Origin of the sequence: Geodermatophilus chilensis, assembly GCF_002802985.1 — a bacterium.
GTDB lineage: Bacteria > Actinomycetota > Actinomycetes > Mycobacteriales > Geodermatophilaceae > Geodermatophilus > Geodermatophilus chilensis.
The window spans coordinates 1-57,671 of sequence record NZ_NVPT01000005.1; the positions used below are offsets into that span (position 1 = coordinate 1).

Annotated in this window: 45 protein-coding genes, 1 tRNA gene and 6 pseudogenes (1 of these 52 running past the window's edge); 21 read left to right on the top strand and 31 right to left on the bottom strand. The window is 73.6% G+C overall.

Translation table 11 applies throughout. The annotated features are described in order from the left end of the window. Positions 1–229: 229 nt before the first annotated feature. A complete protein-coding gene (locus CNO22_RS28725; protein WP_332870054.1) occupies positions 230–637 on the bottom strand; it encodes a transposase in 408 nt (135 codons plus the stop codon). Between the two features lie 50 nt (positions 638–687). Next, a pseudogene (locus tag CNO22_RS28730) lies at positions 688–1,524 on the bottom strand (transposase); the annotation flags it as partial. A gap of 304 nt (positions 1,525–1,828) precedes the next feature. Here CNO22_RS28730 and CNO22_RS01455 point away from each other — a divergent pair. Continuing rightward, positions 1,829–2,022: pseudogene (locus CNO22_RS01455) on the top strand (ISL3 family transposase); the annotation flags it as partial. A 63-nt stretch (positions 2,023–2,085) separates the two neighbouring features. Here the strand turns inward: CNO22_RS01455 and CNO22_RS01460 are convergent. Further along, a complete protein-coding gene (locus tag CNO22_RS01460) occupies positions 2,086–3,111 on the bottom strand; it encodes an EcsC family protein (protein WP_157936738.1) in 1,026 nt (341 codons plus the stop codon). Positions 3,112–3,906: 795 nt separating this feature from the next. On the opposite strand from CNO22_RS01460, the gene CNO22_RS01465 reads away from it, so the two are divergent. Beyond that, complete coding sequence (locus tag CNO22_RS01465; protein WP_100497588.1) at positions 3,907–4,116, top strand: hypothetical protein; 210 nt, start codon at positions 3,907–3,909, stop codon at positions 4,114–4,116. A gap of 289 nt (positions 4,117–4,405) precedes the next feature. Here CNO22_RS01465 and CNO22_RS30025 read toward each other — a convergent pair. Further along, a pseudogene (locus CNO22_RS30025) lies at positions 4,406–4,672 on the bottom strand (alpha/beta fold hydrolase); the annotation flags it as partial. A 303-nt stretch (positions 4,673–4,975) separates the two neighbouring features. Between CNO22_RS30025 and CNO22_RS01470 the strand changes: the two are divergent. Further along, positions 4,976–5,107 (top strand): annotated as a pseudogene (locus CNO22_RS01470) (IS481 family transposase); the annotation flags it as partial. Between the two features lie 55 nt (positions 5,108–5,162). Here CNO22_RS01470 and CNO22_RS01475 read toward each other — a convergent pair. After that, entirely contained in the window at positions 5,163–6,395 is a 1,233-nt protein-coding gene (locus CNO22_RS01475; RefSeq protein ID WP_100497629.1) for an IS256 family transposase, read from the bottom strand. An 83-nt stretch (positions 6,396–6,478) separates the two neighbouring features. Here CNO22_RS01475 and CNO22_RS01480 point away from each other — a divergent pair. After that, positions 6,479–7,147 (top strand): annotated as a pseudogene (locus CNO22_RS01480) (DDE-type integrase/transposase/recombinase); the annotation flags it as partial. 185 nt (positions 7,148–7,332) lie between these two features. Here CNO22_RS01480 and CNO22_RS01485 read toward each other — a convergent pair. Together CNO22_RS01485 and CNO22_RS01490 are read right to left on the bottom strand one after the other, a co-directional pair. Next, positions 7,333–7,884, bottom strand: coding sequence for a response regulator (locus CNO22_RS01485; RefSeq protein WP_100497591.1), 552 nt, complete (start codon positions 7,882–7,884; stop codon positions 7,333–7,335). Then, on the bottom strand, positions 7,881–12,290 hold the full coding sequence (locus CNO22_RS01490) for a HAMP domain-containing protein (protein WP_232806714.1): 4,410 nt from the start codon (positions 12,288–12,290) through the stop codon (positions 7,881–7,883). Before CNO22_RS01490 ends, CNO22_RS01485 begins: the two co-directional genes overlap by 4 nt. A gap of 143 nt (positions 12,291–12,433) precedes the next feature. On the opposite strand from CNO22_RS01490, the gene CNO22_RS01495 reads away from it, so the two are divergent. Further along, positions 12,434–14,503, top strand: a complete 2,070-nt coding sequence (locus tag CNO22_RS01495) for a SpoIIE family protein phosphatase (RefSeq protein ID WP_157936739.1) — start codon at positions 12,434–12,436, stop codon at positions 14,501–14,503. Positions 14,504–15,032: 529 nt separating this feature from the next. Here CNO22_RS01495 and helR read toward each other — a convergent pair. From helR to CNO22_RS01510, 3 genes are all read right to left on the bottom strand, one after another. Further along, a complete protein-coding gene (gene helR, locus CNO22_RS01500; protein WP_100497593.1) occupies positions 15,033–17,195 on the bottom strand; it encodes an RNA polymerase recycling motor ATPase HelR in 2,163 nt (720 codons plus the stop codon). A gap of 323 nt (positions 17,196–17,518) precedes the next feature. Continuing rightward, the gene (locus CNO22_RS01505; RefSeq protein WP_100497594.1) at positions 17,519–17,788 is read right to left on the bottom strand and encodes a twin-arginine translocase TatA/TatE family subunit; all 270 of its coding nucleotides are present in this window, start codon (positions 17,786–17,788) and stop codon (positions 17,519–17,521) included. Between the two features lie 90 nt (positions 17,789–17,878). After that, a complete protein-coding gene (locus tag CNO22_RS01510) occupies positions 17,879–19,300 on the bottom strand; it encodes an alkaline phosphatase PhoX (protein WP_100497595.1) in 1,422 nt (473 codons plus the stop codon). 216 nt (positions 19,301–19,516) lie between these two features. Here CNO22_RS01510 and CNO22_RS01515 point away from each other — a divergent pair, with 216 nt between their 5' ends. Then, the gene (locus tag CNO22_RS01515; protein WP_100497596.1) at positions 19,517–20,176 is read left to right on the top strand and encodes a flavodoxin domain-containing protein; all 660 of its coding nucleotides are present in this window, start codon (positions 19,517–19,519) and stop codon (positions 20,174–20,176) included. A gap of 13 nt (positions 20,177–20,189) precedes the next feature. Here the strand turns inward: CNO22_RS01515 and CNO22_RS01520 are convergent, their stop codons facing one another. The 4 genes from CNO22_RS01520 to CNO22_RS01535 form a co-directional block, all read right to left on the bottom strand. After that, positions 20,190–21,335, bottom strand: coding sequence for a threonine synthase (locus CNO22_RS01520; RefSeq protein WP_100497597.1), 1,146 nt, complete (start codon positions 21,333–21,335; stop codon positions 20,190–20,192). Positions 21,336–21,469: 134 nt separating this feature from the next. Then, complete coding sequence (locus CNO22_RS01525) at positions 21,470–21,697, bottom strand: toxin-antitoxin system YwqK family antitoxin (RefSeq protein WP_198588037.1); 228 nt, start codon at positions 21,695–21,697, stop codon at positions 21,470–21,472. A gap of 17 nt (positions 21,698–21,714) precedes the next feature. Next, positions 21,715–22,692 carry a sigma-70 family RNA polymerase sigma factor gene (locus CNO22_RS01530; RefSeq protein WP_100497598.1) on the bottom strand — a complete coding sequence of 326 codons (978 nt, stop codon included), beginning with the start codon at positions 22,690–22,692 and terminating at the stop codon, positions 21,715–21,717. A 66-nt stretch (positions 22,693–22,758) separates the two neighbouring features. Next, positions 22,759–24,399 (bottom strand): hypothetical protein, encoded by a 1,641-nt coding sequence (locus tag CNO22_RS01535; RefSeq protein ID WP_100497599.1) that lies wholly within the window; start codon positions 24,397–24,399, stop codon positions 22,759–22,761. A 206-nt stretch (positions 24,400–24,605) separates the two neighbouring features. On the opposite strand from CNO22_RS01535, the gene CNO22_RS01540 reads away from it, so the two are divergent. Continuing rightward, a complete protein-coding gene (locus CNO22_RS01540) occupies positions 24,606–25,847 on the top strand; it encodes a GNAT family N-acetyltransferase (RefSeq protein ID WP_100497600.1) in 1,242 nt (413 codons plus the stop codon). Here CNO22_RS01540 and CNO22_RS01545 read toward each other — a convergent pair. Then, on the bottom strand, positions 25,844–26,335 hold the full coding sequence (locus CNO22_RS01545) for a ribose-5-phosphate isomerase (protein WP_100497601.1): 492 nt from the start codon (positions 26,333–26,335) through the stop codon (positions 25,844–25,846). The two genes, CNO22_RS01540 and CNO22_RS01545, sit on opposite strands and share 4 nt — an antisense overlap. A gap of 26 nt (positions 26,336–26,361) precedes the next feature. Between CNO22_RS01545 and CNO22_RS01550 the strand changes: the two genes are divergently transcribed. Then, positions 26,362–27,039 (top strand): DUF429 domain-containing protein, encoded by a 678-nt coding sequence (locus CNO22_RS01550; RefSeq protein ID WP_100497602.1) that lies wholly within the window; start codon positions 26,362–26,364, stop codon positions 27,037–27,039. 81 nt (positions 27,040–27,120) lie between these two features. Here the strand turns inward: CNO22_RS01550 and CNO22_RS01555 are convergent, their stop codons facing one another. After that, positions 27,121–27,783: a mycothiol-dependent nitroreductase Rv2466c family protein gene (locus CNO22_RS01555; protein ID WP_100497603.1), complete on the bottom strand. Its 663-nt coding sequence runs from the start codon at positions 27,781–27,783 to the stop codon at positions 27,121–27,123. 156 nt (positions 27,784–27,939) lie between these two features. On the opposite strand from CNO22_RS01555, the gene pepN reads away from it, so the two are divergent. Next, complete coding sequence (gene pepN / locus CNO22_RS01560; RefSeq protein ID WP_100497604.1) at positions 27,940–30,492, top strand: aminopeptidase N; 2,553 nt, start codon at positions 27,940–27,942, stop codon at positions 30,490–30,492. Positions 30,493–30,594: 102 nt separating this feature from the next. Here the strand turns inward: pepN and CNO22_RS01565 are convergent, their stop codons facing one another. Genes CNO22_RS01565 through CNO22_RS01575 form a run of 3 tightly spaced genes read right to left on the bottom strand, consistent with a single transcriptional unit; the run spans position 30,595 to position 32,988 of the window. Beyond that, complete coding sequence (locus CNO22_RS01565; RefSeq protein WP_100497605.1) at positions 30,595–31,059, bottom strand: DUF5130 family protein; 465 nt, start codon at positions 31,057–31,059, stop codon at positions 30,595–30,597. Between the two features lie 52 nt (positions 31,060–31,111). Next, entirely contained in the window at positions 31,112–31,525 is a 414-nt protein-coding gene (gene ctaJ / locus CNO22_RS01570) for an aa3-type cytochrome oxidase subunit CtaJ (protein ID WP_100497606.1), read from the bottom strand. A 38-nt stretch (positions 31,526–31,563) separates the two neighbouring features. After that, positions 31,564–32,988: an amidase gene (locus CNO22_RS01575; protein WP_100497607.1), complete on the bottom strand. Its 1,425-nt coding sequence runs from the start codon at positions 32,986–32,988 to the stop codon at positions 31,564–31,566. A gap of 38 nt (positions 32,989–33,026) precedes the next feature. On the opposite strand from CNO22_RS01575, the gene kynU reads away from it, so the two are divergent. Then, positions 33,027–34,283: a kynureninase gene (gene kynU, locus CNO22_RS01580; protein ID WP_100497608.1), complete on the top strand. Its 1,257-nt coding sequence runs from the start codon at positions 33,027–33,029 to the stop codon at positions 34,281–34,283. A gap of 40 nt (positions 34,284–34,323) precedes the next feature. Here kynU and CNO22_RS01585 read toward each other — a convergent pair whose 3' ends face one another. From CNO22_RS01585 to CNO22_RS01600, 4 genes are all read right to left on the bottom strand, one after another. Beyond that, positions 34,324–34,998 carry a class F sortase gene (locus CNO22_RS01585; RefSeq protein WP_100497609.1) on the bottom strand — a complete coding sequence of 225 codons (675 nt, stop codon included), beginning with the start codon at positions 34,996–34,998 and terminating at the stop codon, positions 34,324–34,326. Then, complete coding sequence (locus CNO22_RS01590; protein WP_100497610.1) at positions 34,989–36,140, bottom strand: hypothetical protein; 1,152 nt, start codon at positions 36,138–36,140, stop codon at positions 34,989–34,991. The genes CNO22_RS01585 and CNO22_RS01590 overlap by 10 nt, the downstream gene beginning before the upstream one ends. A 370-nt stretch (positions 36,141–36,510) precedes the next feature. Continuing rightward, positions 36,511–37,374: an SCO6745 family protein gene (locus CNO22_RS01595; RefSeq protein WP_100497611.1), complete on the bottom strand. Its 864-nt coding sequence runs from the start codon at positions 37,372–37,374 to the stop codon at positions 36,511–36,513. Positions 37,375–37,459: 85 nt separating this feature from the next. After that, a complete protein-coding gene (locus CNO22_RS01600; protein WP_100497612.1) occupies positions 37,460–37,996 on the bottom strand; it encodes an HNH endonuclease in 537 nt (178 codons plus the stop codon). A gap of 216 nt (positions 37,997–38,212) precedes the next feature. Between CNO22_RS01600 and CNO22_RS01605 the strand changes: the two genes are divergently transcribed. The 9 genes from CNO22_RS01605 to CNO22_RS01645 all read left to right on the top strand — a co-directional run bounded on the left by CNO22_RS01605 (position 38,213) and on the right by CNO22_RS01645 (position 47,469). Further along, positions 38,213–40,282: a prolyl oligopeptidase family serine peptidase gene (locus CNO22_RS01605; protein ID WP_100497632.1), complete on the top strand. Its 2,070-nt coding sequence runs from the start codon at positions 38,213–38,215 to the stop codon at positions 40,280–40,282. A gap of 80 nt (positions 40,283–40,362) precedes the next feature. After that, positions 40,363–41,373, top strand: coding sequence for a mechanosensitive ion channel family protein (locus CNO22_RS01610; RefSeq protein ID WP_100497633.1), 1,011 nt, complete (start codon positions 40,363–40,365; stop codon positions 41,371–41,373). A gap of 74 nt (positions 41,374–41,447) precedes the next feature. Continuing rightward, entirely contained in the window at positions 41,448–42,686 is a 1,239-nt protein-coding gene (locus CNO22_RS01615; protein WP_232806715.1) for an MFS transporter, read from the top strand. Continuing rightward, complete coding sequence (locus CNO22_RS01620; protein WP_100497613.1) at positions 42,683–43,072, top strand: globin; 390 nt, start codon at positions 42,683–42,685, stop codon at positions 43,070–43,072. Before CNO22_RS01615 ends, CNO22_RS01620 begins: the two co-directional genes overlap by 4 nt. A gap of 116 nt (positions 43,073–43,188) precedes the next feature. Continuing rightward, positions 43,189–44,775: a glycoside hydrolase family 13 protein gene (locus tag CNO22_RS01625; protein ID WP_232806716.1), complete on the top strand. Its 1,587-nt coding sequence runs from the start codon at positions 43,189–43,191 to the stop codon at positions 44,773–44,775. 225 nt (positions 44,776–45,000) lie between these two features. Continuing rightward, positions 45,001–45,564: a biotin transporter BioY gene (locus tag CNO22_RS01630; protein WP_100497614.1), complete on the top strand. Its 564-nt coding sequence runs from the start codon at positions 45,001–45,003 to the stop codon at positions 45,562–45,564. Next, positions 45,561–46,301: an energy-coupling factor ABC transporter ATP-binding protein gene (locus CNO22_RS01635; RefSeq protein WP_232806717.1), complete on the top strand. Its 741-nt coding sequence runs from the start codon at positions 45,561–45,563 to the stop codon at positions 46,299–46,301. Before CNO22_RS01630 ends, CNO22_RS01635 begins: the two co-directional genes overlap by 4 nt. Then, a complete protein-coding gene (locus CNO22_RS01640) occupies positions 46,298–46,939 on the top strand; it encodes an energy-coupling factor transporter transmembrane component T family protein (protein ID WP_100497615.1) in 642 nt (213 codons plus the stop codon). Before CNO22_RS01635 ends, CNO22_RS01640 begins: the two co-directional genes overlap by 4 nt. Continuing rightward, entirely contained in the window at positions 46,939–47,469 is a 531-nt protein-coding gene (locus tag CNO22_RS01645) for an MOSC domain-containing protein (RefSeq protein WP_100497616.1), read from the top strand. The genes CNO22_RS01640 and CNO22_RS01645 overlap by 1 nt, the downstream gene beginning before the upstream one ends. A gap of 9 nt (positions 47,470–47,478) precedes the next feature. Here CNO22_RS01645 and CNO22_RS01650 read toward each other — a convergent pair whose 3' ends face one another. The 6 genes and pseudogenes from CNO22_RS01650 to CNO22_RS01675 all read right to left on the bottom strand — a co-directional run bounded on the left by CNO22_RS01650 (position 47,479) and on the right by CNO22_RS01675 (position 52,628). After that, a complete protein-coding gene (locus CNO22_RS01650) occupies positions 47,479–48,633 on the bottom strand; it encodes a thiolase family protein (protein ID WP_100497617.1) in 1,155 nt (384 codons plus the stop codon). Continuing rightward, positions 48,630–49,127 (bottom strand): AMP-binding enzyme, encoded by a 498-nt coding sequence (locus CNO22_RS01655; RefSeq protein WP_157936740.1) that lies wholly within the window; start codon positions 49,125–49,127, stop codon positions 48,630–48,632. Before CNO22_RS01655 ends, CNO22_RS01650 begins: the two co-directional genes overlap by 4 nt. A gap of 34 nt (positions 49,128–49,161) precedes the next feature. Then, positions 49,162–49,704, bottom strand: a pseudogene (locus tag CNO22_RS30030) (AMP-binding protein); the annotation flags it as partial. 2 nt (positions 49,705–49,706) lie between these two features. Next, positions 49,707–50,120 carry an acyl-CoA thioesterase gene (locus CNO22_RS01665; protein WP_198588038.1) on the bottom strand — a complete coding sequence of 138 codons (414 nt, stop codon included), beginning with the start codon at positions 50,118–50,120 and terminating at the stop codon, positions 49,707–49,709. Between the two features lie 225 nt (positions 50,121–50,345). Then, a complete protein-coding gene (gene ettA / locus CNO22_RS01670) occupies positions 50,346–52,016 on the bottom strand; it encodes an energy-dependent translational throttle protein EttA (RefSeq protein WP_100497621.1) in 1,671 nt (556 codons plus the stop codon). 102 nt (positions 52,017–52,118) lie between these two features. Continuing rightward, positions 52,119–52,628: a single-stranded DNA-binding protein gene (locus CNO22_RS01675; protein WP_100497622.1), complete on the bottom strand. Its 510-nt coding sequence runs from the start codon at positions 52,626–52,628 to the stop codon at positions 52,119–52,121. Positions 52,629–52,869: 241 nt separating this feature from the next. Between CNO22_RS01675 and CNO22_RS01680 the strand changes: the two genes are divergently transcribed. Then, positions 52,870–52,942: transfer RNA gene (locus tag CNO22_RS01680), tRNA-Arg, on the top strand. 356 nt (positions 52,943–53,298) lie between these two features. Then, complete coding sequence (locus CNO22_RS01685) at positions 53,299–54,339, top strand: hypothetical protein (RefSeq protein WP_157936741.1); 1,041 nt, start codon at positions 53,299–53,301, stop codon at positions 54,337–54,339. 123 nt (positions 54,340–54,462) lie between these two features. Here the strand turns inward: CNO22_RS01685 and CNO22_RS01690 are convergent, their stop codons facing one another. Continuing rightward, the gene (locus CNO22_RS01690; RefSeq protein ID WP_100497624.1) at positions 54,463–55,500 is read right to left on the bottom strand and encodes an LLM class flavin-dependent oxidoreductase; all 1,038 of its coding nucleotides are present in this window, start codon (positions 55,498–55,500) and stop codon (positions 54,463–54,465) included. Between the two features lie 66 nt (positions 55,501–55,566). After that, a protein-coding gene (locus CNO22_RS01695; protein ID WP_100497625.1) for a S8 family serine peptidase crosses the window boundary here: on the bottom strand, positions 55,567–57,671 show its 3' portion. 205 nt of this gene lie beyond the right edge of the window; 2,105 of the gene's 2,310 nt are visible here — the last part of the coding sequence; the start codon falls outside the window, past its right edge; its stop codon occupies positions 55,567–55,569.

Consider the following 57,671-nt stretch of genomic DNA (forward strand, 5'->3'; position numbering starts at 1 on the left):
TCTGTCAACCGCGGCCAAGCACGGTCGCCGACCCTTCGACGTCCTGACCGAACTCACCAGCGGAAACGTCTGGATCCCAGCAACGACCTGAACAGTCACGAGGTACTTAGCCCGCTGTCAGAAGCGATACGGGCCAGTGCTTCGAAGCGGCCCAGGTGCATGAAGGCCGTTCTGCTCGGTCAAAGGGGCTCTTCGCGGCTTCTGGTGAACGGTCCAGCTGACTGGGTGTTCACGCTGCCGTCCGGGCGGCGCTGGCGAGCAGGATACGAGCGCGGTAGTTGGCGGGGTTGCGGTAGCCGCGGCCGGTGCGCTTAATCTGCTTGATGGAGGTGTTCGCGGCCTCGGTGCGGGCGTTGGTGACGCCGGTGACGACGAGGACCTCGATGGCGTCCCACCAGGCGGTGATGGTGGCCCAGAGCCGGTCGGTCTCGGGCATGTCCGCGGCCAGCACCGAGACGCCCAGCCGCGTCTTGTGCTCGTGCGCGTCGGCCAGGGAGCCACTGGTCAGCAGCGCGCGGAGCTGTTCCTTGATGCCCCAGGCGGCGCCGATCTCGTCGGTCGGGTCGTCGGCGCGCAGGGTGGCCTTGAGCCGGGCCAGCGCCCAGGGGCTGAGGGTGTTCCCGGCGCGCAGCAGCAGCCGCCGATTGACCCAGGCCGGATCCTCAGCCGTCCGCGGCGGCCCTTGGCCTCGCGGATCACCCGCTGACGGACGGCGGTGACCATGTCGTTGGCGAGCTTGACCAGGTGGAAGGCATCCACGCTCACCGCCGCGGCCGGAAGTTGTTCATGCAGCGCCTTGCGGAACGCCGCCGACGGGTCGATCGCCACCACCTCCACCGCATCCCGCCACGCCGGGGAGCGGGCGGCCAGCCAGCCGCCGACGCCGGCGGAGTCCCGGCCGTCGACCACCCCGAGGACCCGGCCGGTGTCGGTGTCGACCAGGGTGGTCATCCACGGCTCGTAGCGCCGCCAGGTGCCGTCTGTCTCGCGGAAGAACCGCACCGACCGGTAGCGGTGCTCATCGACCCCCAGCCGGCGCACCAGCACCCGGTCGGGGTCGCCGATCAGGTCGGCCGCAGCGGTGAGCATCGACTGCACCAGCCACCAGGACACCCGATGGGCTCCGGCGACCTCGCTGGCCGCCCGACCGGACACCACGACCGCGCTCACCAGCGCCTGACACAGCCGGGCGGTCGAGCGGGCGTAGGCCGGCACCTGGTCGGTGACCTCGCTGAACGTCCTCCGCAGACAGCGGGGCTGGTCGCAGAACCAGCGGCGCTTGACCCACACCAGCTCCACCGGCCCGGCCACCGGCAGATCCCGCAGCCGCTGCCGGCGGCGGGAGTGCACCCGCACCGCGAGCACGCCGCACACCGGGCAACCCGGCGGGTCGGTGGACTCGACCTCGACCCGGCGGAGGCCGTCGGCGCCCTCGAGGGCGTCGACGGCCTCGATGACCCGGTAGTCGGGCAGGTTGAAGATCGCGCTCGCAGCATCCCGCTGCGAGCCCGTAGGCTCGAACACGGCTCGTGGACCTCATCGGGCGTTGGTGTCTCAGCAACACCCATCCCAGCAGGACCACGGGCCCTCAACGTCTCCGGGTCACATCCACGGTCACCGGCGCACGTTCCCGCGATTCACCAGGAACCGTGAAGAGCCGTCAAAGGTGGCCTTCCAGCGTTCGCCGAAGGCGCTGTCTTGTTCACTTGTATGAGTGGACGGGGTCCCGGGGCCAGCGCATGCCCCGCGGCCGAACGCAGGCACGCCCGTGGGCGACCTCATCGTCGTTCGGCCCGTCGAAGTTTGTCCGAACCTCGAGGCTTCCCGGAAGGAGCGAGCCGCCGACGTGCTGGTCCACTTGGGCCGATCCGGCACGTGAAACGGACCGACCGAAGCCATGAACGGTCGCCTCGAAAGGTCCGCGGCTCCGCCCTCGTGTTCCGCAACCTCACCAACTACATCGCCCGCCGATCGCTGCTCCGGAGGGGCGGCTTTCGGCCCCTACTACGCCCTCGAGTGTGAGGCCCGAGACCGGCAGGGAGCCTCGGATGCTCGACTCGGACCTCGAACCCGCGGTGAGCCCGTTCAGGGTCTCCATCGGTCGTCGGGATCGCCGGTGGGCTCGTCACTGTCCAGGTCCTGACGAAGGTTCGGTGGCAACTGGAGACCATACTTTTCGGCCAGCAGCATGGTCGCCCCATAGTGGCGAGCCTGCTTTGCGATATCGCCAAGGACGTGGGCGTTGGTCCCCGCGCCCGCGAAGATGGCAACCACCGGCATGCCCATTCGTGCGTTCTTCACGGGCACCCGACTGCCATCACCAAGCTGCTTCATGAGCTTCTCTACTGCGGCCATGAGGCGGTGGTCTTCGCGGAGCTTCTGGCTCCAGTTGACGCGGCCCTTGGCGGCATTGAACGCCGCGCCTGCGCTTTTGACAGCCCCGGCTTTGGGCGCTTGGTTCCGATAGGCGCGTACGACCATGCGATCGATCATGTGCCGCATGGCTGGGTCGGCAGCGTCGAAGCCGTATGCATAACAGACACGAGTGGCGATGGCGCCGCTGAGCGCCTGCATGGCCACCATGTCGAGCGTGATCGCTGCCAAGCTGCCAACAACGGGCACAGGAACCATGGCAAGCGCGCCGAAACTCGCTCCCTGTCCCGCGCCAAGCGTTCGCCAACGAAGAACCATTCCGCGGGTGAACTCATCCAGAACTTCAAGGTCAAGAGCCTTCAGATCGTCCAAGGCGGAGACGTCGCGGCCCTTGCTCCGATGGTGCTTGATCACCGCCTCCTGGTCGGTCAGTTCGACCACCCAGTCATTGATGAGTTCGAGGATGTGAACAAGGCCCTGGACCGTGGGCACGAGCGCAGCGTCGACGGCGGAACCCGCGATGTCCTTCACCTTCTCTGGCGTTGCATCGACAATCGCGCGACTGGCCTTGGAAGCGGTGTCCTTGGTGGCCTGGGCAGTCGTCTCCAGGGCTGCTCTTACGCGCGGCGGTAGCAACTGCCTCGACTTGGCTTTCTTCTCCCAATGCGACTGCAGCTCATCCCACCGCGCTCGCTCATAGCGGGACATGGAGTTCGGGTCAGGCCGGGTACTGATCACCTGGGAAGGCTAGGCGAGCATCCCGACAGAAGCGCGCAAGTCCGAAGTTCCCATAGGCGGGTGGCCTCCAGCGTGCTCGCTATCCACGCGCCGCGCCCGGCCGACGCGGACGTCACACGTCGACTACACCCTCGGCTGCGACGACGTAGGACACCGGATGAGGTCGTCAATGGCCACGTGCACTGAGTGCCAGCCCAGACCGTGACCGCAGACCTCCTCGGAGCGCGTGGCGCAGCCCTCGCGACGTCCCATACGTCCACCGGTACGCCCTGCGCAACGACGTCCGGGTCGGTGGCGGTCACCACGCCCAGCTCGTGCAGCGGGAGACTCCGAAGCAGGTTCCAACGGATCACGAGCGCGAGCGACTGCGCCGCATCGACGTGCTCTACCGGGAGTCGGAGTCGCAACCGGGCAGACGTTGACGCGGTTCGCCGTCTGCAGGAAGCCACCGCCGGATGCCTAGACGGGGCACTTGGGTCCGGTCCGGCGGGGTAGGAACTGGCTTTGACTTCGAGGTCGGGCTTCCCTCCTGTCATTCGTCTCCCCCATGCAACACCGGTAGCAGGCGACGCAGCGTCGCGCGGCAGATCCCGGACACCTCGGCTTCCGTGGGGTTACCTCACACCTCCGTCCTGGAACCGCACACGCTCACGGGGAGATCCTTTGCTTTCGCGTACTCGCTTCGGCGCCTCGGCTCTTGCAGATCACAATCCCTCCGAGGGCTCGACAGCCGAACCGGACGTCCGAAAAGAGCCGGCAGGTGGTGCCGGTTCCCAGGCTGGCTCGCTGGGTGCGTTGGCAGGCACCGTCGGAGTCGTTGCTTTCGGCGTCGGCAAGTTCCTGTGGAGCGCCGGCCAGGCGACTGTCGACGTCGTCGGAACCGTCGCCGAAGTCGTCGGAACAGTCGCTGACGTGGCCGGGACCGTTGTCGAGGCCGCCGGGACCGTTGTCGAGGTCGCCGGCACCGTCGTCGAAGTGGTGGCTGACGTACTCGACGCAGCGTAGGAAGGCTAGGTGCCTCAGGCGAGGGAGTCATCGCCACCGAGCGACAGCGAGGAGCCGCTTTTCCGCCGATGAATGTGGCGCTGAGGCAAGCGGAAGGCACGGCATCCGCCTCACTTGGCGCTGACCAGGCAGGATGCCGCTTGCAGGCCCAAGCCTTCCAAGCTGACTGTGCGGGTTCGATTCCCGTCACCCGCTCCGCGAAGCGCAGTGACTGCTGAGGCCCGATGTCGGGCGTCGGCCACTCGGCGAGGCGCGGATCGGCGACGATGAGGGACACGGCCACATGCCCCCCGAAGGAGTGTCCGGCGACGAGGTCGAACCGCGCGTCGCCGATCGCAGCGGCGACCGCGGTGGCAGCAGCTGCGGATAGCAGCGGCTGGCCCAGGGGCGGGCTGGCTCCGTGGCCGGGAAGGTCCAGTGCGGTCACCGACCAGCCGAGCTCGGCCCGCGCCGGGCCGATGCGCCACCAGGTGGCCGGGTAGGACGTGGACCCGTGCAGCAGCAGCTCCCCCGGCCGCCGTCGCCCCACGTCCCTGCCCAGCGCCGCTGCGGTCACCGAGCAGGGATCGGGTCGGCGCCCGGGGACCCGGGCTTCAGGAGCGCGCGGGCGGCGCGACCCAGGGCGACGCTGTCCGGAGTGGGGATCCCGTCGAACAGGACCAGGGGGTCCTTCAATCCGATCCGGGTCGCCAGCCGCCAGGACCCTGCGCAGCGAAGCGCCGGCGAGGTGCTAGTTGTACTGACCAGAGACGTTGGTCGAGGGCGTGTGACGACACGAACTGACTGATCTTGTTCTGGGAGGACCTCCGGACGTGGAGTGGAGCTGCTGAAGGCACCCACACACGACCCGGAGGTCCTCGTGGCCCACGCTAACGCCGCCCTGACCCCACGCCACCGACTTCGGCTCGCCCGCGCGGTGGTCGAGGACGGCTGGACGGTCAGCTACGCCGCGGCGGTGTTCAACGTCTCCTGGCCCACAGCCAACAAGTGGGGGCCTGTCAAATCTTCTGTGTAAGCGGGCGTGACCTATCTGTAGTGGATGCTGGTCAGAGGGGTAGGCGGTCGGGGAACTGGAGGGCGAAGGCGTTGAGTGCGGTTTTCCAGCCGTGGGTGCCGGTGCCGGCTTCACCTCCTCGCTGGTCGCTGATGTTGCGGAGCGCGAGATAGAGCAGCTTCATCGCGGCCTCGTCGGTGGGGAACGAGCCGCGGGCCTTGGTCACCCTGCGGAGCTGGAAGTTGATCGACTCGATCAGGTTCGTGGTGTAGATGACCTTGCGGATCTCCGGGGCGAAGGCCAGGAACGGGGTGAACTCCTCCCAGGCCCGCTCCCAGGCCGCCACCGCTCCGGCCGCCCGGGTGCCCCACTCGTCCTTGAAGGCGGCCATGGCCAGCTCGGCGGCGGCCACGGTGGGGGCGGTGTAGATCGGCCGCAGGGCGGCGGTCATCGCCTTGCGGTCAGACCAGGACACGTAGCGGGCCGAGGCGCGGATCAGGTGCACCACGCAGGTCTGCACGACCGCGGCGGGCCACACGGCGTTGACCGCGGCGGGCAGTCCGGTCAGCCCGTCGCAGCAGACGAACAGCGCGTCGCGCAGGCCGCGGTTGCGCAGCTCGGTGAGCACCCCGGACCAGAACTTGGCGCCCTCGGTCTGCTGGATCCACACCCCCAGGACCTGCTTGCGGCCCTCCAGATCGACCCCGACGACCAGGTGTGCGGCCTTGTTGGCGACCACTCCGGCGTCGCGGACCTTGATCCGGATCGCGTCGATGTACAAGATCGGATAGACCGGGTCGACCGGCCGGTTCTGCCAGGCGGTGACCTCCTCGGCCACCACGTCGGTGACCCGGCTGATCGTCGCCGCGCTGACCTGGGCGCCGTAGACCTCGGCCAGGTGGGCGGTGATGTCCCGGGTGGACATGCCCCGCGCGTACAGGCTGATGATCATGTCCTCGACGTTGCCCAGCCGCCGGCGGCGCTTGGGCACGATCACCGGAGTGAACGAGCCGTTGCGGTCGCGGGGGACCTCCAGCTCCACCGGGCCGGCGGTGGTGTGCACCGTCTTGCGCCCGTGCCCGTTGCGGGAATTGCCCGACCCGTGCCCGGCCGGGTCACCGGCCTCGTAGCCCAGATGATCGGTGATCTCCACGTCCAGCGCGCGCTCGAGGACGGCCTTGGTCATCCGCGCCAGCAGCCCGTCGGGCCCGTCGATGGCGGTCCCGGAGGCCTCGGCGACGGCCAGCAGGCCGTCGATCGCCTGCGGGGACAACATCCCGGCCAGCCGCTCGGCCGGGCCGGGGGCGCCCGACACCGGATCCGGTGTCGAGGCGTTCGTCATGGTGGTCAAGGGTGCTCCTGTTCCAGCTGCCGGGTCAGCCCGGACAGCTATCTCAGGCCACGCCCCTTACACAGCTGATGAGACACGCCCACAAGTGGGCCGACCGCTACCGGACCGGCGGGCCGGCGGCCATGGCAGACCGCAGCTCACGCCCGCACTCCTGCCCGCGGCGCACGCCCCGGCCGGTGGTCCGCAAGATCGTGCATCTGCGCTGGAAGAAGCGCCTTGGCCCCGTCGCCATCGCCGGCCGGCTCGACCTGGCCGCCTCGACGGTGCACGCGGTCCTGGTCCGCTGCCGACTCAACCGGCTCTCCCACCTCGATCGAGCCACCGGCGAGCCGATCCGCCGCTACGAACACGACACCCCCGGCTCGCTGCTGCACGTCGACGTCAAGAAGCTAGGCAACATCCCCGACGGCGGCGGCTGGCGCTACGTCGGCCGCGCGCAAGGCAAACGCAACCGCGCCGACACCGCCGGCGTCGGCCGCAACGCCCACCGCAACCCCGTGCTGGGCACCGCGTTCGTACACACCGTCCTCGACTACCACAGCCGGGTGGCCTACGCCGAGATCCACGACGATGAGACCGCCGCCACCGCCACCGCCGTGCTGCGCCGAGCGGTGGCTTGGTTCGCCGCCCGCGGCGTCACCGTGCAACGGGTGCTGTCTGACAACGGCTCGGCCTACCGCTCCCACGCCGGTTCGCGCAAGTCCTATCAGTGCAGTTCAAGCGCGTAGTCGCACCGATTCTCTCGGGGCGTTGGCGCAGCGGGCGTGGCCCGACCTGCGCGCTGATTGCGCCGCGTAGTAGGTGCGGGAGCCTCGGCATCCCTAGGAAACAAGGCGAGGCAGGAGCGTCCCGGTCCTTCGAGAAGCAAGGGCTACCAGGGTTGGTCACGGCGCACCCCGCCGAGGACACCCCGCAGGCGGTCTACGAGCGTGGAGGTGGCGGCGTCGGCAGGCTCGGCGGCGTCAAGCAGCTCCAATGCCTCGTCCACGCTCTTGCGCAGCGCGTCCCGCTCGGCGGCGCGTTCGGTGACCGCGGTGTGCAGCAGGTAGAGGTCGACGAAGACGGTCACCTTCGACCGCAGCACCCAGGGGTCGAAGGGTTTGGTGATGTAGTCGACCGCGCCCGCCTGGTAGCCGCGGAAGGCCATGTGGGGGTCGTAGTCCGCCGCGGTGAGGAACAGGATCGGGATGTGCCGGGTCCGCTCCCGCTGCTTGACGTGCTTGGCGGTCTCGAACCCGTCCATCCCGGGCATGCGGGCATCGAGCAGGATCAGCGCGTAGTCCTTGACGAGCAGCTGCTTGAGGGCGTCCTCACCGTTGGTGACCGGCACGACCTCGATGGGCAGGCCCTCCAGGATCGCCTGCAGCGCGAGCAGGTTCTCCCGCCGGTCGTCGACCGCGAGGACCCGGACCGGCGCGGTCATGCCGGAGCGCCGTCGTCATGGGCCGTCGGCTTCCCGTTTCCGGTTATCCATGACGCCATGATGGCGAGCAGTTCGTCGAGGTCGACGGGCTTGGTGACGTAGTCGGTAGCGCCCGCGGCCAGGCTGGACTCCCGGTCCCCGGGCATCGCCTTCGCCGTCAGGAACACGATCGGTAGCTTCTGCCACTGCGGGAGGGCCCGGATCCGGCGGGTGGTCGCGTTGCCGTCGAGGTCGGGCATCATCGCGTCCATCAGCACGACCCGGACCTCCGGGTGCTCGGTGAGCAGGGCGATGCCGTCGAGGCCGTTGTCGGCGTAGAGGACCTCGAGGCCGTGCATCTCGAGCGCGCTGGTGAGGGCGAAGACGTTGCGCACGTCGTCGTCGACGATGAGCACCGTGGTCCCGGACAGGTCCGGCGCCGGATGCACCGTTGACGGCGCAGCGGCCCGCAGGATGGGCTCGCCTCGGTCTGCGCCGTCCGGCGGCGCTTCGGACGGGCGCCGGGCCGGGACGCCGGACGCCGCCGGGGTGGTGACCGGGCAGTCGTCGGGCAGGAACAGGGTGAACACCGACCCGGCGCCCGGCTCGGACGACACCTCGATCTTGCCGCCGAGCAGCCCGGCCAGCTCCTTGGAGATCGACAGGCCCAGCCCGGTGCCCCCGTACTTGCGGCTGGTGGTGCCATCGGCCTGCTGGAACGCCTCGAAGATCATCGCCAACTTCTCGCCCGGGATCCCGATCCCGGTGTCGCGCACCGCGAACGTGACGACTGAGCGGGCGCCGTCGAGCGAGGGCACCCCGTGGAGCGTGCGGGGTGGCGCCAAGCCGACCTCAAGCGTGACGCTGCCGGCGTCGGTGAACTTGACGGCGTTAGCCAGGAGGTTGCGCAGGATCTGGTGCAGCCGTTGGGCGTCGGTGGTGATCGACGCGGGCGCCTCCGCCGCCGTCTCGACGCGCAGTTCGAGGCCCTTGTCCTCGGCCTGGACGCCGAACGCCTGCTCCACCTCGGCGCACACGTCGGCGAGCTGCACCGGGGCGGGGTGGATGTCCACCCGGCCGGCCTCGATCTTGGACAGGTCGAGGATGTCTTCGATCAGGCGCAGCAGCTCCGTCGCGGATGCGTGGATCGTCCTGGCGAACTCAGTCTGCTTCGGGGTCAGGTTCGCGTCCCGGTTGTCCGCGAGCAGCCGCGAGAGCAACAGCAGCGAGTTTAGCGGGGTGCGCAGCTCGTGGCTCATGTTCGCCAGGAACTCCGACTTGTACTGGTTGGCCAGCGCGAGCTGCTGCGCCTTCTCCTCGACCCCGCGCCGTGCCGCGTCGATCTCCATGTTCTTGAGCTCGACGTTGCGGTTCTGCTCGGACAGCTGCAGCGCCTTCTCCTCCAGCTCGGCGTTGGTGCGCTGCAGCTCGGCGGACTGGTCCTGCAGCTCCGTGGTCAGCCGCTGGGACTGCGCGAGCAGCTGCTCGGTGCGTCGGCCGGCCTGGATGGTCGCGAGCGCGACGCCGATCGTGGTGACCAGCCGCTCCAGGAAAGTCAGATGCAGCGCCGAGAACGGCGTGGTCGCGCCGAGCTCGATCACCCCCAGCGACTCGCCCTCGAACAGGACGGGGAGCACGACGATCGCGCCGGCCGCGGCGGTACCGGTCCCGGAGCGCACATCCAGGTAGCCCAGGGGCAGGTCGGTGACGACGATGCTCTGCTTGCTCATCGCGGCCTGGCCGACCAGGCCCTCCCCGAAGCGGTACTCCTGCGGCGGATCCTGGAGCGGGACCGCGTACCCAGCGCACATCACCCAGCGGGCCGGGGCGCTCGCTTCCGCGAGGTCAGCGGGATCGGCGGCCAGGAAGAAGGTGCCGATCTGGGCCCCGACCAGTGGCGCGACCTCCTCCATGATCATCTGACCGACGTCGCCGAGGTCGCGCTGGCCCTGCAGCAGGCCCCCGATGCGAGCGAGGTTGGAGTCCAGCCAGCCCTGCCCGGCGTTCTCCGCGGTGGTCTCGCGCAGCGCCGCGATCATCTGGTTGATGTTGTCCTTGAGCTCGGCGACCTCGCCGAGCGCCGCGACCTGGATCTGCTGGGTGAGGTCGCCGCGCGCCACCGCGGTCGACACCGCCGAGATCGCGCGCAGCTGCGTCGTCAGCGTGCCGGCCAGCTGGTTGACGCTCTCGGTCAGGTCCCGCCAGGTTCCCGACACTCCGCGCACCTGCGCCTGCCCGCCCAGCTTGCCCTCGGTACCCACCTCGCGGGCCACCCGGGTCACCTCGGCGGCGAACGAGGAGAGCTGGTCGACCATCGTGTTGACCGTCGACTTCAGCTCCAGGATCTCTCCGCGGGCGTCCACGGTGATCTTCTGGCTCAGGTCGCCCCGGGCCACCGCCGTGGTCACCTGGGCGATGTTGCGCACCTGTCCGGTCAGGTTCGACGCGAGCTGGTTGACGCTCTCGGTCAGGTCCCGCCAGGTGCCGGCGACACCCTTGACCTGCGCCTGCCCGCCGAGCTTGCCGTCGGTGCCCACCTCGCGGGCCACCCGGGTCACCTCGTCGGCGAACGAGGAGAGCTGGTCGACCATGGTGTTCACCGTCGACTTCAGCTCCAGGATCTCCCCCCGCGCATCCACGGTGATCTTCTGGCTCAGGTCGCCGCGCGCCACCGCCGTGGTCACCTGGGCGATGTTGCGCACCTGTCCGGTCAGGTTCGACGCGAGCTGGTTGACGTTCTCTGTCAGGTCCCGCCAGGTGCCCGACACCCCACGCACCTGCGCCTGCCCGCCGAGCTTGCCGTCGGTGCCCACCTCGCGGGCCACCCGGGTCACCTCGTCGGCGAACGAGGAGAGCTGGTCGACCATCGTGTTGACGGTCGACTTCAGCTCCAGGATCTCGCCGCGGGCGTCCACGGTGATCTTCTGGCTCAGGTCGCCGCGGGCCACGGCGGTGGTCACCTGGGCGATGTTGCGCACCTGCCCGGTCAGGTTCGACGCCATGTAGTTGACGTTGTCGGTGAGATTGCGCCAGGTGCCCGAGACGTTCGGCACCTGCGCCTGCCCGCCGAGCTTGCCCTCGGTGCCCACCTCGCGGGCCACCCGGGTTACCTCGTCGGCGAACGAGGAGAGCTGGTCGACCATGGTGTTCACCGTCGACTTCAGCTCCAGGATCTCCCCCCGCGCATCCACCGTGATCTTCTGGCTCAGGTCGCCCCGGGCCACCGCCGTGGTCACCTGGGCGATGTTGCGCACCTGCCCGGTCAGGTTCGACGCGAGCTGGTTGACGTTCTCTGTCAGGTCCCGCCAGGTGCCCGAGACGTTGGGCACCTGCGCCTGCCCGCCCAGCTGGCCCTCGATACCCACCTCGCGGGCCACCCGGGTCACCTCGTCGGCGAACGAGGAGAGCTGGTCGACCATCGTGTTGACCGTCGACTTCAGCTCCAGGATCTCCCCCCGCGCATCCACGGTGATCTTCTGGCTCAGGTCGCCGCGCGCCACTGCGGTGGCCACCTGCGCGATGCCGCGCACCTGCCCGGTGAGGTTGGCCGCCATCAGGTTCACCGCGTCAGTGAGGTTCTTCCAGGTGCCGGCCACGTCCGGCACCACGGCCTGCCCGCCCAGCCGGCCCTCGGTGCCCACCTCACGGGCCACCCGCGTCACCTCGTCGGCGAACAGCCGCAGCGTGTCGGTCAGCGAGTTGATCGTCTCGGCCAGCTCGGCGACCTCGCCCCGCGCCGATACGGTGATCTTGCGCGACAGGTCGCCCTCCGCGATGGCGGTGGCCGCCGAGGAGATCGAGCGCACCTGGTTGGTGAGGTTGCTCGCCATCGTGTTGACGGAGTCGGTCAGCGCCCGCCAGGTGCCCGCGACGCCGCGCACGTCGGCCTGGCCGCCGAGCCGCCCCTCCGTGCCGACCTCCCGGGCCACCCGGGTCACCTCGTCGGCGAACGAGGACAGCTGATCGACCATCCTGTTCACCGTGCTGCCGATGCGGCGGAACTCGCCGCGGAGCCTGCGGCCCTCGATCTCCAAGGCCATGTGCTGGGACAGGTCGCCCTCCGCGACCGCGTCGAGCACCCGGGCGATCTCGGCGGTGGGCGCGGCCAGATCGTCGATGAGTGCGTTCACGGCCTGCACGCCCCCGGCCCACGCGCCGTCGTAGGACTCCTCGTCCAGCCGCTCGGACATTCGCCCCTCGCGCCCGACGACCCGGCTGATCCGCAGCAGGTCGCGGCTGTGCCGCTCCTGCAGCGCCACCAGTTCGTTGAACTGCTCGACCACCTCGCTCGCCGGCCCCTCGCGGCGAGCCAGGCGGACGTCGAAGCGGCCGCGACGCACCTGCGCCAGCCCATGGGCCAGCTCGGCCAGGAAAGCCCCGTCGTCGGCAGGAGCATCCTTGCCAGAAATGTCCACGGACACTGCCACGGGCCTCCCGGGGTCGGCGGAAACCTCCGGACGTGCGTGCCGTGTCGCCGTCATGACCGCCTCCACCTGCACTGTTATCGAGGCCGACGGCCTAAACGGCCGGCCTTGCTGGGCACCACCGGACCGCCTGCGAGACTGCAGGCGTGCCCGTTCGACTCGAGCGGCGGATGAGCTTTCCGCCCGACATCCGATCGATCGGACGTGTCCGGCGGATTATTCACGACCTCCTGGCCGAGGTGGCGGACGCCGGAGACGGCTTCGGCGTGCCGGAGTTCGTCGACGACGTCGTGCTGTTGACCAGCGAGCTGTGCGAGAACGCCGTGCTGCACGCCGGCACCGCGTTCGACCTCGCGGTGATGGCCGACGACGACGAGGTCACCGTGGCCGTCACCGACCGCGGCCCGGGCGCGCTGGAGCTGCACCTGGCCGAACCGCGCCAGCGCTACGGGCGGGCCGCCACCCACGGTCGCGGCCTGTCCCTGATCGCGCGGCTGGCCACGACTTGGGGCACCCGGCACGACGCCGGCGGCCGGCACACGGTGTGGTTCGCCCTCGCCCGGCGGCCAGGATCCGTCCCCGAGCCCGCGACCGACCCGGCGCCCGAACACGAGCGCACCTGGTCCGCGGCAGAGCAAGGCCGCTGGCTGCTGCACGTGCCAGCCTCCCTCGCTCGACGCCTCGCCCCCGTCGACCTGGTCCGGGAGCTTGCCGGCCGGCTGCGTGACATCGTCGACGCCGCGGCCGTCGTCGTCGAGGTCGACCGCGGCGACGGCTCCGGGGCCAGCGAGCTGGCGCGGGCCGGTGCTCCCCCGGCTGACGGCGCCCTCGCGCCCGGGAGCGCCCTCAGCGTGCCGCTGCCGACCACGACCGGCCTGCACGGCACCATCCGGCTCATCCTGCGCGAGGGGGCCGACGCGGCACGCGCCCGGGAGCTGACCGAGCTGATCGCCGGGCGGATCGCCATCACCGCCGAGTCGCAGTGGCTGCACGACGTGGATCAGCGCCGCCGGGCGTGGACCACCTATCTGGCCGAGGCCAGCGAGCTGCTCGGCCAGTCCCTCGACCTCGAGCTGACGGTCGCGCTCGTGCCGCAGCTAGTGGTGCCGCGGCTGGGGACGTGGTGCGCGGTGCTGCTGCCGGAGCCATCGCGACGGCTGCGCCTGGCCGCGATCGCGCATGCTGACGAGGACCGGCTGCCGGAGCTGCGCGCGGTGCTCGACCCCGACGCCGTGCCGGGTCCCCCGCCGCAGCTGCGCGCCCGGCTCGCGGCGGCTCACCGGGATGCCCCGCCGTCCTGGTTCTCCGACCCTGCGGATGGTGTCGCGATCGCGCTGCGGGCTGGCGGGGCCTCGACCGGGGTGCTGCTGGTAGGTCGCCCCGCAGGCCGCCCGCACACCCCCGAGGACCTGCTGTTGATCGACGACCTCGCCCGACGCGCCGCCCTGGCAATCCACAACGCCCAGACCGTCGGCGAGCACGTGCGGGTGTCCCAGACGCTGCAGGCAGCCCTGCTGCCCCGCGCCCTGCCGCAGGTACCGCAGATCGACTTCGCCGCGGAATACCTGCCCTCGAGCACCGGGGCGGACGTGGGCGGCGACTTCTACGACGTGGTCGAGGTCGACCCGGAGCGATGGCTCGTCACCATCGGCGACGTGTGCGGCAAGGGCGCCCGGGCCGCGGCCCGCACCGGTCTGGTCCGCGATGTGCTCAGAGCGCTCGTGCGGGAGGGCCGCCCGCTGGTGGGGGCCATCGAGATGCTCAACGACGTCATGGTGGAGGCTGCCGACCCGCAGCAGTTCTGCACACTCGCGGCGGTGATGCTGAGCCGGGAAAGGCACGAGGGGCGGTCCGCGGTCGCGGTGGAGCTCGTGCTGGCCGGGCACGCCCAACCGGTCGTGGTCCGCGCCGACGGCTCTGCCGAGCTGATCGGCCGGTTCGGCACCGCGCTGGGCCTGTTCGAGACCGTGGACCTGCACTGCACCCGGCACTTGCTGGCCACCGGCGAGACGCTGCTGCTCTACACCGACGGCGTCACCGAGTGCCGGCGTGGCCCGGAGCAGTTCGATGAGAACCGGCTGCTCGAGGCGGCTGCCGCCGCGTCCGGCACGAGCGCTGCGCGGCTCGTGGCGACCGTGCGCGAGGCCGTCCAGCGCTTCGCCTCCGACCTCTGCAGCGACGACATGGCCCTGCTCGCCGTCCGTGCCGAGCCCTAGCCAAGCCAAACGGCCCTCGCCACCACGATCGACCGCGCATGAGAGGGCCGGCGACGTCATCGGCGGCTTCGCCACCTGGTCCGCCGCCGGCCTGCCTACAACAGTCGGCAGCGCCGCCCCATGAGCCGCTGCCGGACGGCGCTCGACGGAGCGATCGACAGCCGTCCGGGGGCATGGCGGACCAGGGTCTCTCCACCGAACCGGCATGCGGCTCGTTGGCACCGCCAATGACGAAGACAGGTGACGTGCGAAGGGTCCTGGGTCACGGAACCGCGTAGTTGATCCCGCCCTCCATCCGGGCACGACGGCCGCGGCCTTGAGCATTAGCGCGCCGATGTACACAAGTGCAGCCCTGGCCGTCGCGAACCCCGTCGGCGGCAGAGGCACGCCGAAGGCACGGTGAAGGGCAGAGAAAGCTGTGACCAGCGGAAAGAGACGCTGGGGAACCTAGCCTTCCAAGCTGCCATGCGGGTTCCCGTCACCCGCTCCACCGCACTCACGGAGGTCAGGGTCACGCTCCCCTCGGCGCTCAGGACCTCGTGAGGACGACGAGTCGCTGGGTCGCGCGGGTCATCGCGACGTAGCGGTCGACCGCTCCCTCGACGCCCGTACCGAACGACTGGGGATCGACGAGGACGACCAGGTCGAACTCGAGCCCCTTCGCCAGCTCCGGGGTCAGCGACCGGACGCGGGACCCCGCCCGGAACCCTGCCCGGAACGTGGCATCGCCGATGACGCAGGCGGTGCCCTCGGCGTGCGCGGCGAGCCAGGCGTCGAGGATCGACCCCAGGTCCGACAGAGATCCGTGCACGATGGGGACGCCGCTGCTGCGGACGGAGGTCGGCACGTTGGCGTCCGGGAGCACGGCCCGGATGACCGGCTCGGCCTCGGTCATGACCTCCTCCGGCGTCCGGTAGTTGACGCTCAGGGAGGCCATGGTGATCTCGCGGAGCCCGATCCGCTCGAGCCGTTCCCGCCACGACTCCGGGAACCCGTGCCGGGCCTGAGCGCGGTCCCCGACGATGGTGAAGCTCCGGGACGGGCAGCGGAGCAGCAGCATCTGCCACTCCGCGTCGGTCAGCTCCTGGGCCTCGTCGACGACGACGTGCGCGAACGGGCCGGCGAGCAGGTCCGGGTCGGCGGTGGACAGCGCGGCCTCGTCGACCAGGGCGTCCCGGAGGTCGTGATGGCGCAGGCTCGTCATCAGCAGCAGCTCGGAGTCGTCGGTCGCGATCAGGTCATCGATGACGTCGGCCATGCGCGCGCGCTGGGCGGCGACGGCGGCGTCGTGCCGTCGCTTGCGCCGTGAGGTCTCCGGGTCGCCGAGCCGCTGCCGTGCGGCGTCCAGCAGCGGCAGGTCCGACACCGTCCAGGCCCGAGGGCCGTCGCGCTGCAGGGCCCGGACCTCCTCGGGGCTCAGCCACGGAGCGCACCTCCGCAGGTAGGCCGGTACCGACCACAGGTCGCCGACGACGTCCCCCGCGTCGAGCAGCGGCCAGGCGCGGTTGAAGGCCGAGAGCAGCTCCCGGTTCCGCAGCAGCGACCTCCGGAGCAGGTCGGCCGGGACGTCGTCGTCGTGCTCATCCCCCAGGATCGCGAGCAGCTGCTCCCAGACCTGGTCGCGCGCCTCGTTGTGCGGCGTCCCGGGGTCCGGCGCCTCGAACGCCTCGGCCCAGTCGTCGGCGCTCAGCCGGACGTCGGACCACGGGGTCTCGACCGTCATGGGCTCGGTGGGTGGCTCCTCGTAGAACCGGACGGCCGCCTCGATCGCCGCCACCAGGTCCGCGGACGACTTCAGCCGGGCCACAGTCGGGTCGGCCTCGACCGCTGCTGCGGCCCCCTCGGGGACGAGATCCCGCAGGGTGCAGGTCTGCACGCCCTCCTCCCCGAGGCTGGGGAGGACGTCGGCGACGTAGGCCAGGTAGGGCTGGTGCGGACCGACGAAGAGCACGCCGCCCCGGTGGTGTCCGAGGCGGGGGTCGGAGTAGAGGAGGTAGGCGGCGCGGTGCAGGGCGACGACGGTCTTCCCGGTGCCCGGACCGCCGTCGACGACGAGTGCACCGCGGGACCCCGCCCGGATGATGGCGTCCTGGTCGGCCTGGATGGTGCCGAGCACGTCCCGCATCCGGCTCGACCGGGTGCTGCCCAGGCCGGCGATGAAGGCCGACTGGTCGTCGAGCGCGGCCGCGTGCCCGACCAGCCCGTCTGGGGTGAAGACCTCGTCCCAGTAGTCGCTGATCCGGCCGCGGGTCCAGCGGTACCTACGGCGGCTCGCCAGGCCCATCGGGTGGCCGTGGGTCGCTCCGAAGAACGGCTCGGCCGCGGGGGACCGCCAGTCCAGCAGCAGCCGACGGCCCGCGCCGTCCGTGAGGCCGAGCCGTCCGACGTACACGGGCTCGGGGTCGTCCGCGCGGACGACGTGACCGAGGCACAGGTCCAGCCCGAAGCGACGCAGGGTGCGCAGGCGGGAGGTCAGCCGGTGGACCTCCAGGTCCCGGTCCAGCGCCTCCTGGCCCGTGCCGCCGGGCGCCTTGCGCTCGGCGGCGAGGCGGTCGGACAGGTCGGCGATCGACTGCTCGAGGCTCGCCGCGAGAGCCGCGAAGTGCTGCTCGTCACCGGCGATCAGCGCCGGGTCGGCCTTGGCCGCGAGGTGCTCGGGGAGGTCGAACGCGCTGGTGGTCAGGGTTGCCACGTCGTCAACTCCGATCTCGGGTCGCTCGCGACCGTTGCGCGCAGCACGGCGTACGGCCCGGACCCGGTGGCCATGACGAGCGGTGCGCGACTCCGATCCCCGTGGGATCCGGCCTCGGCCGGCGATTCTGCGGCCCTCCCCGGGTCTTGCCGCAAGACCCCAGGTGCGCTATAGCGTGAGAGAAGGGAGTCCCCCCGTCCGCGGTCGACGCACCAGCGGCCGACGCGCGCCTGCCTCCCGACGTCGAGCCCTGGGCAGGGTCGTGTCCCGCGAGACAGGGCCGTCATCCGTCGGACGGCTGGGGACGGGCTGCGAGCCGGCGGTCAGCCGGCGCGACCGGACTGGGTGTCGTCGCCCAGCAGGTGTTCGCGGACAAGGGTCCGCGGGTGGTACTGCCGCAGGTCCCCGAGTCGACCGAGGTCGTCGCCCAGCTCCTCCTCCAGCCGGCCTCGGACGCCGGTCACGGCCGACCGCACCCGCTGAAGGCCGGCGGCGGACTCCCTGGCCAGGTCGGGCAACCGGTCGGGCCCGAACACGAACAGGGCGGCGAGAGCCAGGACGATGATCTCGCCCCAGCCGATCGAACTGAACACCGCACGCTCCTCCCCGAAGCGGGTGGCCGGGACCGCCGTCCTCCCCGCCGGGCAGAGCGGGGAGGACAGCGGTCCCGGCGAGCGATCGGCTCAGAGAGCGCCCTTTTCCCAGGGCCCCCGGATCGCGAAACTGACGCCCGGGGTCTGGACGTTGACGAACATGACCTCGCCGTCCGGGCTGAAGCAGGCCCCGGCGAACTCGGCGTTGCTGGTGCTGTTCTTCGCGAGGTCGAAGATCTGGCCCCGCTCGTCGAGCCCACGCACGAACTGCTCGCCGCCGCCGTCCTCGCACAGCACCAGCCCGCCGCGGGGGCTGACGGTGATGTTGTCCGGCGCGTCGAGCAGAGCCCGGTCCGGGGACTCGAACAGCAGGATCAGCTGCCCGCCCGAGCGGCCACGCGGCCGGTACTCCCAGACCTGCCCCGCCTTGTGGTCACCACCGCTGGTGGCGTTGAAGAAGATGCTGCCGCCGTCGTACCAGCAGCCCTCGAGCCGGGCGAACGCGGCGGCACCCTTGGCGGCCCCCTGCGCGAAGACCGACTCGGTGGTGATCGGCGTCGGGTCGGGGTCGTCGATGGTCACCCACTCGACCGGCATGGGGTTGCCCACCCGGTCGCTGACGCCGGTGAAGGTCTGAAAGCCGGGCTCTCCCTTCACGGCCAGCATCTGGAGCTGACCGCCGGCCGCCAGGTCCCGCGGGTCGTTCGGCAGGAACCGGTAGAAGCCCGAGGTCTCGCCGCTGTCCTCGGTCTCGTAGACGATGCCGGTCGCCGGGTCCACGGCGACCGCCTCGTGCACGAAGCGGCCCATGGCCCTGTAGGGGCCGCCGACCGGACCGCCGTCGGCCGGCACCTCGAAGACGTAGCCGTGGTCCTCGGTGAACCCGTTGTGGGTGCCGTTGACGGTCTCCTCGCAGCTGAGCCACGAGCCCCACGGGGTCGGGCCGCCGGCGCAGTTGACCGAGGTGCCGTTGAGGGAGATGAAGCTGTCGGTGAGCTCCAGGGAGCGGGTGTCGAACGTGAGGGTCGTGGTGCCGCCGGCGGCCATCGGATCGTAGGCCTCGTCCCGGTCGTCGATCAGCGCCCGGTCGTATGCACGGCTGGCGCCCTCCACCGGGGAGTAGCCCTGCTCGTGGTTGCGCACCAGGCGCACGATGCCGTCGTTCGAGGTCGGGAACGCGGCCATGCCGTCGTGCCGCCCCGGCGTGGGGTAGCCGTCCGAGCCGGCGGTCGGCAGGCCGCGCGAGGCGGCGAAGGACGCCTCGTGGCCGAACGAGGCGTACTCGAATCCGGCCGGCAGCCAGAGCAGCACCTCGCCGGTGGTCCGGTCCCGCGTCGGCGCGATGGGTCCGTACCCGCCGTTGTCCGGCGCCTGCACCGCCTGGCCACGGCGGCCGGGCGCGGCCAGCGCGCCGTGGGCGGCCAGCGCCTGGGTCCCACCGGCCAGCACGGCACCGGCGGTCACCACGGCGCCGCGCTGCAGGAACGAGCGGCGGTCGAGAGAGTTGGTCAAGGGAGTGCTCCTCGAGTGTCCTGGAACAGGGCGCCACGGACGCTAGGGAGGGCAGGCGGCCGGCCCGCGGCAGTCGGGCGAACGCCAGCGGAACGGTCGGCGCGGCACGGCAGGTGCGGGACGACGCCGAGTTCACCCGCCGTTCCGGGAACCACCACGTCGCCGCCGCGTCCGACACCTAGCGTCCCGGCCGACGTCCACGACCCGGGGAGCACGATGACCGTTCCACTCCTGTGCGCACCTGCCCGCTCCGGCGCCTCCGGTCCGACCGGCGAGCTGACCGCCGGCGGCGGGGATCACTCCGGCCCGAGGGGGCGCGGCCCTCGCGTCCTCGTGGTCTTCGCCAGCCGCCACGGGGCGACGAGGGAGATCGCCGCGGAACTCGCCCGGCACCTGCCGTGCACCGGAGCCGGTCGGCGCTGCGGGCTGTCGACGGTCCTGGCGCCGGTGCAGCAGCAGCCCGATCCCGCCGGGTTCGACGCCCTCGTCGTGGGCAGCGCCGTCTACGACGGCCGGTGGCTGCCCTCGGCACGCCGGTACGTCGCAGCGGCCACTGAGGGATGGGGTTCCCGTCCCACCTGGCTGTTCTCCAGCGGCCTGGGCAGCGAGCTCGGTGCGGCGCCCACGCCGACCGACCTCGACGACGCTGTCGGCACCCGGCGCGGGGCGGACCTCGTCGTCCGCGGTCACCGCGCCTTCGCCGGGCGGCTGGAGCGTCGACTGCTCTCCGCCACGGAGTGCGCGTCCCTGGGCCGGCACCACCTCGCGGAGGGCGACTTCCGGGACTGGCGGGAGGTACGACGGTGGTCGGCGGCGATCGCTGCCGAGGTGGCCCAGGCTCGTCGGTGGCGTGTCGGCGCCGGTTCCACCGCATGACCTGCTGCCGTGGTCAGGCCCCCCGCTCCTCGGCCAGCAGCCGGGCCATCGCGTCGCCGGCCTTGAGGCCGGAGCCGGTGAGCACGAGGACGACGGTGTCGCCGGCCGCCACGTGACCCTCCCGCGCGAACTGCTCGAGCGCGGGGACGACCTGACCGCAGGTGGGCTCGACGTACAGGCCGGTCCGGGCGAGGGCCAGGGTCGCGGCGCGCAGGTCCTCCTCGGGGACCGCGGTGGCCGACCCGCCGCTGTCCCGGATGGCCGCGAGGACCTCGCGGTCGCGCACCGGCCGGGCGATGGCGGTGCCCTCGGCGATCGTGGGCTCCCAGGTCCGCGGCTCGACGGCGTCGCGACCGGCGGTCAGCGCCTCGACCAGCGGGCTGCACCGGGCCGGCTGGGACACCAGGATCCGCGGCACCCGCGGGATCTCACCGGCCCGCTGCAGCTCGGCGAAGCCGATCGCGCAGCCGAGCACCAGGCTCCCCGCGCCGGCGGGCAGGACGACGGCGTCGGGTGCGGTGAAGCCCAGGTCCTCCCAGATCTCGTAGGCCATCAGCTTGGTGCCCTGCAGGAACAGTGGGTGCCAGTTGTGGCTGGCGTAGAAGCGCTCCCGCGACCGGCGGACGGCCTCGTCGGCGGTGTCCTGCCGGCTGCCGGGGACGAGCTCGACCGTGGCGCCGTGCAGCCGGCTCTGCAGGACCTTCGCCGACGACGTCGACGCCGGGGCGAGGATGAGCGCGTCGATGCCGGCGGCTGCGCTGTAGGCGGCCACCGAGGAGCCGCCGTTGCCGCTGGAGTCCTCGAGCAGCGCGGTCACGCCCTGGGCGCGCAGGGCGCTGACCATCACCGAGACGCCGCGGTCCTTGAAGCTCGCGGTCGGGTTGACCGCCTCGACCTTGACCGCGACGTCCAGCCCGGCCAGGCGTCGCGGCAGCAGCGGTGTGCGGCCCTCGCCGAGCGTGACCGGCGGGACGTCGGGCAGCGGCAGGGCCGCCCGGTACCGCCACTGCGAGGAGACGGCCGGGTCGATCGCGTCCCGGGTGATGCCGGGCAGCGGCTCGACCATGAGCGGCGACCCGTCGTCGCCGCACCAGCGGGGCTCGTCCAGGGGGTAGCGCCGGCCGGCGCGGTCGACGACCCCGGGCGGGGTGGTGGGCATCGGGTCTCCCTGCGTCGTGCCGTCGGGACGGGTGGCCCGCTCGGGGCGGGACCCCAGCCTCGCGCACGCCGCTGCGGGAGCGTGACCGCGCCCGGTCGGGGGTCCGGGACGGCGCCGGACCGGCTGACCTCGGCTCAGCCCATCACGGTTGCCCGGTACGGAGCGCCCGCCCTGTCGTAGGTGGTCCACTCCCCCACCTGGCGGCCCCGGTCGAAGTTGCCCGAGCGCAGCCGGGTGCCGTCGAGCCGGAACCACTCCCAGTACCCGTGCGGTCGACCGTCGACGACCGGACCGCGGGCGCGCAGCGAGCCGTCGCGGTGGCGCTCCTCGTGCAGGCCCTCGGTGAACCCGGTCTCCGGCACGGCACCCTCCCCGCCCGTCAGGTCGGCGGCTCGACCGGCAGGCCGAGCCGGCGGAACAGGTCGTTGTCGAGGTCCAGGAAGCTGGAGATGTGCGCGACGCGGCCGGCGCGCACCTCCAGCACGTGCAGCGCCCACGGCTCGTACCCGCCGCCGGCGCGGGGGCGGTACTGGGCGAGGGCCGGCGCCCCGTTGGCGACGGTCGGCAGCACCCGGGAGCCGCGGCACCCCGCACCCGGCCCGAGCATCCAGGTACCGATGTCGGCCCGGCCGCGCAGCCACATGGCGAACGGCGGCATGTGCTGGGTGGCGTCCTCGTGCAGCAGCGTGACCAGACCCTCGACGTCGTAGCGCTCGAAGGCGTCGACGTAGCGCTCGAGCAGGGCCCGGTGGACGTCGTCCAGCGGCTCGGACTCGGCCTCACCCCCGACCGTGGCCATCGTGGCGCGGGCCCGCTGCAGCGCGCTGTTGACCGACGCGACGGTGGTGTCGAGCAGCTGGGCGACCTCGTCGGCGCGCCAGCGGAGCACCTCGCGCAGCAGCAGCACGGCCCGCTGGCGGGGCGGCAGGTGCTGCAGCGCCGAGACGAAGGCCAGCCGGATCGACTCCCGCTGCACGGCCTGCTCGGCAGGGTCGGCGTCCTCGGCGACGACCTGCCGGTCGAGCACCGGCTCCACCCACGCCGTCCCCGGCCGGCGGTCGGCCAGCGAGGCCTCGACCGGCTGCCACGGCGAGCCGGAGAGGTCCATGGGCAGCGCCCGCCGCTGCCGGCCGGAGAGCTGGTCGAGGCAGACGTTCGTGGCGATCCGGTACAGCCAGGAGCGCAGCGCGGAGCGGCCCTCGAAGTCGGCCAGGCCACGCCAGGCACGGACCATCGTCTCCTGCACCGCGTCGTCGGCGTCGAAGGCCGACCCGAGCATGCGGTAGCAGTAGCCGGTGAGCTCGCGCCGGTGCTCGAGCAGCCGCGGGTCGAGTTCGTCGGTCAGCACGGTCGTCACGGGTCCTCCTCGGGCGTGGGCCGCGACAGCTCACCACAGGACACCGACGGAACGGGTGATCCCGGGTTACTGGTAGCTGACCAGGTCCGGACGCGGCTCGACGGCGACCGTCTCCTCCGGGGTGAGCATCGGGGTGTCCTCGTCGTAGAAGTTCTTCCAGCCCCAGGCGACCTCGTCCGGCTCGGTCTGCCGCAGCGTCCGCCAGGTCGCCTGCTTGTCCCCCTGACCGCCCTGGCCGTCGGCGTGCACCATCAGCGCCAGCTCGTCGCGGGAGGTGTCCAGCCGGTCGCGGTCGGGGATCATGTCGACCCGGAACTGGTGCAGCAGGAGCAGCTTCTGCGGCAGGTCGGCCGCCCGCGTCAGGTCGGCCAGCCAGGTGACGACCGCGTTGACCTCGTCGATCGACACCGACCCGATCTGGGTCAGGTGCACCTCGCCCGGGCCCAGCCGCCACTCCGGGTCCAGGGCCAGCCCGACGTGCGGCAGCTCCAGCAGCGAGCGGTACTGCTCAGCCTGGGTGACGAAGTCGGTGCGCCCGGGCTGCAGGTCGATGACCACGTACATCCCCGCTTCGCCGGCCGCCTCGACCCAGGGCCGCAGCTCCTCGACCGGCAGCTCGGTGGAGTAGTTGCCGTCCGGCCCGGCCACCGCGGAGGCGACGGTGGCGATCACCTCGAAGGTGGGGACGACGGTGGCGTCCTGCACCAGCGGCTCGTAGTCGGCGGCGTGGGCCCGCGCCCGCTCGATGGACGCCGGCAGGTCCTGCTCCCCCAGCACCCCGAGCGCCCCGGTGCCCGGGCTGCCGTACAGCGCGACGAGGAAGTGCTGCGGGAACAGCAGCTGGCCACCGCCGGGCAGCTGCGCCCCCGTCGCCGCGGCCTCGAGCTTCCAGTCCAGCCCCTCCTCGGCGCCGAAGCCGGCACCCAGCGCCACGACGGTCCCCGGCTGCTGCTCGCCCAGCAGCTCGACCAGCTCGGCCGAGCCGCGCGGGTCGGTGCCGCCGCCGGTCAGCTGTACCCGTGCACCGGCGGCCCGGGCGGTGGCCACGCCGGCCAGCGCCTCCGGCGCGCCGGTGGTGACGACGACGGTGTCCTCGAGCGGCTCGGCGCGCTCGACGGCGGGCAGCTCACCGTTCCCGGCCTCGCCGCCGGCCGGCTCGGCACCAGTGGGCTGGAGCGCGGCCGGCCGCTCGGGGTCGAGCTCCGCGACCGCGGCCGCGGCACCGTCGGCGTCGACCTCCCGGGCCTCGCCCAGCTCCAGCCCGGTGACCTCGGCGACGGCGTCCGGGGCGGCGGGGACGGCGACCACCTCGGGCCCGCCCTCGCCGCGGCCCTCGGCCGCCCCGACGGCGAGCACCGTCGTCGTCCCCAGGCGCTCGAGCTCGCTGCTCAGCGCGTCGGCCGGGCCACCGCCGGCCGGCTCGAGCAGCAGCGGGACGCCGAGACCGGTGGCGGCCGAGGCGCCCAGCAGCGTGCCGGCCGCGTCGCCGTCACGCGCCACGACGACGACGTCCGCGCTGTCGAACAGCGCCCGGCTGGCGGAGGCGGCCGAGGCGACGGGGTCCTCGTCGGCCACGAGGGTGAGGCGTGCGTCGGGCGCGGAGGTCGCCACGCCGGCGGCCTGCTCGGCGTCGTCGCCCGAGGCCGCTCCGCAGCCACTGACCAGCAACGCCGCGGTCACGGCGATCGGCACCGTCGGAGAGCGCACGGCTCCCTCCCCCCGGCCGGGCGCACGGTCGTGCGGGGGCACGACGGCGGTGGCCGCGCCCGGCTCCCGGCGACCCTAACCACGCGACGGCTCCGGACAGCGGGCCACCCACCCAGGCCGCGAGCTGCCGCGATGGACGTCGTCGTCCGCCACGGCGGTCCGCTGACGGGTCGCACGAGGTCGGCGGTCCCCGGTAGACAGCTCCGGTGACCGACTTCGCCGACCGGCTGCGCCCCGCCACCGCCGAGGACTGGCCGACGTTCAGCCGGGCCCTGTTCACGGCGTTCGCCGAGGAGCCGCCCGCGTCCTTCGTCGACGCCGTCCCCGCGCACGCCGAGCTGGACCGCTCGCTCGGGCTGTGGGACGGCGACCGGGTGGTGGCGACCTCCGGCGTCTACAGCCGGGAGCTCACGGTGCCCGGCGGCGTCGTCCCGTGTGCCGGTGTGACGTGGGTGAGCGTCGCGCCCAGCCACCGCCGGCAGGGCGTGCTGACGGCGCTCATGCGCCGGCAGCTCACCGAGCTGCACGAGCAGGGGCGCGAGCCGGTCGCGGCGCTGTGGGCCTCGGAGTCCTCGATCTACGGCCGGTTCGGGTACGCGCCGGCGACCTGGCGCGGCAACCTCTCCGGGGACGTCGCCCGGCTGGCGCTGCGGCCGAACGTCGACCTGGGTGAGGGGCGGGTCGAGCAGGTCGGCGTCGACGAGTTCCGCGCGGCCGCCGTGGGCCTGCACGACCGGGTGCGCCGGTCCGTCCCCGGCAACCTCGCCCGCGACGCCCGCTGGTGGGACCGCGGCCTGGACGACGACCCCGCCCAGCGTCACGGGGCCTCCGAGCGGCGCTTCCTCCGGCACGTCGAGCCCGACGGCTCGGTGACCGGTTACGCCGCCTACCGCGTCCGGTCGGCGTGGACCGACGACGGCCAGCCCGACGGCACCGTCGTCGTCGAGGAGGTGCGCGCCCTGACGACGCCGGCGTACGCGGTGCTGTGGCGGTTCCTGCTGTCGCTGGACCTCGTCCGCACCGTGCGGGCGCCCACCGCCTCGCCGGACGACCCGCTGCGGCACCTGCTGGCCGAGCCCCGGGCGCTGCGCTCGCAGCCGTACGACGCGCTGTGGGTGCGGCTGGTCGACGTCGGCCGCGCTCTCGCGGCCCGCCGCTACCCGGCCCGGGTCAACCTGGTGCTCGAGGTGCGCGACCGGTTCTGTCCCTGGAACGACGGCCGCTGGGCCCTCGTCGGGCACCCCGCCGGCGCCTTCTGCTCCCAGACCGACGCCGACCCCGACCTGGTGCTCGACGTCGAGGCGCTCGGCGCGACCTACCTCGGCGGGGTGTCGCTGGCGACGCTGCAGGCGGCCGGCCGGGTCACCGAGGTCAGCCCGGGTGCGGTCACCCAGGCCGGGACGGCATTCCGCTGGCCGGTCACCCCGTGGTGCCCGGACGAGTTCTAGACCGGGTCCTCGCGGGTGGGGAGCCCGCCGGCGGGACGGTGCCGGTCGCGCTCGTAGTCGGTGATCAGCCCGATCCGGCGCGCGTGCCGCTCGTCGCCGCTGAAGGGCGTGGCGAGGAAGGTCAGCACCAGCTCGGTGGCCTCCTCGACGCTGTGCTGGCGGGCGCCGATCGAGACGACGTTGGCGTCGTTGTGCTGGCGGGCGAGCTCGGCGGTCGCGCGGTTCCACACCAGCGCGGCGCGCACGCCGGGCACCTTGTTGGCCGCGATCTGCTCGCCGTTGCCCGAGCCGCCGATGACCACGCCGAGGCTGCCGGGCTCGACCACCGTCCGCTCGCCGACCTCGAAGCAGAACGGCGGGTAGTCGTCCTCGGCGTCGTACTCGAACGCCCCGCAGTCGACCGGCTCGTGGCCGGCGTCGGCCAGCGCCTGCTTGAGGTGCTCCTTGAACTCCAGGCCGGCGTGGTCGGTCCCGACGAAGACGCGCATGGCGGCGAGTCTGTCAGGCTGCCCGGGTGGCGGTGCTGGGCGTCGACGGCTGGCGCGGTCGGTGGGTCGGCGCCCTGCTGGACGGGCGCGCGGTCCGCCTGCTCGACCTGGCCGACGCCACCGCCGTCCTCGCCGTCCCGGACGTCGAGGTGGTCGGCATCGACATGCCGATCGGGCTGTCCGACACCGGGGTGCGGGCCTGCGACGTCCTGGCCCGGAAGCTGCTCAGCCCGTTCGGCGCCGCGAGCTCGGTCTTCCCCACCCCGGTCCGGGCGGTGCTGGCCACCGACGACTACGCCGAGGCCCGGGCGCTGTCGCGGGCGGCGACCGACCCCCCGCGTGCGCCGTCCGCGCAGTCGTTCCAGCTGGTGAAGGCGATCCGGTCGCTGGACGACGCCCTCGGCGACCCACCGGCCGGCCACGTGGTGGAGGTGCACCCCGAGCTGGCCTTCCGGGTCCTCGACCCCGAACTCGGGGACGCCAAGGTCACCGCGCGCGGGATGGCGCGGCGACTGGCCGCCCTCCGCACGGTCATGGACGTGGACGCGGCCCTGCTGGACGCCCCGCCCCGGGTGCCCGCCGTCGACGCGCTGGACGCCTGCGCCGCCGCGTGGTCGGCCCGGCGGTTCGCCGACGACGTCGCGGAGTGCGTCGGGGATAGCGGGACCGACGCCCGCGGCCGGCCGATGCGGATCTGCTGGTGAGGCGCCCTCCCGGACACCGCCCCGACCCTCGACCGGCCCCTCGGCGGCCGTTTCCGCGGAAATGGCCGCCGAGGGAGGGGGTCAGCGGCGGGTGATCTCCAGGGCGTCGGCCGGCACCGAGTCCATGTCCGGGCCGGAGAGTCGCGTGCGCTTCAGCTCCCAGAAGTCGGGGAGGTTGGCCAGCAGGACGGCGCCGTCGAAGGCCTTGCCGGCGTCCTCACCGGTGGGCACCTTGCTGATCACCGGGCCGAAGAACGCCACGCCGTCGATGTGCATGACCGGGGTGCCGACGTCGTCGCCGACCGGGTCCATGCCCGCGTGGTGGCTCTTCTCCAGGGCCTCGTCGTACTCGGTGGAGGTGGCGGCCTCGGCCAGCGAGGCCGGCAGGCCGACCCGCTCCAGCGCCGGGGCGACCAGCTCGTCGAGCTCGAGGCCCTCGTGGTGGCGCAGCGTGCCCATGGCCGTGTAGAGGTCGCCGAGGACCTCGTCGCCGTGCTGCTGGGCCGCGGCGACGGCGACCCGCACCGGGCCGATCGCCTTCTTCATCATCTCCTGGTACTCCTCCGGCAGGTCCCGGCCGCGGTTGAGCACCGCCAGGGACATGACGTGCCAGTGCAGGTCGATGTCGCGGACCTTCGCCGCCTCCAGCACCCAGCGGCTGGTCAGCCAGGCCCACGGGCACAGCGGGTCGAACCAGAAGTCCACGCGGGCCTTCACCGGCGCGCTCTGCACTGCCTCGGTCATGCGTTCTGCTCCTCGCGTCGTTCCTGCCCGGCGACGTGCGCCGGGATCGTCTCTGCCGGGTGCCAAGCCGGTCCGGGGAGGCGTTGTTCCCGCGCTCGAGCGCGCTGGTCCCCGGGCCGGCCGGGCGTGTCGGCATCCCGTGGGAAGCTCCCCTGCGTGGCCGTACCCAACCTGACCCGCGATGACGCCGCCGCCCGCGCCCGACTGCTGGCGGTCGACAGCTACGACGTCCAGTTCGACCTGACCGACGGCGCCGGGCACGCCGGCGAGTACACCTTCGGGTCGACGACGACGGTGCGGTTCATCTGCCGCGAGCCCGGGGCCGACACGTTCGTCGACCTGGTGGCCGAGACCGTCCGGTCGGCCACGCTGAACGGCGCGCCGCTCGACGTCGCCACCTACACCGAGGAGGGCGGCCTGCCGCTGACCGGCCTGGCCGCGGAGAACACCCTCGTCGTCGAGGCCGACTGCCGGTACTCCAACTCCGGCGAGGGGCTGCACCGCTTCGTCGACCCCGAGGACGGGCAGGTCTACCTCTACACGCACTTCGAGCCGGCCGAGGCCAAGCGGGTGTTCACCTGCTTCGACCAGCCCGACCTGAAGGCCACGTACACGGTGCACGTGATCGCGCCGTTCGACTGGCAGGTCGTCTCCAACACCGGCGAGCGCACCGTCGAGGCCGGCCCCGGCGGCTCCCAGCTGGTGCACTTCGCGCCGACCAAGCGGCTGTCGACCTACCTGCTCGCGCTGGTCGCCGGGCCCTACGCGAAGGTCACCGACTTGCACGAGGGCATCCCGCTGGGGCTGTACTGCCGCGCCTCGCTGGCCCGGTACCTCGACCCCGAGGAGCTGTTCCGGGTCACCAAGCAGGGCTTCGACTTCTACCACCGGGTCTTCGACTACCCCTACCCCTTCGACAAGTACGACCAGCTCTTCGTGCCGGAGTTCAACGCGGGGGCGATGGAGAACGCCGGCGCGGTCACGTTCCTGGAGGACTACGTCTTCCGCTCGAAGGCCACCCGGGCGCGCTACGAGCGGCGCGCGGAGACCGTGCTGCACGAGCTGGCGCACATGTGGTTCGGCGACCTCGTGACCATGCGGTGGTGGGACGACCTGTGGCTCAACGAGTCCTTCGCCACGTACATCTCCGCGCTGTGCCAGGCCGAGGCCACCGAGTACACGACCGCGTGGACGACGTTCGCCAACACCGAGAAGGCGTGGGCCTACGCGCAGGACCAGCTGCCCTCGACCCACCCGATCGCCGCCGACATGGTCGACGTCGCGGCGGTCGAGGTGAACTTCGACGGGATCACCTACGCCAAGGGCGCCTCGGTGCTCAAGCAGCTGGTGGCCTACGTGGGCCGCGACGAGTTCCTGGCCGGGATCCGCCGCTACTTCCGCACCCACGAGTACGGCAACACCACGCTGGCCGACCTGCTCGGCCCCCTGGAGGAGAGCACCGGTCGCGACCTCACCGAGTGGTCGCGGCAGTGGCTGGAGACCAGCCAGGTCAACACGCTGCGGCCGGTCCTCGAGCTGACCGACGACGGCCGGTACGCCCGCGTGGCGATCCAGCAGACGGCGGTGCCCGAGCACCCGGTGCTGCGGCGGCACCGGCTGGCCGTGGGCCTCTACGACCAGGGGCCCGAGGGGCTGGCCCGGCGCACCCGCGTCGAGCTGGACGTCGAAGGCGAGCTGACCGAGGTCCCGGAGCTGGTCGGCGAACCCGCGGCGGACCTCGTGCTGGTCAACGACGACGACCTGACCTACGCCAAGCTGCGACTCGACGAGCGCTCCCTGGCCACCCTGCAGGAGGCGATCGGCACCATCCCCGACCCGCTGCCGCGCGCGCTGTGCTGGTCCGCGGCCTGGGACATGACCCGGGACGCCGAGCTGCCGGCCCGCGACTGGGTGGCCCTGGTGCTGGCCGGGGTGGACGCCGAGACCGAGATCAGCGTCGTCCAGTCGCTGCTGGCCCGGGTGCAGTCGGCGCTGGCCAACTACGCCGACCCGCGCTGGGCCGAGACCGGCTGGCGGGCCCTGGCCGACAAGGCCCTGGCGGCGCTGGAGGCCGCGGAGCCGGGCAGCGACACGCAGCTGCAGTGGTCGCGCACCTTCGCCGGCGCTGCCCGCACCGAGGAGCACGCCGCCGTGCTGCGCGGGCTGCTCGACGGCTCGCGCGTCGTCGAGGGACTGCCGGTGGACGCCGACGCCCGCTGGGCCTTCCTGCACGGTCTGGTCGCCATCGGCGCGGCCGGGGACGCCGAGATCGCCGCCGAGGAGGCGCGCGACGCCACCGCCACCGGGCAGCGGCGGGCCGCGACCGCCTGGGCGCTGCGGCCGACGGCGGAGGCCAAGGAGGAGACCTGGCAGCGGGCCTTCCACGACGACACCGTCCCCAACGCGGTGCACGAGGCGATGCTGCAGGGCTTCTGGCACCCAGCCCAGCGGGCGCTGACGGCCGGCTACGTCGACCGCTACTTCGCCGACATCCGGCCGCTGTGGGACCGGCGTCCCGGCGAGATCGCCAAGAACGCGGTGCAGTACCTGTTCCCGCCGGTGGTCGAGCTCCGCACGGTCCAGGCCGCGGACGCCTGGCTGGCCGACCCCGAGCACCCCGCGCCGCTGCGCCGGCTGATCGCTGAGGGCCGCGACGGGATCGCCCGCTCGCTGCGGGCCCGGGAGCGGGACGCCGCCGCGAACGGCTGATCGAGGGTCCCCTCGCCTGGAGGGGGCCGACCGTTGTACGTGTGAGGCCCAGAACCCGGCGGGTTCTGGGCCTCACACGTACAACGGCCGTCCTTCGGCGCCTCAGTGGGTGCGCAGCCCCCGCGGGTGTCCGGCCTGGTCCGAGAGCTGGCGCAGGCCGTTGACGATGCCGCCCACCAGGTCGCCGGAGGCGAAGGCGTTGGTCATCGACAGCACGGCCAGCGCGCAGGCGCGGTCGGGCAGCCGGCGCGCGGCCGCGGAACCGGTGACGACCTCGACCACCCGCTGCCCGGGCGAGACGGCGATGAGCACCGACTCGGGCAGGTCGTGGCCGGAGCGCTCGAACAGCTCCTCGGCGCGGGCCCGGGTCTGGGGGCCGAGGTCACCGATGTAGAGGGTGAAGCGCAGCCCGGTCTCCCGGGAGGACATGGTCAGCGCCTCGTCGATGCGCAGCAGCTCGCGGTAGCTGAAGACCGAGTCCGGGGCCTCGGCCTCGTCGGTGCGCGTCGCCATGGTGCCGGCGGACGTCGCGGTGTCGTGCGACGTCCCTTCGAGCACGCGGGTCATCTCCGGCCTCCGTGGGGGATCTCAGGGGTGCTGCGGTGGGCGGGCACGGCGGTCACCAGGTCCCGCGGGCGCCGCCGAAGGGCCGCGCGGCGGCCGCGGCCGAGGGGCCGGCGGCGAGGGCGCGCGCACTCGTGGCGCCGTGGGCGCCGTCGCTCCCGACGTGCGGCGCGGTCGGCGCACCGGGCTGGCCGGTGTTCCGCTCACCGTGCTGCTCCGGGTACATGGACGACCCGAGGGCGGTGGTCCCGTCACCCGGGACGCCGGCCGGGCCGTGCGCCGCGGTGGGGCCGTGGCCGCCACCGCCGACCGGGTGCGGCTCGTACCAGACCGGCTCGTGGTCCCACGGCTGGCCGGGCTTGTAGCGCGCCTTCTTGCGCCGCCCGGGGACGAGGGTGAGCAGGGCCAGGACGGCCACCACGGCCAGCGGGGCCACCGCGTAGACGAGGATGGTCTCGACGACGGTCACGCCCCTCAACCTACCGGCAGCCGCCGCCGTCCTCATGATCAGTCCCAGGACGGCGGGTGTCGGTGCGCCCAGGGGCGGGCGGCCTCCAGCTGGGCGGCCAGCGCGAGCAGCGTGACCTCGTCGGCGGGCCGCCCGACGAGCATGGTCCCGACGGGCAGCCCGTCGTCGGTCCAGTGCAGCGGGACGCTGACCGCGGGCTGGCCGGTGACGTTGAAGACGGCGGTGAACGCGGCGTAGCGCTTCTGCCGCTCGAAATCCGCCGCGCCGTCCCCGTCGGCGTCGAACCAGCCCAGCGGACGCGGCGTCATCGTGGTGACCGGCGCCAGCAGGACGTCGTAATGGTCGGTGGCCGTGACGAAGCGCCGGGCGAACAGCCGCAGCGCGGTGAGCGCCTCCATGGCCTGCTGCGCCGACAGCGCCAGGCCGCGGGCCCGCAGCTCCCGGGTGAGCGGCCGCAGCTCGCCGACCCGCTCGGGCGGCACCGGCAGCAGCGTCCCCGACAGGCTCCACACCCGCTCGAAGGCGGTCAGGACGTCGGGGCCGAGCAGCCCGGGCGGCACGTCCTCGACCTGGTGGCCGAGCTCCTCGAGCAGCCGGGCGGCGTCGTCGAACGCCGCCTGCACCGCGGGCTCGAGCCCGGCGTCGGCCATGGGGGACTCCAGGTACCGGCCGATGCGCAGCCGGCCGACCGGGCGGTCGGTGGCGCCGAGGAAGGTCTCCCCCGGCGGCAGCGGCGGCGCCCAGGCCGGGTCGCCGGTCACGGGCCCGGCCATCACGTCAAGCATCGCTGCCGCGTCGCGGACCGTGCGCGCCAGCGGGCCGTTGGTGCCCAGCCCGGTGACGTCGCCGCCGAGGGGCGCGTTGCTCACCCGGCCGCGGCTGGGCTTGATCCCCACCAGCCCGTTGATGCTGGCCGGGATGCGGATGGAGCCGCCTCCGTCGCTGCCCTGGGCGAACGGCAGCATCCCGGCGGCCACGGCGACCGCCGCTCCCCCGCTGGAGCCGCCGGCCAGCCGGCCGGGGTCCCACGGGCACCGGGCCGGGCCGGCCAGCGCGTTGTCGGTGTAGCAGGGAAACCCGAACTCGGGCGTGTTGGTCTTGCCGATGCTGATCGTCCCGGCCTCGGCCAGCCGGGTCACCACCGCGTCGTCGACGGTGGGCACGTTGTCGGCGAGCACGGTGCTGCCGAACGTCGTCCGGACGCCGGCGGTGTTGTTCAGGTCCTTGACCGCCGTCGGGACGCCGAGCAGCGGCGGCAGCTCACCGCCGTCCCGCAGTCGGCGCTCGGCCCGGCGGGCCGCGGCCAGGGCACGCTCCGGGGTCACGGTGAGGAAGGCGCCGAGCCCCGCGTCAAGGGCCTCCACCCGGCGCAGCGCGTGCTCGACCAGCTCCGTGGGGCTCACCCCCCGCGCCCGGACGGCGGCGGCCTGCTCGAGCGCGGTGAGGTCGTGCAGCTGCGTCACGGTCGGCGACGGTAGCGGCGAGCGGTAGACAGGACGGCGTGGACCTGAGCCGGGCCGCCGCTGAGGCCCTCGACGCCGCCGACCCGCTGGCCGCCTTCCGGGGCCGGTTCGTCGGCGCCAGGGAGGACGGTCTGCTCTACCTGGACGGCAACTCACTGGGGCGGATGCCGGTGCAGACACCGGCCGCGCTGGCTTGGGTGGTCGAGGAGGAGTGGGCGCGGGGCCTGGTGCGCTCCTGGCCGTCGTGGATCGGCGCCGCCACCCGGGTGGGCGACCTGCTGGCCGAGGGCGTGCTCGGCGCGCGGCCGGGCGAGGTGCTGATGGGCGACTCGACGACGGTCGACCTCTACAAGTTGCTGGTGGCCGCCGCGGACGCTCGGCCGGGTCGCGACGTGCTGGTCTGCTGCGCCGACGACTTCCCCACCGACCGCTACGTGGTCGCCGGGGTGGCGCAGGCCCGCGGGATGACGGTGCGCGAGGTCCCGGCCGACGTCGACGAGGGGCTCGACCCGGCGGTGCTGGCGGCGGCCCTGGACAAGCGGGTCGCCGTCGTCGTCCTGTCGGCGGTCGCCTACCGCTCCGGCGCCCTGGCCGACGTCGCAGCCGTGACCGCGGCGGCGCGGGACGCCGGCGCGCTGGTGGTCTGGGACCTCTCGCACGCCGCCGGCGCGGTGCCGGTCGACCTGGCGGCGAACGGCGTCGACCTGGCGGTGGGCTGCACGTACAAGTACCTCAACGGCGGGCCGGGAGCACCGGCCTTCCTCTACGTGCGCCGCGAGCTGCAGGAGCGGCTGCGGCAGCCGATCTGGGGCTGGTTCGGCCAGCGCGACCAGTTCGCCATGGGTCCGGCCTACGACCCGGTGCCGGGGATCGAGCGCTTCGCCGTCGGGACGCCGCCGGTGCTGGCGCTGGCCGCGGTCGAGGTGGGCGCCCGCCTGGTGGCCGAGGCCGGCGTCGACCGGCTGGCGGCCAAGGGCCGGGCGCTCGGCGAGCTCGTCGTCGCCCTCGCCGACGCCTGGCTGGCCCCGCACGGGGTGGCCCTGGCCTCGCCCCGCGACCCGGCCCGCCGGGGCGCGCACGTGACCCTCGCGCACCCGCGGGCCTGGCAGCTCACCCAGGCGCTGGTCGACCGCGGCGTCGTCCCCGACTTCCGGACGCCGGACCGCGTCCGGTTCGGCCCGGCGCCGCTCTACACCCGCTTCGTCGACGTCTGGGACGCGATGGCCTGCCTGCGCGACGTGCTGGCGAGCGGGGCGCACGAGGGCTACCCCACCGTGCGCGCCCGCGTCACCTGACCGTGTCCCGGCGATTTCCGCGGAAATCGCCGGGACACGGTCAGGACTCGGCGAAGACGACGAGGTTCTCGGTCGAGGCCCGGCCGCCGCCGCGCTGGAAGCAGGTGATGAGCACCAGCCGGCCCGGCGAGGCCTCCCACACCTCGGTGGCACCGGGCAGCTCGCCCTTGGCGTACCGCTCGGTGCGCTCGACGGTGTAGTCGACCGTGCCCTGCGGGGTGCTCACCTCGATGACGTCGCCGGCCTCGAGGGTGCTGCCCCCGCCGTCGGACTCCATCAGCGGGTCGAAGCCGTAGTCACCGATGCCGGTCGAGTGGGCGGCGAGGTAGAGGGTGTTGTCGGCCTGCTCGGCGCTGCCCACCGGGTCGCCGTACGGGGCGAGCCAGTAGGCGGCCGTCAGCGTGGGCGGGTTGATCGCCCCGTTCCGCGGGCTCAGGGGCAGGACCGGCAGGTCCAGGTCCAGCGCCGGGATGGCCACGTGCACGTCGGACGAGGGCGTGGGCAGGGCGACCCCCTCGGGCGGCAGCGTGGGCTGCGCCTCCTCGACGTGGGGCGGAGCCGCGGTGACCGCGGCCACCGGGTCGGGGGACCCGGTGGCCGCGGCCGGCTGCTCGCCGCCGGCCAGGCCGACGGCGAGCACCGTGCCCCCGGCGAAGCCGAGGGTGAGGACCGCCGCGACGGCGGCGGTCCGCCGACTCGGTCGGGTCAGGCGCACGTGCCGCCCTCGGCCGCCGGACGACGGCGGGTGCGGGCGACGGCGACGCCACCCACGCCCGCGAGGACGAGCATCCCGGCGCCCGCGGCGATCGCGACGGTGCCGGTGGAGCCGGTCTCGACGGCCTCGACACCGGTGTTCGAGCGCAGGCCGGCGTTGACCACCGTGACGGTGGGCTCCGGGCTGGTCGGCGCGGCAGTCGACGGCACGACCGCCTCCTGGGCGATGACGGTGATCTCGACGGTGAACACCGAGATGCCGCCCGACGGCGTCTCCTGCGCGACCACGAGGCTGTAGGCGCCGGGCGCCGTGCCGGCCGGGACGACGACGGACGCCGTCTGCCCGTCGGCGCTGACCTCGGCGGTGAGCTCCACCGGCGCCGCGCCGGTCGGGAAGCCACGTCCGTCCAACTGCTGCAGGCCGACCTGCACGCCGGTGAGGTCGGTCAGGCCGAGCTCGCGCAGTGCGGAACCGGCGGTCAGGTCCAGCGTCACGGCCGAGCCGACGGTCACCGGAGTCGGGAAGGGGCACCGCTGGCCGGAGGTGATATCGCAGGGGACCTGCGAGAAGGCGGCCAGCTCGGGGGCCACGGTCGCAGCGACGGGCGCAGCCGGGTCGCCGGTGGGGACGAAGCCGAGGTTGTAGTAGATCGGGTCGAAGAACGTGTAGGCAGGGCCGAGCGTGGTGGTGACCGGCTCGATCAGCAGGTCGGCGACGTCGCCGGCTACCGGGTCGTCGGCCGGGAGGGTGACCGTGACGCTCCCGGCGCTGGGGACCACGGCCAGGTCTGTGGAGTCATAGGTGGCGTCAGGCGCGCCGTCGCCGTTCCCGTCCTCGAAGATCAGCTGGACATTGACGGCGCCGGAACCGTCGAGCTCGGCCGGAAGGTCCACGGTGACCGTCCCGCTGTACTGCACCGGCACGGGGGTGAAGACGCCCGCGCCAGGGTCCATGGGGTCCATGGCGCCGCCGAGGTTCTCCACCGGGAAGGCGGTCAGCGCGACACTGGACGGCTCGAGCGGGATGACGACGTCGGTGGCGGCGAGGGCCGGGGGCGCGACCCCGACGAGGAGCACGGCCGAACCGATGCCGACGAGACCAAGGCGCTGCAGCGGCCGGCGGGACAGAGCGGGGCTGGACATGAGGGGCACCTTCCGGCGACCGCAGCGCCCCAGCGGCGCTGACTGCCGCGGAACGTAACGTCACCGATCCGTTCAGCTGAGTGCCGGACACGCGACGCGGGTCACATGGGACGCCGGATGACCAGAGTGTGACCTGAGGCGCCGTCTCATCGGCGAGACCTGACTGACGGCGAAGATGCCCGGACGGCTGAAATGTCATTTGTCGCCGAAGAGAAGGGTCCCGGAGGGCTGGACCTGCCACGTCGAACGCCGGCGCGCGGTGAGCCGAGGCGCGGACGAGCGGGGTCGTGGGGGCGCCGCCCGTCCGGGCGCGCCGGCCGCACGGGCACCGTGCGGGTGACGGCCCATTCCCGTGGGACTCGCCGCCGGCTCAGCCGGGGTCGGGCGCGCCGATCGGGTTCCCCTCCGGCCACAGCCCTGCCGCCACGACCGCGCGGCGCACCGGCCCCAGCAGCTCGGCCAGGCGGTCGCAGCGCGCGTCACCGAGCGCCTGCCAGGGGCCCAGCGCGAGTCGGTCGGTGTCGGCCTCGACCGCGGCCACGATGGTGGCGCCTTCCGCGGTGAGTTCCGCACCGGCCAGCCAGCCGCGGGCGGCGAGGTCCTCGGCGGCCGCGTCCCACGCGGCGTCGTCCCACCCGCGGGCGCGCAGCAGCCACTCCCGCGCCGTCCGGCCGGCCGCGGCGGCCAGCACGTGCGCGCCGAGGCCGGAGATGCCCCGCTGCAGGAGCGCGGCGTTGTGCCCGTCGCCGCGGTGCTCGCGCAGGGTGGTGAGGGACTGCCAGACCGCCAGGTGCGGCTCCGGGGGCACCGGCAGCCCGGCGTTGGCCGCGGCCAGCGGGCGGCCGGGGGCGTCCACCGCCGCGGCTGCGGCGGTGAGCAGCTCGGCGGTCTCGGCCGCGGTGGCCGAGCCGGGCCACTCCTCCCCCAGCGTCCGGCGCACCGCGGCGTCCACCCCGGCCAGCCGCGCGCCGAGCACCGCGGCCGGATCGGCCACCTCCCACACGCCGGGCACGCGGCGGGCCACGAACGCCGGCGCGAAGTTGTAGAAGGTCGCCGTCACGACCTCGGCCCCGACCGGGCCCAGCGGCGCGGCGCGCAACGCGAAGTAGGTCGCCCAGAACCCGCGCAGCCCGGTCGCCTCGGCCGCCGACCGGCACTCGTCGGCGAAGTAGGTGAGGGCGTGGTACGGCTCCCCCAGCGCCCACAGCCGCCGGGCAGTCCCCGGTGAGGTCATGTCGGCTCCGTTCGCACAGCTCGGATCGGCCCCCTGCAGGGTCCCGCCGCGAGCTCGCGAGTGGCGGGGGGCAGGGGGTCCTCTTTCATGCCGAGACGCTCTCGGGCATGCCCAGCCACTCCCGCCAGCGCGGATCGACGGTGCGTGCACCGAGCAGCCGCCACGCCGCGCCGCTCGGGGTGCGCGGCGGGTGCGGCAGCTTCCAACCGAGCTCGGCCAGCGAGCGGTCGGCCTTGGTGTGGTTGCAGCGCCGGCAGGCCGCGACGACGTTGTCCCAGGTGTGCGTGCCCCCCCGGCTGCGCGGGACGACGTGGTCGATGCTGGTGGCCGAGCTGCCGCAGTAGACGCAGGTCGAGGCGTCCCGGTGGAACACCGCGCGCCGCGACAGCGGCACCTGCGCCGGGTACGGCACCCGGACGTAGCGGGTCAGGCGCACCACCACCGGAACGGGCAGGACCACCGTCTCGGCGTGCACCTCCTCGGGCGCGCTGTGCACCGAGACCGCCTTCTCGGCGAGCACGAGCACGATGGCGCGGCGGCTGGAGACGACGCACAACGGCTCGTAGGTGGCGTTGAGCAGCAGTGTCGCGGCGGCGGTGGACCGCGCCGGGACAGGGGCCATCGGATGGGAGTGGTGGTCGCGCCGCGGACCTGGATGGCCTGCGGACGACCCGGACGCGATACGCGGCACGGGGCACCTCCGGGCGCCCGGGGCCGCGCGCCGGGTGCAGTGCGACCCGCGGGCGTCCCCATTCTGACCTGCGACCGCGCTCACGCGCTCCTGGGACGTCCCGGACGGGCCGGGGGCGCCTGCCCCGTCCTCATTACCGTGGGCCGCGTGCGCTACCCCGAGGCCCCCCGGCTCGACCTGGTCGAGCACCCGCACGGTCACGCCGTCGCCGACCCCTACCGCTGGCTGGAGGACCCCGCCGACCCGCGGACGGCGTCCTGGACCGCCGCCCAGGACGAGCTGACCGCCGGGGCGCTGGCCGCGCTGCCGCTGCGCGACCGCTTCGCCGCCCGCCTGGCCGAGCTGGTGCACGCCGGCGCCGTCGGCGTCCCGGTGTGGCGGGCCGGCCGGGCCTTCTCCACCCGGCGCGACCCGGGCCAGGAGCACGCGGTGCTGCGGGTCCGTGAGCCCGACGGCAGCGAGCGGGTGCTGGTCGACCCGATGGCGGTCGACCCCGCGGGCACCACCACCCTCGACGCCTGGTCGCCGTCCTGGGAGGGCGACCGGCTGGCCTACCAGCTGTCCACCGGCGGCGACGAGGAGTCGCGGCTGTACGTGCTCGACGTGGTCACCGGCGAGCAGCTGGACGGTCCCATCGACCGCTGCCGCTACTCCCCGGTCGCCTGGCTGCCCGGCGGTGCGGAGCTGTTCTACGTCCGCCGGCTGGCCCCCGAGCTGGTCCCGGCCGGTGAGGAGCAGTTCCACCGGCGGGTGTGGCGCCACCGGGTGGGCACCGACGCCGACGGCGACGTCCTCGTGCACGGCGAGGGCAGCGACCCGGCCACCTACTTCGGCGCCCGCACCAGCCGCGACGGCCGCTGGCTGGTCGTCTCCGCCTCCGTGGGCACCGCGCCGCGCGACGACGTCTGGCTGGCCGACCTCAGCGGGGACGGCGCCCTGCGCGAGCTGCAGGTCGGCGTCGACGCGCAGACCGCGGCGTGGGTCGCCCGCGACGGCCGGCTGTGGCTGATGAGCGACCGCGGCACCCCGCGCTGGCGGCTCGCCGTCGCCGACCCCGCGGACCCGGCCACCTGGGCGCCTGCGGCCTGGCGGGACGTCGTCCCGCAGCAGCAGGACGGCGTGCTCACCGACGTCGCGCTGGTCGACGGTCCGGACGGCGGCCTGCAGGTGCTCGCGGTCCACTCGGTGGACGCCACCGACCGGCTCTCGCTCTGGGCCGCGGACGGCTCCGGCCGGGCGGCCGACGTGACGGCACTGCCGCCGGGCAGCGTCTCCGGCGTCAGCGCGCCCCCCGAGGGGGGCACCACCGCCTGGGTCGGCTTCACCGACCACTCCACCCCACCCTCGGTGCTGCGCTGGGACGCCGCCGACCCGGCGCGGCTGGAGAGCTGGGAGCAGGCGCCGGTGGCCGGCGAGGTGCCCGAGGTGCAGGTCGTGGAGACGCACGCGACCTCCGCCGACGGGACGCCGGTGCACCTGTTCGTGCTGTCGCAGGCCGGTGTCCCCGACCGGCCGCGCCCGACCGTGCTCTACGGGTACGGCGGCTTCAACGTCGCCCTGACCCCGGGGTACTCGGCGCAGGCGCTGGCCTGGGTCGAGGCCGGTGGCGTGTGGGCGGTGGCCAACCTGCGCGGCGGCTCGGAGCACGGCGAGGAGTGGCACCGCGCCGGCATGCGGGAGCGCAAGCAGAACGTCTTCGACGACTTCGCCGCCGCCGGTGAGCACCTGGTCGACGAGGGGTGGACCACGCACGGGCAGCTGGCGGTGATGGGCGGCTCGAACGGCGGCCTGCTGGTCGGCGCGACGCTGACCCAGCGCCCGGACCTCGCCGCCGCCGTCGTCTGCAGCGCTCCGCTGCTGGACATGGTCCGCTACGAGCGCTTCGGCCTGGGCCGGACCTGGAACGACGAGTACGGCACCGCCGAGGACCCGACCGAGCTGGGCTGGCTGCTGGGCTACTCGCCCTACCACCGGGTGGTGGAGGGGACGGCCTACCCGGCGGTGCTGTTCACGACCTTCGAGTCCGACACCCGGGTCGACCCGCTGCACGCCCGCAAGCTGGCCGCGGCACTGCAGCACGCCACCTCGTCCGACGCGCCGGTCCTGCTGCGGCGGGAGACGTCGGTCGGGCACGGCGCCCGGGCGGTCAGCCGGACCGTGGGGCTGGCCGCCGACCAGCTGACCTTCCTCGCCGCGCACACCGGCCTGACCGGCTGATCGGCCCGTGTCCCACGCAACGACACTGGTGACGATGACAACACTGGGTTGCTCTTCCTGCACCTGAGAGTATCGGCGTGATGACTGCTTCACCGTCCGTGATTGCCGCCGACGACGGCGCGACCGGTGCCGTGCCCGACTGTGCCGACTACTGGCTCTGCCAGCAGGTCTACGAGTGGTCCGGAGCCGAGTGGCTGGCGGAGAACGCCCGGGCACTGATCGCCACGCCGGCGCGGATCCTGCTGATCGTCGTGGTCGCTGTGCTGGCGCGGTACCTGGCGCACCGGGCGATCCGTCGGCTGACCGACACCACCACCGTGGGACCGCTGCCCTCGATCCTGCGGGCCCGGCGGCTGCGCGCCACCGCCTTGGGCGAGGGCGCGGAGCAGCTGACCGCGCGCCGCACCCAGCGGGCCGAGGCGATCGGGTCGGTGCTGCGCAGCTGCGCCTCGATCGTGGTGCTGGCCATCGCGGTCGTGCTGGTGCTCGGCGAGCTGGGCATCAACCTGGCCCCGATCCTGGCCAGCGCCGGGGTGGTCGGCGTCGCACTGGGCTTCGGCGCGCAGAACCTGGTCAAGGACTTCATCGCCGGGATCGGGATCATCCTCGAGGACCAGTACGGCGTCGGGGACGTCGTCGACCTCGGGGAGGCCAGCGGCACCGTCGAGGCGGTCGGCCTGCGGATCACCCGGCTGCGGGACGTCAACGGCGTGGTCTGGTACGCCCGCAACGGCGAGATCCTGCGGGTGGGCAACAAGAGCCAGGGCTACGCGCAGGTCGTCATCGACATGCCGGTCGCGCACGACACCGACCTGGAGCGCTGCCGCACGGTGATGCAGGAGGTGGCCGACGCCGTGTACGCCGACGAGGAGTGGGCCGACGTGCTGCTGTCCGAGCCGGAGTCCCTCGGCGTCGAGCTGATCACCGCCCAGGGCGTCGTCATGCGCCTGCAGGTCCGCACCACCAACGCCGACCAGTGGCGGGTCGGCCGCGAGCTGCGGCTGCGGCTCAAGGAGCGCTTCGCGGTCGAGGGCATCCACACCCCCGTACCGCTGTTGTCGGCGGCCGGTGGCCCGGCGGGAGCGCCCTGAGCGGCAGCGCGCCGGCCGGCGGGAGTCCGGCCGGCGCCACCCCCCGGCCGGCGACCTTCCGCGGGCTGTTCGGCGTGCGCGAGTTCCGCCCGCTGTTCGGCACCTACCTGCTGTCGACCATCGGCGACGAACTGGCCCGCGTCGCGCTGACCGTGCTGGTCTACCAGCGCACCGACTCACCGCTGCTCTCGGCGGTCACCTTCGCGATCAGCTACCTGCCCTGGCTGGTCGGCGGGCCGCTGCTGTCGACCCTCGCCGACCGGTTCCCCCGGCACCGCGTGCTCATCGCCACCGACGCCGCCCGGGCGCTGCTGGTGGCCGGCATGGCCCTCCCGGGGACGCCACTGCCGGTGCTGCTCGGCCTGCTGCTGGTCGTGGCGGTGTGCGGGCCGCCGTTCGAGTCGGCCCGCTCGGCGCTGATGGCCGACGTCCTCGACGGCGACCGCTACGCGCTGGCGACGTCCCTGACCAACGTCGGCTCGCAGGTGGCGCAGGTCCTGGGGTTCGTCCTGGGCGGCACGCTCGTCGCCCTCCTCGACCCGTCGGCCGCGCTGCTGATCGACGCGGCCACCTTCGCCGTCTCGGCGGTGTGGCTGTGGGCGCGGCTGCAGCGCCGCCCGGCCCCGGACGACGACGGCGACGCCGAGGGGCCCCGCTCGATGTGGCGGGACGCGGCCGAGGGGCTGCGCCTGATCGGCCGGACGCCGCGGCTGCTGGCGATCATCGCCGTCACCTGGGTGGGGTCGCTGTTCGCCAACGCGCCCGAGGGCATCGCCGCGCCGCTGGTCGAGCAGCTGGGCCAGGGCCCGGCGCAGGTCGGCGTCCTGCTGGCCGCCAACCCGGCGGGGGTCACCGTGGGCGGACTGCTCGTCGCCCGCGCCCTGACCCAGGAGCGCCGCGAGCAGCTCGTGCCGCCCCTCGTCGTGCTCTCGCTGGTGCCGATCCTGCTGGCCGGCCTGGTCACCGTCTGGGGCGGACCGGGCACCGGCCGCTACGCGACCGTCGTCGCGCTGATGTTCGTCGCCGGGCTCGGGGCGGCCTGGACCATCCCGCTCAACGTCGCCTTCGTGCAGGCGGTGCCACCGGCCTACCGCGGCCGCGCCTTCGGCGTCGCGGTCAGCGGGCTCTACGGCGTCCAGGGCATCGGCGTGCTCGGCGCCGGCGCCCTGGCCGAGGGGCTGACGCCCGGCAGCGTGGTGGCCCTCGTCGGCGGGCTCGGGCTGCTCGCCGTCGTCCCGCCGCTGCTGGCCTACGTGCGTACCCAGGGTCACGTGGCAGCGGCTCGCCCGGCTGCGGGACGATCAGAGGCATGAGCCGATCCCTGCCGTCGGCGCGGACCTTCTACGAGGAGGTCGGCGGCGCCCCCACCTTCCGTCGGCTCGTGGCCCGTTTCTACGCCGGGGTGCGCACCGACCCGGTGCTCGCGCCGCTCTACCCGCAGGACGACTGGGAGGGCGCCGAGACCCGGCTGCGCGGCTTCCTCGAGCAGTACTGGGGCGGCCCGACCACCTACTCCGAGCAGCGCGGCCACCCCCGGCTGCGCATGCGCCACGCGCCCTTCGCCATCGGTCCCGCCGAGCGCGACGCGTGGCTGCGGCACATGCGCGACGCCGTCGACTCCCTGGAGCTGACCCCCCAGCAGGACGCGACCCTGTGGGGCTACATGGAGATGGCCGCGCGCAGCATGCAGAACCGCTGAAGGACCCCCTCGCCCCCCGCCACTCGTCGAAGGACCCCGTCCTCCTCACGCCTCGCGAGCTCGGCGCGAGCCTCTGGACGGGGCCGCCGCACATCCCACGCCCCCTGAGGAGACCGGTGAGCCCGGACACGTCCCTGCCCGCCGCCCGCACCCCCGACTGGTGGCGTACGGCGGTCTTCTACCAGGTCTACATCCGCAGCTTCGCCGACGGGAACGGTGACGGCGTCGGCGACCTGGCTGGGATCCGCGCCCGCCTGCCGCACCTGTCCGCGCTCGGCGCCGACGCGCTGTGGATCACGCCGTTCTACCCCTCGCCCATGGCCGACCACGGCTACGACGTCGCCGACCCGCGCGACGTCGAGCCGGTCTTCGGCGACCTCGCCGAGTTCGACGCGCTGCTGGCCGAGGCCCACGCGCTCGGCATCCGGGTGACCGTCGACCTGGTGCCGAACCACACCTCCGACCGGCACGCCTGGTTCCAGGCCGCGCTGGCGGCCGGCCCCGGGTCGCCCGAGCGGGCCCGGTACCTGTTCCGCGACGGCCGCGGCCCGGACGGCGCGGAGCCGCCGAACAACTGGCCCTCGGTCTTCGGCGGCCCGGCGTGGACCCGGGTGGACGACGGCCAGTGGTACCTGCACATCTTCGCGCCCGAGCAGCCCGACCTGGACTTCACCAACCCCGAGGTGCTCGCCGACCTCGAGACGACGATGCGGTTCTGGCTCGACCGCGGCGTCGACGGGTTCCGCATCGACGTGGCCCACGGCATGGCCAAGCCGGAGGGGCTGCCGGACATGCAGCCGATGGAGGACACCGGCCTGCTCGACGACCACGGCGCCGGCGACCACCGGTTCGACTGCGACGGGGTGCACGACGTGCACCGCCGCATCCGCCGGGTCCTCGACGAGTACCCCGGCACCATGGCCGTCGGCGAGGTGTGGGTGAAGGACGACGACCGGCTGGCGCTGTACCTGCGCGAGGACGAGCTGCACCTGGCGTTCAACTTCAAGCTGCTGACCGCCCACTGGGACGTCGAGGAGCTGCGCGACGCCGTCGTCCACTCGCTGGCCACCGTGGCCGGGACGCCGGCGCCGGCCTGCTGGGTGCTGTCCAACCACGACCGCCCGCGGCACGTCACCCGCTACGGCGGCGGTGCGCAGGGCACCCGGCGGGCGCGGGCGGCGGCGCTGCTGCAGCTGGCCCTGCCCGGCGCGGCCTACCTGTACAACGGCGACGAGCTGGGCATGCCGGACGTCGAGCTGCCCGATGAGGCGCTGCAGGACCCGATCTGGGAGCGGTCGGGGCGCACCGAACGCGGGCGCGACGCCTGCCGCATCCCGGTGCCGTGGTCGGGTGCCGAGCCGTCGTACGGCTTCTCCGCGAACGCCGAGACCTGGCTGCCGATGCCGGCGGGCTGGGAGCCGCTGACCGCGGCCGCCCAGGAGCACGACCCCGGTTCGGTGCTGTCGCTGTACCGAGCTGCGCTCGCCCTGCGGCGGACCTCGCCCGCCTTCGCCGGTGCGGACCTCGACTGGGTGCCGGCACCCGACGGCTGCCTCGCGTTCCGCCGTCCCGGCGGGCTGGTGTGCCTGCTCAACCTCTCCGGCGCCCCGGTCCCGCTGCCTGAGGGCCGCGTGCTGCTGGCGAGTGCGGACACCACGGGAGAGGTGCTGCCGCACGACGCGGCGGTGTGGTTGCAGGCCTGAGAGAGAACCGCCCTTCCCTCCACGCCTCGTAAGAGGACCCCGTCCTCCCCACCCTTCGCAGGCTCAGGGCGGGGCCCGGGACGGGGCCGGCGGGACCCTGGAGGGTGGCCGTTCCAGTACGTCGCCAGGCTCGCAACGGGCCCCTGCAGCGAGGCCGTCCGGCCGTGCTCGGGTACCTTCCGCCGGGAGCCGCGGGTGGACCGCGCGCACCGGGAGGAGACTGCCGTGAAGACCAGGGACCTCGCCTACATCGCGCTCTTCGCGGCGGTCATCGCCGTGCTGGGCACGATCCCGGCCATCCCCGTCGGCCCGGTGCCGATCACCGCCCAGACGCTCGGCGTGATGCTGGCCGGCGCCGTCCTGGGGGCCCGCCGCGGCTTCCTCGCCGTCCTGCTGTTCCTCGTCCTGGTGGCGATCGGCCTGCCGCTGCTGGCCGGCGGCCGCGGCGGCCTGGCGCCCTTCGTCGGGACCTCGGCCGGCTACCTCTACAGCTGGCCGGTCGCCGCCTTCGTCATCGGCTGGCTGACCGAGCGCTCCTGGGACCGCTACAACGTCCTGCGCGGCACACTGATCAACGTCGTGGGTGGCATCGTCGTCATCTACGCCGTCGGTGTGCCGGTGCTCAAGGCCGTCGCCGGGCTGACGTGGGGCCAGGCGCTGACCGGTGGCGCGCTCCCGTTCATCCCGGGTGACCTGTTCAAGGCCTTCGCCGCGGCGGCCATCGCCGACGTCGTGCGGCGCAGCTACCCGGTCATCGAACGTCCCCGCCGGACTGCTACCACCCGGTGAGGTTCCGCCGTTCCTCTGCCGCGACCGCGGACACCGACGTCGCCGAACCCGGCCGCGGCATCGAACTCCGGAGGGTCGGGCACCGGTACGGCGACCGGGTGGTGCTCGAGGGCATCGACCTGCAGCTGACCGAGCCGCGCGTCGGCGTGGTCGGCGCCAACGGCTCGGGCAAGAGCACCTTCGCCCGGCTGCTCAACGGCCTGGTGGTGCCCACCGAGGGGCAGGTGCTGGTCGACGGGCTGGACACCCGCACGCAGGTGCGCGCGGTGCGCCGCCGGGTCGGGTTCGTCTTCCAGGACCCGGACGCGCAGATCGTGCACCCGACGGTCGCCGAGGACGTCGCCTACGGGCTGGAGAACCAGGGCGTGCCCCCGGACGAGCGGGCCGCCCGCGTCGCCGAGGTGCTGGAGCGCTACGGCCTGGCCGGGCACGCCGACCACCCGGCGCACCTGCTCTCCGGCGGCCAGAAGCAGCTGCTGGCCATCGCCGGCGTGCTGGTCATGCAGCCGGCCCGGATCGTCTTCGACGAGCCGACGACGCTGCTGGACCTGGTGAACGCCCGCCGCGTCGCCGAGGTGATCGCCGGCCTCGAGCAGCAGGTCGTCGTGGTGACCCACCAGCTGGACCTGCTCGACGGCTTCGACCGGGTGCTGGTGGTCGACGGCGGCCGGGTCGTCGAGGACGCTCCCCCCGGCCCGGCCGTGGCCGCCTACCGCGCCCTCATGGAGCGCCGGTGACCCTCGCGCTGTACGTGCCGGTGGGCAGCCCGGTGCACCGGCTGCCGGCCGGGGTCAAGCTGCTGTGCCTGGCCGTGCTCGCCGTCCTGCTCTTCGCCCGGCCGACCCCGACGGTGGCCGGGGCCGCGCTCGTCGGCACGCTGGTCGTGGGGCTGGGGGTGGCCCGGCTGCCGGTCGCCGTCCTGGCCCGGCAGGCGTGGGCGCTGCGGTGGTTCCTGCTGGTGCTCTTCGTCGTGCACGCGCTGACCACCGACGTGGCCACCGGTGCGCACACCGTGCTGCGGCTGCTCACGCTGGTGCTCGCCGCGGCCGTGGTGACGGCGACGACACGGGTGAGCGAGATGGTGCGAGTGGTCGAGCGGCTCTGCGCGCCGCTGCGGCTGGTGGGCGGGCGGCCGGAGCGGGTGGGCCTGCTGATCGCGATGGCGCTGCGCTTCATCCCGGTGCTGATCGAGCGGGCCGACCGGATCCGCGCGGCGCAGGCGGCCCGGGGCGGCCCGCCCCGGGGGGTGCGGGCGCTGCGGACGACGGTCGCCCCGCTGCTGGTGCAGCTGCTGCAGATGGCCCACGACGTGAGTGAGGCGCTGGACGCGCGCGGCGCGGACGACACACCGGTGCGGCGGCCGGGGAGGGCGTGATGGACGGCGGCGTGCTGACCGGGATCTGGCTGACCTCCGAGGCGGCCGCCCCGATGCGGCGGGTGCCCTCGGCGCGACTGCTCGCCGGGCGCGGGCTGGAGGGCGACCGCTACGCGCTCGGCGGCGGGACGTGGGCGCGGTACCCCGACCTGGAGAAGCAGCTGACCCTAATCGACGCCGCGGACGTCGCCGCGGTGGCCGCCGAGGTGGGCGTGCCGCTGACCCCGGGCGACACCCGCCGGAACCTGGTCACCGCGGGGATCGACCTGCCGTCGCTGGTGGGCCGCTGGTTCGCCGTCGGCGACGCGCTGCTGTTCGGGGTGAAGCGCTGCCCGCCGTGCACGCACCTGGAGCGGCTGACCGGTGCTCGCCTGGTCAAGGCGATGGTGCACCGCGGCGGGCTCAACGCGGCGGTGTTCGCCGGGGCACCGATCGCGGAGGGCGCCGTGGTGCGCCCGGTGTCCGAGGAGGAGGCCGCGCGGCGGGGTGCCCCCACCGGCGCCGACCGTCCGGTGCCGCGACAGGTCTGACCGGACCGGTCACCTGCAGGTCTCGACCACCATCGCCACTCCCTGCCCCCCACCGGCGGCGATGGCCGCCAGGCCGTAGCGGCCACCAGGACGGCGGACCAGCTGGGAGAACAGCCGGACGGCCAGCACGGCACCGGACGCACCCCAGGGGTGTCCCAGGGCCAACGCCCCGCCCTCGGGGCAGACCCGCGCCGCGTCCAGCCCCAACGCGTCGCAGCAGGCCAGCACCTGGCCGGCGAAGGCCTCGTTGAACTCGACGACGTCGAGGTCGTCGAGGGACAGCCCAGCCCGGTCGAGCGCCAGTCGGGTGGCGGGCACGATGCCCAGCCCCGGCCGGTTCGGGTCGACGCCGGCAGTGGCGGTGGCGAGGACCCGCAGCCCCGGGACGTCGATGCGGCGGTGGGTCGCCGCGTCGGCCACCGCGACCAGCGCCGCGCCGTCGTTGATCCCGCACGAGTTGCCCGCCGTGACGGTGCCGTCCGGGCGGAAGGCCGGGCGCAACCGGGCCAGCCGCTCCTGCGAGAGCCCCGGACGCGGGCGGTCGTCCCGGACCACGCCGGCGACCGGCACGATCTCCTCGACGAACCCGCCGGATCGCTGGGTGGCCACGGCCCGAGCGTGCGATCGGGCCGCGTAGTGGTCCTGGCGCTCCCTCGACACCCCGGAGTCGTCGGCGAGCAGGTCGGCGGCCGGCCCCATGTCGGGATCGCCCAGGGCCGCCGGCGCGAACGGGGCCCGCTCGTACCGGGTCGGGGGACCGCCCGCGACAGGCGGCCAGGACCGCCAGGGAGCGGTGGACGCCGACTCGACGCCTCCAGCGAGCACCGTGCCCGGCTCGCTGCGCACTGCCGACACGGCCAGCACGATGGCCGCCAGGCCGCTGCCGCACTGCCGGTCGACGGTGAGGCCGGGCACGGAGACGGGCAGGCCGGCCTGCAGTGCAGCCACCCGAGCGACGTTCCCGCCAGGGCCCATGCAGTTGCCGAGCATGACGTCACGCACGTCGGCGTCACCGTCCCGCCGCAGCTCCGCGCAGAGGGCCGCGATCACGGAGGCGGCGAGGTCGGCAGCGGTGGACGCCGCCAGGGAGCGGCCGGCCGTGCCGATCGGCGTACGCCGCGCCGCCACCAGGACCGGGGCGTCCGCGGATCGCGGTCGGCTCACCGGCGTTCCCCGGCGTCCCCGATGGCCGGCGGGGTGGACTCCGATCCGACCGGCCCCAGCCGGCCGGATGCCGCGAGCTCGGCGAGTGCAACACGGTCGACCTTGCCGGCCGCGGTCAGGGGCAGGCTCGAGACGTGGAACCACCGCCGCGGCCGGTGCGCCGCAGGAAGGCCCTCCCGGGCGGCCGCTCTCACCCGGACGAGGGCGCCCGGGCCCCGGTCCGGGAGGATGGCCGCGACGACCGCGCCGAGACGTGGGTGTGGCACGCCGACGACGAACACCTCCTCGCCGGTGGCCCGGCGCAGCTCGTGCTCGACGTCGGCGACGAGCACGGTGACCCCGGCGGTGACGACGGCCTCGGTCCCCCGCCCGGCGACCGTCAGCAGGTCTCCTCGCAGGCTCCCGTGGTCGCCCACCGTGGCGAAGCCGTCCTCGCCCCGGACGAACGGGCCGTCCGCGCCGACGTAGCCCTGCGACAGGTACGGGGACGACACCCAGATGCACCCCGTCGCGGATCTGGACCGTGACCCCGGGGAAGGGACGCAGGTCCGCCTCGTGGGCACCCCAGGCGACGAACGACAGCTCGGCGGCCCCGTAGTAGTGGCTCACCCTGGCACCGGCCGCGGCAGCCCGGCGAGCGACCTCGGGGCTCAACCGGTCGCCGGCGACGACCAGGCAGCGGTCGCGCAGGTCCGTTCCCGCCGACAGGGTCGCGAGCAGCATCGCCGGAGTGAGGTGGGCGTGCGTGGCCTCCTCGGGAGACCCGACCAGGGAGGCGCCGACGTACCGGGCGTGGACGGCGGCGAAGAGGTTCATCGTGGCCGACAGCGGCCCGGGCAGCCAGACGCGTGAGCCGGGACCGAGGTCGGCGAGCGCCGAGACGTGGACGAACGACTCGAACCAGGATCCGGTGGTGCGGACGACCGAGCGGGGCCGGCTGGTCGTCCCCGACGTCCGGAGCGCGATGAGCTGACCGCGATCGTGGGCGCCGAGGACGGCGGCCACCGGGTCCGCGGCGGTGGCGACGTCGACGTGGGGCGGCGCCTCTCCACCTGCGGGGGCAGGGGGCACCGTCAATCGACCTGCTCGTCGGCGTAGCGGGCGAGGAAGGCCTTCTCGTCCGGGGTGAGCCGGCGGGGCCGGTCGATGGCGAAGTCGAAGGGCACCAGCAGGGTGCTGCCGGTGACCGCCCGGCGTCCGTGGTTGAACAGCTCGTAGTGGCAGGTGAAGGCGGCCGCCCGGATGTCCGACACCCAGATCTGCACCTCGAGCGGGTCGCGGGAGTAGACGACCGGCAGCTTGTACTGGATGTCGTGGGCGGCGACGACGGTGCCCTGCCGCAGGCCGGTCTGCTCCTCGAGCGAGGCGCGGTCGAAGAAGAGGTCGACGCGGGCCATCTCGAAGTAGGCCAGGAAGACCACGTTGTTGACGTGGCCGTAGGCGTCCATGTCCGACCAGCGCATGGGGACCTGCACGGTGTGCCTCACGACCGACACCCTGCCGCATGGCTCCGGCCGGCGACCCGCCGGCCGGGGACGGGGCGCGGACGACGGCGGCCGGCCGGAGCAGGTGCTCCCACCGGCCGCCGCGTGGTGACGTTCTGGAACGGCCCCGCGTCAGGGCCCCGTCCCGAGCGTGGTGACGCTCTGGATCGGCTCCGCGTCAGGGCCCCGTCCCGAGCGCGCGAGGGACGGGGGGACGCGGGGTCCTTTTCAGTCCCGGGACAGCTTCCGGTAGGTGGCCCGGTGCGGGCGGGCCGCCTCCGGGCCGAGCCGCTCCACCTTGTTCTTCTCGTAGTCGGCGAAGTTGCCCTCGAACCAGAACCACTTCGAGTCGCCCTCGTAGGCGAGGATGTGCGTCGCCACGCGGTCGAGGAACCAGCGGTCGTGGCTGACGACCACGGCGCAGCCGGGGAACTCCAGCAGCGCGTTCTCCAGGCTGCTCAGCGTCTCGACGTCCAGGTCGTTCGTCGGCTCGTCGAGCAGCAGGAGGTTGCCGCCCTGCTTGAGGGTCAGGGCGAGGTTGAGGCGGTTGCGCTCACCACCGGAGAGCACACCGGCCGGCTTCTGCTGGTCCGGGCCCTTGAACCCGAACGCGGCGACGTAGGCCCGCGAGGGCATCTCGACGTTGCCGACCTTGATGTGGTCGAGGCCGTCGGAGACGACCTCCCACAGCGTCTTCTTGGGGTCGATGCCGCTGCGGTTCTGCTCCACATAGGAGACTTTGACGGTGTCGCCGACCTTGATCTCGCCGTCGTCCGGCTTCTCCTCGCCGACCAGCATCTTGAACAGTGTGGTCTTGCCGGCGCCGTTGGGACCGACGACCCCGACGATGCCGTTGCGGGGCAGGGTGAACGACAGGTCGTCGATCAGCAGCCGCTCGCTGAAGCCCTTGGTGAGGTCGTGGGTCTCGACGACGACGTTGCCCAGCCGCGGGCCCGGCGGGATCTGGATCTCCTCGAAGTCCAGCTTGCGGAACTTGTCGGCCTCGGCGGCCATCTCCTCGTAGCGCTGCAGGCGGGCCTTGCTCTTGGCCTGCCGCGCCTTGGCGCCGGAGCGGACCCACTCCAGCTCCTCCTTGAGGCGCTTCTGCCGCTTGACGTCCTTGGCGCCCTCGACCTTGAGCCGGGCCGCCTTGGTCTCCAGGTAGGTGGAGTAGTTGCCCTCGTAGGGGTAGGCCCGACCGCGGTCGAGCTCGAGGATCCACTGGGCGACGTTGTCGAGGAAGTACCGGTCGTGGGTGACGGCCACGACGGTGCCGGCGTACTTCTCCAGGTGCTGCTCCAGCCAGGCGACGCTCTCGGCGTCGAGGTGGTTGGTGGGCTCGTCGAGCAGCAGCAGGTCCGGCGCCTCGAGCAGCAGCTTGCACAGCGCGACGCGGCGGCGCTCACCACCGGAGAGCACGGTGACGTCGGCGTCGCCGGGCGGGCAGCGCAGCGCGTCCATGGCCTGCTCGATGCGCGCGTCGAGCTCCCAGCCGTCGGCGTTCTCGATGACCTCCATGAGCTCGCCCTGCTCGGCCAGCAGCGCGTCGAAGTCGGCGTCGGGCTCCCCCATCGCCGCGCTGACCTCCTCGAAGCGGGTCAGCGCGTCCCGCAGGGGCTTGACCGCCTCCTCCACGTTGCCGCGGACGTCGAGCTCCTCGTTGAGCGGCGGCTCCTGGAGCAGGATGCCGACCGTGGCGTCCGGCGCGAGCATCACGTCGCCGTTGGAAGGCTGCTGCATCCCGGCCATGATCTGGAGGACGGTCGACTTGCCGGCGCCGTTCGGGCCGACGACGCCGATCTTGGCGCCGGGCAGGAACGACAGGGTGACGTCGTCCAGGATCACCTTGTCGCCGTGCGCCTTGCGCGCACGCACCATCGTGTAGATGTACTGAGCCACTGGGCTTCGAGGCCTTCCGTCGGTTCGCGAGTGGGGGGCGGGCCAGCCGACTGCCGGCCCGCCCCCGTGCGTTCTCCCCTCCGATCCTCCCAGCCCGGGCGCTCAGCTGTGCGCGGGCTCCGTGGTGAGGTCGGTGGTGTCCACCGAGTGCAACGTCTCGGGACCGTCCTCGTAGTCCCGGCCGCGCACGAGTTCCTCCTCGGCACCGGGGTAGTCGTCGGCGGGAGCCGCCGGCACCGGATCGGCCGCGCGGACCGGCCGGCTGCGCTTGAAGACGCCGATGCCGCGGGCCAGGTTGTGGCCGACGGCGAAGGCCCGGATGCGCGGTGTGCTGCGGCGACCGTTCTCGCCCTCCCAGCTGTGCGTGCTGAGCGTCCCCTGGACGATGACCGGGTCGCCCTTGCTCACGCTGCCCGAGACATTGCCGGACAGGTCGTTCCAGCACTCGACGTCGACCCAGAAGGTGCCGGCGTCGACGAACTCCTGGGTCTGGCTGTCGAAGCGGCGCGCGGTCGAGGCCAGGCGGAAGTTGGTGACCGCGCCGTTCTCCAGGCTGACGCGGCGGGGCGAGTCGACGACGTTGCCGACGACGGTGACGTGGGTGTCGTTCACGGTGCTCCTCGGGGCTCTCCGCCGCAGACCGGCGGGTCCGGCAGGGTGCCGGTGCACCGAGGACCCTGGGCCGCACCCGGCCCGGGTGGGACCACGCGCCGCCATCTGTGGACGGGATCGCCGCCTGTGGACGAGCGGGCCGGGATCGTCCGGACCCGCCGCTGCACTCCCGCGCATGACGACGTCGACACCCGCACGCCGAGCTGCCGCCGCTGCACGGGGTGCGATGATCGGGGCCCGAGCGCCCGTAGCTCAGCGGATAGAGCAGGTGCCTTCTAAGCACTTGGTCGCAGGTTCGATCCCTGCCGGGCGCGCCTTGCGTGTCTGCGGCTGGTTCCCGTCTGCAGACGCGGGGCTGCCCTAACCTCGTCGGCAGCCGTGCGAGCCTCCGGCGCGCATCTGCCACCACGGGAGCCGGTCGAATGCTCAACGCGGGCCGTCGCTGCACGCCTCACAGCACCCCGTGAGCGCAGCGAAGCGAAAGCGTCGTGCGCCGCGCGAGTCGCGGGCCACCCGGTCGGATCGCGCGATCAGTGGGGACCGACCGCGGCAGTCCGATCCCGGACGCCGGTCGGACCCGCGTGCCCGACGGCCGACCACAGCCGCCCGTCGGCCACCCGACGAGGACCCGGGCGGCAGCACCGGAGGCCGGGCCAGGGGTGCCGGCCACGTGATCACGGTTGACCGCCGCTCCGGCGACGGTCGAGGCGGAGACGCACCGTGGGGCGCGATCGGCGGCGTGGTCGCCGTCTTGGCGGTGCTCGCCGCCGCTGTCGTCACGAGCGCCTGGTGGCAGCTCCTCCTCGGTCTACCGGTCGTGCTCGCGGTCCCCGCCTGCTACTTCGTCATCCGTCGAGAGCTGACCGTCGGGTGGCAGCGTGGGTTGGGAGCCAGCACAGCAGTGCTGACGCTCATGGCCGTGGTCCTGACCGTGGACGCTGCACGCACTCTCCTCGATCCCCCGCCACCGCCCGCTGTTACCGCCACGTGCGAGGCGGCTGCATCCACCTCAGAGGCGTTGTCGGTCTTCTGGGCGCCTTACGGCACCTTCCCGGGCCGCGCCCCTCGTTACGACGGTGAGCAGTGGTCCGGCGTCATGGCTGCCGTCGGTCGCCTGACCGACGCTGCGCGAGCCGTTGACGACCCGAACGTCCGCGGGTCGATACGCGACGTGCGCGAGAACTGGTCGGGCCTGACGGGGACGCAGGTGGCGCCGATCCCTGAACCGCTCTTCACTCAGGGATACCTCGCGCTGGCAGAGGTCGTGCGCTGGTGCGAGCGGCGCGGTGCCGCGGTCGACCAGCCGCCACGGCGGCCGGGGACCGACACCACCACGCTCGTGAAGACGTGCCATGACACCGGACTCCTCTTCGAAGCCGTCAGTGCCGCCGTCGTGGACGGTGTGGTCTCCGAAGCAGAGGTCAACGACCTGCAGTTCGCCGCCGGCTTCGTCAACGTCAGCGCCGCCAGTGAGCCGCACCTCTACGAACACCCCGTCCTCACGGAGGCCTCGGAGGTCGCCGGAACGGACACCGGAGAGGCGGTTGCCCGCGTCACTCTGGCCCTCTACACGTGGCTGGACGGCTCACCCCTGCCCGGTTCCATCACGGACGACGCTGCGGCGATCGAGGCCGGGTGTCGGGACACGGGGGTCTCCATCCCGGTCACGCCCTGGAGCTCGGTCGCCACTGCTCCGGTCGCCGAGCGGTGAGCCAGAGCCCCCGGGGGATGGGCCGCAACAGCGGTGACCGTCCGACCTCACCTCACCGCCCCCGGGGGTCGGTCACGGGCGTAGCGCTGCGATGGTGCCTCGCAGCGACGCCCGCTCGACCGGTCAGCCGCGGTCGTCCGGGTGCACCCAGCCGATCGCCGGGGCGACGTACCGGGCGACGGTCTCCAGCAGCCGGGCGTTGTACTCGACGCCGAGCATGTTGGGCACGGTGAGCAGCAGTGTGTCCGCCTCGCGGACGGCGGCGTCCTTGGCCAGTTCCTCGGCCAGCTGGTCGGGTTCGCCGACGTAGCTCTTGCCGAAGCGGGCCCGCACGCCCTCGAGCAGGCCGACCTGGTCCTCGCCCGAGCGCTCGCCGAAGTACTGCCGGTCGAGGTCGCTGGTGATGGGCATGACGCTGCGGCTCACCGAGACGCGCGGCGTCCGCTCCCACCCGGCGTCGGCCCACGCGGCGCGGTAGCGGGCGATCTGGTCGGCCTGCAGCTCGTCGAAGGGGACGCCGGTGTCCTCGCTGAGCAGCGTGGAGCTCATCAGGTTCATCCCCTGCCGGGCGGCCCACTCCCCTGTCGCGCGGGTGCCGGCGCCCCACCAGATGCGCTCGGCCAGACCGGGCGACTGCGGCAGGACGGCCAGCTTGCCGGGCATGCCGCCGGCCATCCGCGGGTCGGCGTCCACCAGGCGCTCGCCCCGGACCGCCGCCAGGAACAGCGCGGTCTTCTGCCGCGCGAGGTCGGCGTCGGTCGAACCCTCCGGCGGCACGTACCCGAAGGCCTCCGAGCCGCGCAGCGCCGTCTCGGGCGACCCCCGGCTGACGCCGAGCTGCAGCCGGCCGTCGCTGAGCAGGTCGGTGGCCGCGGCCTCCTCGGCCATGTAGAGCGGGTTCTCGTAACGCATGTCGATCACGCCGGTGCCGACCTCGATCCGGCGGGTGCGCACCGCCATGGCGGCCAGCAACGGGAACGGGGAGGCCAGCTGACGGGCGAAGTGGTGCACCCGGACGTAGGCGCCGTCCAGACCGATCTCCTCGGCCGCGACCGCCAGCTCCACGCTCTGGACGAGCGCGTCCCGCCCGGTCCGGACCTGCGAACCCGGGATGGGCTGCCAGTGCCCGAAGGAGAGGAATCCGATCCGCTTGTCGCTCACGCCCCGCCCAGCGCCGGACGGCGGCCGGCTGTTCCCGGCCGGCCGCCGTCCATCCACCTGCCCGGGTCAGGCGGTGGGCACCACCGTGACCGTGCGGACCGACGCCGAGCCGGTGCCCAGGGCGTTGGTGGCCCTGACCGCGAAAGAGTGCCCGATGCCGGCGGTCAGCCCCGAGACGGTCACCTGCAGCGTGCCGGCGCCAACCGGGACGGTGCCGACCAGCGTGCCGGCGCGGTAGACCTGCACGGTGTAGCCGGTGATCGGCGTCCCGCCGCTGTCGAGCGGGGCCTGCCAGGTCACCCGGGCCGACGTCGGACCGGCCGTGGCCGTCGGCGTACGCGGCACCGATGGCACCCCGCGCGGGACGACCGGCGCCGAGGCCGCCGTGGCCGGGCCGGTGCCGGCCGCGTTCCGGGCCGCGACGGTGACGGTGTAGGTGGCGCCGTTCACCAGGCCGGGCACCGTCGTGGAGCGGACGCCGCCCGACGCGACCAGCGACTTCGCCAGCACGCCGTCGCGGTACACGTTCACGACGTAGCCGGAGAGCACCGCCCCACCGGTGGAGGTCGGCGCCGTCCACCGGACGGCGACCGAGGCGGCTCCCGGCGTGACGCCGTCGAGCACCGGGACACCCGGCAGCGTGCGCGGGGCGACCTGCAGCACGGCGGAGGACGGGCTGGTGCCCAGCGCGTTGGTGGCCGTGAGCCGCAGCGAGTACACCGTGCCGTTGGTCAGCCCGGTCAGCGTCTCGGAGGTGGCCGAGGCCGCCGGGGTCAGCGTGCGCACCGTCGTGGTCCCGGTGGCCACGGTCAGCGTGTAGCCGGTGATCGGCGAGCCGTTGGCCGGCGGGGCGGCCCAGCGGACCACGATCGTGCCGTCGCCCGGGGTCACCGTGCCGAACCGCGGTGCGCCCGGGACGCTGCGCGGGGCGACCACGGCGCTCGGGACGGAGGCCGCGCCGGTGCCGATCAGGTTCCTGGCGGCGACGGTGACCGCGTAGCCGGTGCCGTTGACCAGCCCGGTCACCGTGGTGCTGCGTGCGGTGGCCGGGAGGGTCACCGTCCGCGCCACGGTGGTGCCCTGCAGGACCCGGAGCACGTAGCCGGTGACCGCGGACCCGCCGTCGCCGGCGGGCGCGCCCCAGGCGGCGGTCAGCGAGCCGCTGCCCGCGGTGACCGCGCCGAGCGCGGGCACCAGCGGCGGGTACAGCTGGCCGGTCATGCGGAAGTCCTGGCCGGTCAGCAGCTCGTAGGCGTCGAGCAGGCCGTAGCCGGTGTTGTTGTCCCTGCCGACCGTCTCGATGTCGACGGCGGTGGCCTGGACGACGGCGCGGATCTGCGCGACGGTCGCCGACGGGTGCGCGTCCCGGTAGCGCGCGATGACCGCCGAGGCGTTCGGCGCCGCCATGGAGGTGCCGCTCATCGCCGCGTACCCACCGCTGATGCTGGTCGAGTACACCGCGGAGCCGGGTGCGGCGACCAGGTTGGTGGGACCGCTGTAGCTGTAGGGGGCCGACCGGCCGCTGGACTCGGTCGCCGCGACGGCGAAGGCGCCCGGCGAGGCGGCCGGGTAGTTGACCGCGTTGCCGCTCTGCCGGTTGTTGCCGGCCGAGGCGACCACCACCACGCCCCGCTCGACGGCGTACCGGACCGCGTCGTCGTAGGCGGAGCTGTAGCCGCCGCCCAGGCTCATGTTGATGACCGAGGCCCCGTTGTCGACGGCGTGGTAGATGCCCGCGGCCGCCCAGGACGACGTCCCGCCGCCGGTGGCGCCCAGCACCCGGACCGGCATGATCTCCGCGTTGCTCAGGCCGGCGATGCCGATGCCGTTGTCGCGGAGCGCCGCGATCTGCCCGGCGACGTGCGTGCCGTGGCCGTGCGGGTCGACGCAGCCGTTCCCGGCCGGGTCGTAGGTGGCCGCGTCGGAGGTGAAGTCGGCGCCGAGGTCGCAGCGCACCCGGCCGGCGAGGTCCGGGTGGCTGGCGAGCACCCCGGTGTCGAGGACGGCGACGACCAGGCCGCTGCCGTCGGGGGCGTCGGCGGGCAGGTCGTCGACGTGCCAGGTGTCGAGGGTCCACTGCTGGGGCCGGAGCGCGTCGTTCGGCGTGCCGATCGCCCGGACCGGGACGTCGACGCTGACGCTGACGACCCCGTCCTCCTGGCGCAGCTCGG

What these genes read in the sequence shown, in the direction of transcription:
- CNO22_RS01595 (WP_100497611.1), bottom strand. Translation starts at nt 37,374, where the DNA reads ATGACCTCACCGGGGACTGCCCGGCGGCTGTGGGCGCTGGGGGAGCCG.
- CNO22_RS01620 (WP_100497613.1), top strand. Translation starts at nt 42,683, where the DNA reads ATGAGCCGATCCCTGCCGTCGGCGCGGACCTTCTACGAGGAGGTCGGC.
- CNO22_RS01520 (WP_100497597.1), bottom strand. Translation starts at nt 21,335, where the DNA reads ATGCCCACCACCCCGCCCGGGGTCGTCGACCGCGCCGGCCGGCGCTAC.
- CNO22_RS01555 (WP_100497603.1), bottom strand. Translation starts at nt 27,783, where the DNA reads ATGACCGAGGCAGTGCAGAGCGCGCCGGTGAAGGCCCGCGTGGACTTC.
- CNO22_RS01590 (WP_100497610.1), bottom strand. Translation starts at nt 36,140, where the DNA reads ATGTCCAGCCCCGCTCTGTCCCGCCGGCCGCTGCAGCGCCTTGGTCTC.
- CNO22_RS01600 (WP_100497612.1), bottom strand. Translation starts at nt 37,996, where the DNA reads ATGGCCCCTGTCCCGGCGCGGTCCACCGCCGCCGCGACACTGCTGCTC.
- CNO22_RS01645 (WP_100497616.1), top strand. Translation starts at nt 46,939, where the DNA reads ATGGACGGCGGCGTGCTGACCGGGATCTGGCTGACCTCCGAGGCGGCC.
- CNO22_RS01515 (WP_100497596.1), top strand. Translation starts at nt 19,517, where the DNA reads ATGACCGTTCCACTCCTGTGCGCACCTGCCCGCTCCGGCGCCTCCGGT.
- CNO22_RS01545 (WP_100497601.1), bottom strand. Translation starts at nt 26,335, where the DNA reads ATGCGCGTCTTCGTCGGGACCGACCACGCCGGCCTGGAGTTCAAGGAG.
- CNO22_RS01610 (WP_100497633.1), top strand. Translation starts at nt 40,363, where the DNA reads ATGACTGCTTCACCGTCCGTGATTGCCGCCGACGACGGCGCGACCGGT.
- CNO22_RS01565 (WP_100497605.1), bottom strand. Translation starts at nt 31,059, where the DNA reads ATGACCCGCGTGCTCGAAGGGACGTCGCACGACACCGCGACGTCCGCC.
- CNO22_RS01485 (WP_100497591.1), bottom strand. Translation starts at nt 7,884, where the DNA reads ATGACCGCGCCGGTCCGGGTCCTCGCGGTCGACGACCGGCGGGAGAAC.